Source organism: Corynebacterium sp. MSK310, from assembly GCF_030227355.1.
Taxonomy (GTDB): Bacteria; Actinomycetota; Actinomycetes; order Mycobacteriales; family Mycobacteriaceae; genus Corynebacterium; species Corynebacterium rhinophilum.
In genome coordinates, this window is the sequence record NZ_JASPFZ010000013.1 from 1 (window position 1) to 56743 (window position 56743).

Below are 56743 nucleotides of genomic sequence, written 5' to 3' on the forward strand. Positions count from 1 at the left end.
AAGCGCTATAATACCTATCATCCTCATTCGAGCCTAGGGTTTATCCCGCCGACTGAGTACGCCAACCAATGGCACCAAACCCAGGAAGGCACTCAAACCGCCCGGTCTTAAAAACCAGCCCGGCCCACATCGACATGTTTTCCGCCAAGATGCGGTCTTCCACGAGACGGACCACACGATCCTTGGCATCCTGGTCAAATTTTCTCGGCACGTTCCAGATTTTCCCATCTACTCAAACGGAACAAAACCTGGGACACTTCACACAAGCATTTAGAAACTACTGCTCATCGTTAGGTGTACGCCAGTCCATGGGCGCGGTTGGAACGAGTGCCGATAATGCCCTGGCAGAATCATTTAACGCCACCTTAAAGCGGGAAGTACTGCGTGATAGGAAACTCTTTGAAAGTCCAATCAGCTGCCGCCAGGAAATCTTCCGGTGGTGCATGGACTACAACACCCGAAGGCGCCACTCCTGGTGCAATCTTGTAGCTCCTGATGTCTTTGAAGCCGAGACTTCAGCTACACTAACTAAAGCAGCACAGCTACCCCCGACGTGTCCACATTTCGGGGGTCAGGCCCTTATGTCGAATTCGCCCAATCGGGCTGGCAACAAAAAATTAAAGAACGCCCTATGGCAATCGTCTTTTGCATCGATCAGATTCCACGAGCGTTCCCGGCAATTCTATGAACGAAAACGCAAAGAAGGCAAAAGACTCAACGCCGCAGCAACCTAAAGTCAACACACGCCCAACAAGCCCACCCACGAAGTTGACAACCTATATAGGAACATCCTCTCGCTCTAGCCGTTTTCTAGCAGCCCCAGCAGCCGCTCGCGCAGCTCATTTTTCCGCTCCACCACCGCGGAGTCTTCGCTGCCGCTGCGCGGGCGGGGCAAGCCCACTTCGATGTCCTCGATGATGGTGGCCTCTGGCCCCGGCGACATCACCAAGATGCGGTCCGAGAGCAAAACCGCCTCATCCACGTCGTGGGTGACCATGACCACCGTACGGCGGTTTTCTTCCCACACGTTAAGCAACAGCGACTGCAGCTGGCGGCGGGTAAGCGCATCCAATGCGCCGAAGGGCTCATCGAGCAATAAGATATCCGAGCCGATGGCAAAGGCGCGCGCCAAACCGACGCGCTGTTGCATGCCACCGGATAACCGCGATGGGCGCCTATCTGCCGCATGGCCCAGGCTGACCTCATCGAGGAACTCCTGTGCAATCTGGGTGCGCTCCGCCTTTGATAGTTCCGGGCGAGCCGAACGCAGCCCGAATTCGATATTCCCACGCGCCGTCATCCACGGCAGCAGCGCGTGGTTTTGAAATACCACACCGCGGTCTGGGCCTGGGCCGGTCACGGCCTCGCCTCGCGCGCGCACCTCGCCGGTAGAGGGAAATGCCAGGCCCGCGATCATATTCAGCATGGTGGACTTGCCGGAGCCCGATGGCCCCAGCAGGGATACGAATTCGCCCTCCCCAATGGATACTGAGGTATCCCCAATGATCTTGGTTGGGCCGTAGCTTTTGGTAATACCAGCAAATTCGATATGGGCATTAGTCATAGCGCACCACTTTCTGCAGGGAAGCAACGAGGTAATCCAGAGCTAATCCGATGACACCGATCAGCACGATGACCACGACGATGGCGTCAATATCGAGGCGGTTCCACATATTCCAGACAAAGAAACCGACGCCTTGGCCGCCGACGAGCATTTCCGCGGCCACGATGACTAACCAGGCGGTCGATAGCGATTGCCGCATGCCGGTGATAATCCCTGGCAGCGCAGCCGGCCCGACGATGTAGAGGAGCTGTTGCATCCGGTTCGTGCCGAGCGTGGCCGCTAGGTTCTTATACGTGGGGTGAATCCCACGGACCGCCTCGATGGTATTGAGCAGCGTCGGCCACAAGGCAGAGAGGATGATGACGAAGACGGCGGTATTTTCGGCATCGCGAAGCAGCGCCAGGCCTAGTGGCAGCCACGCCAGCGGGGACACGGGGCGCAGGATCTGGACAAAGGGATCCGTCGCGCGGCGGAAGGTAGCCGAGGACCCCAGCCAAAAGCCCAGCGGAATAGCGATCACCATGGCGATGGCAAAGCCGATGAGCACGCGGCGCAGAGAGGCCACCATGTGCCAAAAGATGCCCACCGAGGCCGACCCATCCCGGTAGAAGGGATCAGAAAGGATCTCTACGGCCCTATCCCAGGTGCGCGCAGGAGTGGGGGCGATATCGGAAAGCCAGCCCGCGGCCGCGACCGCCTGCCAGATGGCGATGAAGGCAATGAAAAGCGCAACACCCAGGCCCATTGCCTTCCACGGGCTCTCCCGCCGCTTCTTCCGGCTGGCGGTGCGGCCCGAATGGGGCGCTGCTGAGTGGGTGTCAGTGGAGTGCGCTGTGCTGGTGCGAGCGCTCTGATTTTTCAGTGTCGTCATAAGCGTGGGAGTCCTTAACGCTGGTATCCGGCAGTGGGGTGCAGGGGATCGAAGGTATGGCCGTTGATCTCCACTGGGTCCGTAGTGAGATCGGCCTCGCGCGGCAAAACGGATTTCGTGACATCTAGCAGCGCTTGGTCATCCAGCGGCATTGCCTTTCCGCCCAGGTCCCAGCGGGCCATTTGGGCGGCCATCCACGTAATTGCGGTGGCAGAGGTGCTGCCGCCGAACTTAATCATCTGTGGATCCACCAGGTCCTTGCCGTCCCAGGTGGTGTAATTTCCGGCCAGCGCCCGCGAGATTAGCTCTTCTTTCTGGTTCAGGTACTTCTCCTTGGCCAGCATGGAGGCCGATTCATGGACGTGGTGCGGGCTATCGACGTACTGCGCACCTTCGTGCAGCGCCGCGACCACGCGGTCGCGCACGTCTCGGTCCACTTCCTTGGCCACGGCAACCGAGCAGCACGGGTGGTTTTCCCACATCTGGCGGGTGGGAACAAAGGCGCGGCCCGAGCCGGTAGTCAGGGCGCGCTGGTTGAAGGGCTCTGGGCCAATAAACCCGTCGATGGTGCCTACCGAAAGTTGTGCCACCATATCGGCCGGGCGCAAGAGGCGCAGTTCCACATCAGAGACCGGATCCACCCCGCCGGCCACGAGGTAATCGCGCAGCAAGAGCGCATGCACCGAATACTCAAAGGGGATGCCTAGCACCATGCCCTTTAGATCCTCAGGCCGCGACACGGTATCCAGGTGGGAGGTGGACAAGGTCAGTGCCTGCCCGTTGGTGTTTTGCGTAAAGGCCAATTCGGTGGGCCGGGAGGCATTGGTAGCCCCGGCATCGATGGCCAGCGGCATGGGCGAGAGCATGTGCGCCACGTCTAAGGCGCCGGTGGCATAGGCGGTCCAGAGATCCGCCCACCCCGCGAATTTGCGCAGCTCAACGTTGAGCCCCTGCTTTGCGAAGGCACCCAAGCCATCGGCTGCAACCAACGGTGACGCGCACGCGATGGGCACGAATCCGATGGTGAGGGTTTCCCCGCCCTGCCCAGATTTTCCGGACTGGGCGTTGCTTTCCTGCCGCGGCGAGGAGCATGCAGATAGCATCTGCGAGCCTACTGCTACCCCACCCATTGCCACTGCACTGCGCAGTATCTGCCGTCGCGACAGGTTTCGGTTGTGCACCATATGTTCTTTCTCAACTAGACCAAGTGGTTTGTTCAGAATGAACCTAGGCTAGGTACACTATGGTGTCAATTTCTAAATTCACAAGCCAGGAAATGCGGTGTCCTTATTTTTATTCATCACAGACCTGCCTTTCTCTACAAAATAGACCTCTCGTTCTAGATTTATATTTACCTTCGAGCTACCATGGCGCCATCAGTAAATAATCGTCTGATACAAGGAGCAATTTAATGTCTGATCTCACCCCGAACCACAAAGAAGGCGACGCTCTCGAGCCCATTGACGGCGAGAAGCTCAACGACCTAGCGCAGAAGAACATCGACAACCCTGAGGGCGCTAAGAAGCACGTCCGCTCCCACACTGAGGCAGACGGTCTCTTCCGCAATAACACCACCGTGCGCGGCCACACCATTAAGGTGGGCGAGCCTTTGCCGCTGCTTGGCGATGACTCCGCACCCAACCCCACCGAGGTCGCTCAGGCTGGTCTTGGTGCCTGCATCAACGTTGGCATCCAGGCCATCGCCCAGCACCGTGGCGTTACCCTGACCAAGCTGGAGCTCGACATCGTCGGCGACATCGACCTCTCCCCAACCTGGGGCGTTGGTGACTTGGGCGAGGACAAGCGCCCAGGAGTTTCCGACGTCAACGTTAAGGTCGACATCGACGGCGACGCCGACAAGGAAACCCTGCAGAAGATCGTGGACGACGCCATCAAGTGGTCCCCGGTTGTTAATACCTACACCCGCCCAGCCAACCTCACTCACGAGTTGGTCTAAGGTTTAGATAGATAAAAGCGCCTGGCAATTGCCAGGCGCTTTTATGCTTTAGGAGCAACTACAGGAATTGCCACGATTCCCGCAGGCGCTCGAACCACCAGTCGCGGCGGTTGGCCGACGCGGCTAGGTCGGACAGGCGGTCCGGTTCTGGGGCGAGGATTTCGGCGCGCAGGTGGCCGTCGTGTAGCTGGCGGGGCGCGGTGACGTCTTCTTCGAAGAGGCTTCCCGTGGCCAGGCCCGCTGCGGCCGGGGTGACGTCGATGTCCTCGTCGTCATAGATTTGTGGCAACGCCGCCACCGCCGCTAGGCCCATATTGATGCCGATGGAGGTATCCAGCGCCGAGGCCACCGTAATATCCATATGCCGTTCGCGCAGGTGCTGTGCCACGTCGAGGACGCGGCGCACCCCGCCCAGCGGCGCGGGTTTCACCACCGCTACATCTGCCGCCTGCAGATCCGCCACGCGGTACGGATCCTCAACCTTGCGAATGGATTCATCCGCGGCCACGCGCACAAAAAGCCCATTGCGCATGAGCTGCCTGCGCACCTCCACCAATTCTTCCGCGCTCGCGCAGGGTTGTTCCATATAGTCCAGCGGCATGAGCGCTTGGGCGGCTTCTACTGCCTCGGCCACGCTCCAGCCGCCATTGGCGTCCACGCGCAGCACAGGAATAACGCCGCGGGCGCTGACGTGATCGCGGACGGCGTGGACGCGCGCGATGTCATCGGCAAGCGTCTGGCCTTTCTCCGCCACCTTGATCTTGAACGTCCGGCAGCCGGGATAGCGATCCACAATCGCCGGAACCTCGCTAGCGGGAACGGCGGGAATGGTGGCGTTGACCTCTACCCACTCTCGGACAGGCTCCGGAAAGCCCTCGTAGGCCGCCTCCAACCCGGCGCGCAGCCACGCGGCCGACTCCGCAGGCCCGTATTCCAGGAACGGCGCAAATTCACCCCAACCGGCAGGCCCTTCAATCAGCAACGCCTCCCGCGTGGTGATGCCGCGAAACTTCACGGCCAGCGGGAGGGAGACTACGTGGGCGCGGTCGAGCACGTCATCGATGTTCATAGGTTCATACTATCAGCCGTACTTATCAATACCTAAGTAAGAACACTCCAGCACACACCGTCCATTGTATTCAATTTATACTAACCCCAAAAGAGGGAAATTTTTCATCGCATCAACAAGTCCAATAAATAATCGGATAGAATGTACCTCGAGAATTGAACCTCAGTAAGCGTCGGCCCGTTTCCGGCGTTGAAGAATGCTCCAGCCGAACCTTCGGGTTCGGCTTTTCTTGTATCTGAAAGGCTTATCCTTATGTCTCTCCTATACCGCGTCGGTATCGATGTCGGCACCTACTCATTGGGGTGCACTGCCATCGAAGTCGATGACAATGACCAGCCGGTTAGCATCCTGAGCTCCGTTTCGCTCATTCACGACTCTGGGCTAGATCCAGATCAACAGAAAAGGGCAGTAACTCGACTCGCTTCTTCTGGTGTAGCTCGTCGAACGCGCCGCCTTTATCGCCGTCGACGGCGCCGCATGGTAAAGCTAGAAAATTTTCTCACTGCACAAGGGTGGGAGACACTCCCCTTCGAGCGCTATTCCGATCCTTATCTTCCTTGGCATGCACGCGTAGCCCTTGTCAATGGTTATATCTCTGACGATACTCAGCGAGGACAATACCTTTCTATCGCTTTTCGTCACATTGCCAATCACCGTGGCTGGCGCAATCCATATTGGAAGGTGTCGAGCCTTTACTCGCCCGACAAGCCAAGCGATGCATTTGAACAAATACGCAAAGAACTGGAAGCTTCCACTGGGCGTCAGATTCCTGAGACCGCTACCGTCGGTCAGCTAATTTCTTTTGCTCAATTTGGCAAAGATAGATTGCGCGGTGGTGGTAAGCAAAAAGATAAGAAGAAACCACAAGAACAGGTTAACCAAGCAGTAATTTCTGCCAGGCTGCACCAAATCGACCACGCCCGTGAAATCAATGAGATCTGTCGCGTCCAAAAGATTGATGACACGCTACGAAAGCAGATTTTGGATCTTGTTTTCGCTGCGGAATCTCCCAAAGGCGCACAGAAAGGACGCGTAGGCAAAGATCCACTGCAACCAAAGCTATTCCGCGCCCTCAAAGCTTCAGATGCTTTTCAGCAATACCGAATTGCGGCTCTGACTGGAAATCTCCGAATTTACCGTAACGGCGTCACAGTTCCTCTCGACCGGGACGAAAAGCTCATCGTCTTTAATTACCTAGTCAACCTCCCAAAGAAAGAGGAGCCGTCCTGGCTAAAGATCGCCGAGATCTTAAATATTGAGCGAGGCCAACTACGCGGCACCGCCACAATGACGGATGATGGCGAACGCGCCGGCGCTACGCCTCCAGTACATGACACCAATAGAACTATCCTGGATTCCAAGGTTAAATCCCTTGCCCACTGGTGGGAAAACGCCTCAGATGACGAACGCGCGGCTATGCTTAAATCGCTGTCAAACTCAGAGGTGGAGGACTTCGACTCCCCTGCAGGAGCACAGGTACAAGCCTTCTTTACAAATTTGGATGAGACCGAACAAGAAAAACTAGATTCTCTTCACCTTCCCATGGGACGGGCCGCATACAGCGAAGACACATTAATGCGCCTGACCAACCGTATGCTCGACGAAAACCTAGACCTTTATGAAGCACGTCTGGCTGAATTTGGTATCCCCAAGGATTGGACTCCTCCTGCTCCTCGGATTGGCGAACCCGTTGGCAACCCTGCCGTAGATCGTGTCCTCAAGGGGGTAGCACGATGGTTAGAAGCTGCCGCAGACGAATGAGGAGCTCCCAAATCAGTAGTAATTGAACACGTTCGCGATGGGTTCGTCAGCAAATCCAAAGCAATCGAAATTGACCGCGCAAATAACAATCGTCATAAACGAAGCCGAGAGCTCTTTCAGAAAATGCAAGAAAACCTCGGTATCGAAGGAAAGGTACGCTCTTCTGATTTGTGGCGTTACCAGTCCGTACAAAGGCAAAATTGTCAATGCGCTTATTGCGGTTCTCCCATTACCTATACGACCTGCGAGATGGACCATATCGTCCCACGCGCAGGCGAGGGTTCCACCAATACGAGAGATAACTTGGTTGCAACTTGCCACCGCTGCAACCTTGCGAAGAAGAACATCCCCTTTGCGGTGTGGGCCGAAAAGTCGACTATCCCAGGCGTAAGTGTCAAAGAAGCGTTAGATAGAACACGGCACTGGTCAGAGGACTCCGGAATGTCCAAAAAGGACTTCCAGAAGTTTCGCAAAAGCGTATGCGAAAGACTCAATCGCACGGTTGTCGATGAGCCCTTAGATGCCCGTTCCATGGAATCAGTAGCGTGGATGGCAAATGAACTACGCGGCCGAGTGGCGCAACGCTTCCAAGAGGAAAATGCGACGGTCAATGTCTATCGCGGCGCTCTTACTGCTGAAGCTCGCAGAGCCGCCGGTATCACGGACAAGCTGCGGTTTATTGATGGAACCGGAAAATCCCGTCTTGACCGCCGCCACCACGCAGTTGATGCGGCAGTTGTCGCATTCATTCACAACTATGTAGCAGAGACACTGGCGATTCGCTCCAATAAAAAGCGTGAAGCTCAGCTGCTACAAGGCACTTCGCAATGGAAAGAGTTCACTGGCTCCGATGATAAGCACCGTGCGGTGTGGAATGCTTGGATTCCCAAAATGCAGAAGCTGGCTGTTCTATTGCAGATTGCTCTGGATGAAGACCGTATCGTCGTTACCTCTAATTTGCGCTTGCGCCTAGGAAACGGCCGCGCGCACGAAGACACCATTAGCGAGTTAAAGACCATTCGGGTTGGTGACGCCATATCCGTTACTGATATCGACCGAGCTTCTAGCGAAGCCCTATGGTGCGCCCTTACCCGCGAACCGGACTTCGATGAAAAGGACGGACTACCTGAGAATCCCAACCGCCGGATTCGCGTCCATGGGACATGGTACGACGCAGAAGATGAAATCGAAGTATTCCCAGTAGGTGCGGGAGCTATCAAAGTACGAGGCGGGTACGCCAAACTCAGCCGGTTCCACCATGCGCGCGTTTATAAAATCCCCGGGAAAAAGGCACCTATCTACTGCATGCTTCGTGTCTACAACACCGATCTCGTGCAGCACCGCCACGAAGATCTATTTTCTGTGGAGCTCAAACCACAAACCATGTCTGTCCGCCAAGCAGAACCAAAGCTGCGAAAGGCACTAGCAGAAAACACAGCGGAGTATCTTGGTTGGTTGGTCACTGATGACGAGCTAATAATTGATACATCCACCTTCCGCACTGGCCTTATCGAGGAAATGCAAAGCGAATTCAGCCTAGTCCGTCGTTGGAGATTGGACGGGTTTGATTCACCTTCATTGCTAACTCTTCGTCCACTGCATATGAGCGCCGAAGGATTGCCCGACGATTGTGCACTAGGATCTAGGAAAATTATTGATACCAAGGGATGGCGTGTATCTATCAACAAAGTCTTTAATGCGGGCAATACGACAGTTGTCAGGCGTGATGCGTTGGGTAGAGCCAGACTGACTAGCAATGCACACTTGCCAATTTCTTGGAAGGAAGAGTAAGAAAATGAATGCTGGATGGCGGGTAATAGACTGTCTGAGTCTCCACGGTTCACTTCGCTATTCTCGAGGTCAACTCGTCATCGGCAAAGACGATTCCGCCGAGGTCGCAATACCACTATCCCAAATTGCAGTGGTTCTGGTTGGCACCAAGAGTTCAATTAGCGGAGCTGTACTTCAAAAGTTCGGAGACTATGACATTGCATTGATCGTCTGCGATTGGCGAGGCGTTCCAGTCTCCGGTGCCTATCCATGGAATCCGCACTCAAGGTTGGGAGCACGACAACAAGCTCAGGCTCAACTTTCTTTACCTAAGAAAAAGCAAGCCTGGACACGAATAGTCGCCGCCAAAATCCACGGTCAGGCATCTGTGTTGGAGGCTTTAGGCAAAACGGGAGCAAACGACTTAGTCAAGCTTTCGCGAACAGTAAAGTCCGGGGATCCCGAGAACCGGGAGGCCCAAGCTGCACGAAAGTATTGGTCTTATCTTTCTCATGACCAAGCATTTTCCCGTTTACCTGGTGCTGGCGATCCTGGATGGAATTCCGCGCTAGATTATGGCTACACGCTCTTGCGTGGATACGGAATTCGTGCCATCGTCGGCGCCGGGTTGTCTGGAACGCTCGGAGTATTTCACCACGGTCGCGGAAATAACTGGGCACTCGTCGACGATCTCATGGAGCCATTCAGGCCCATGGTGGATCAGATCGTATTCACGAAAATTAATTATGGCGAGGAATTAGAGTCTACCCAAAAGACAACTATTTCCAACGCCCTTACTTGTGTGTTTGAAGCTGGTGGCAAATCCCTCAGCACGGTTTTTAATGAATTTGGCCAACACTACGGTCTCTACGTCGAGGGAGCCGTTCGCGATTTAAGTGTGCCCCGATGGGAAGGGGTCCTCGATGCCAGCGAAGGATAGCGAACCAATGTGGTGTGTGGTGATGTTCGATCTACCTGTTAAAACTAAGAAGCAGACTAGTGAGGCGAACAAATTCCGAAATCAACTCTTGGATCTCGGTTTTTGCAGATCTCAATTGAGCGTTTACGTCCAATACTTCCCTTTATCTTCTCGAATCGCTTCTACCGTTAAACAGATCAAAGCCCATCTTCCGGAAGGTGGTGACATCAGGATCATTTCAATCACTGATAACCAGTGGGCAAAAGCCATCAGGTTTTCTAAGGCGGAGACCGCTGAAGTGGAAGATAAACCATCTCAGCTGGTAATTTTTTAAGACAGGATCACCAATAAACCCCAGTTAAACGGCCCATTTTGGGCCGCACTGAAGTCTATCAGGGGTAATGAGAACTGAACCCCAGCCTCACCGGCAATGGGTCGTGGTGGTACGGAAGTCTATCAGGGGTAATGAGAACTGAACCCCAGCCTGCCGCCCAATGGGGCGACAAGGTCTTGAAGTCTATCAGGGGTAATGAGAACTGAACCCCAGCAAAGCAGGCGCATGGTGCGGCAAACACCTGAAGTCTATCAGGGGTAATGAGAACTGAACCCCAGCGTGGTGGGTTGCGGTTGGTGCGCGTGATGAAGTCTATCAGGGGTAATGAGAACTGAACCCCAGCCAAAGAAATCTATTAAGCAGTGGATAAAAACATCTTTCATCCTTAGAAACCATTGACCCCAGTTCCCTGCCTCGGCTACGTTGGTTCCTACCTACTCTGAAGGAGGAACCATGTTACTGGCAGAGGCATTAGCAGAGCGCGCGCAGGCGCAGGAACGGCTCAATGAGCTGCGCGAGCGCCTGCTCTCCGTCGTGCGCGTGCAGGAGGGCGATACCCCGGACGAGGATCCGGCCGAGCTTTTGCGCGAGTTGGAGGGCATTACTGGGCGCATCGATAAGCTCGTGCAGGCCATCAATGCCACGAACGTGGCCACCGATTTTGATGGCGAGAAGAACTTGATGCAGGCGCTGGCGCTTCGCGATGGCCTCGTGCGCACCCGCCGCATCTACCACGACCTCGCCCAGGCCGCGGGCGCGCGCCAGGACCGCTACTCCCGCGCGGAGATTAAGTTCGTGGCCACGCTTCCGGTAGCAGAGCTGCGCAAGCGGGTCGATGACCTCTCCAAGCAGTACCGGGAGCTTGATACCCGCATCCAGCAGTTGAACTGGAATACGGAACTGATAACTCCATAGCGAAGCTTTAGTCATGCCACGCCGCGCGCGTGGCGGTAGCCTTTACGCACTTGCAGCGAGTATGCCCCCGCCTTCGAGGGGAAATTCGAGGACATCTAGGCACCCTTTGGCGTTAAAGGGTTGAGGAAGTTCGAGTCTTCCCACCGTATTGATGACCGCGCCAGCACAGGGTACACGGGTACATTGCGGGGTAACCCCTCGCAGTTATTGAGTATCGATTATTACCAGCATGCTGGGCAGTGCGTAGAGGTGAGGGTTGGGAATGGGGACTAAACTTTTTCGCGCCCACTATGCTGGGCGCTATGAGCGAGCAAAAGAAATACAGCACCGAAAATCCATTCCGTGAGGAATTGTGGCGCCCGGTTGAGGGCTTTGGGGATCTCACAGACGTCACCTACCACCGTCTGGCGGCAGACGGTCGGAAGAATGGCATCGTGCGCATCGCCATCGACAGGCCGGAGGTGCGCAATGCCTTCCGGCCGCACACCGTGGATGAGCTGTATCGCACTTTGGATCACGCCCGCCGCACCCCGGATGTGGGCACGATCTTGCTTACCGGCAATGGGCCCTCGCAAAAAGATGGTGGCTGGGCTTTTTGTTCCGGCGGCGACCAGCGCATTCGCGGCCGCTCGGGGTATCGCTACGCCACTGAGCACGCCCACGATGATGCCACGGCGGATGAATCCAGCGTCGATGAGGCCCGCGCCAAGGTTGAAGGCGGCCGCCTGCACATCCTGGAGGTCCAGCGCCTCATCCGCACCATGCCCAAGGTGGTTATCGCCGTGGTCAATGGGTGGGCCGCCGGCGGTGGGCACTCGCTGCACGTGGTCTGCGATATGACCGTGGCCTCCCGCCAGGAGGCGCGCTTTAAGCAGACGGACGCGGACGTTGGATCCTTCGATGCGGGCTATGGCTCGGCCTACCTAGCCAAGATGGTGGGCCAGAAATTCGCCCGCGAGATCTTCTTTTTGGGCCGCACTTACGATGCCCAGCGCATGTATGAGATGGGCGCGGTCAATGAGGTGGCAGACCACGGCGAGCTCGAGGATGCCGCCATCCGCATGGGCCAGGAAATCAATATGAAGTCCCCCACCGCCCAGCGCATGCTGAAATTCGCGTTCAACCTCACCGATGATGGCCTGATGGGCCAGCAGGTCTTCGCCGGCGAGGCCACCCGCCTGGCCTATATGACCGATGAGGCCGTCGAGGGCAAGCAGTCCTTCCTGGACAAGCGCGAGCCCAACTGGGACGAGTTCCCCTATTACTACTAAGGAGTGCCCCGCACCGTGCTCATCGCATTTTGTATCCTGCTCGCGGTCCTCGCCGTCGCGGGCGTGCTCGGCTCGCGCGTGTGGATGCTGCGCCGCATTAAGGAGGCCGAGGCCAATAACGAACGTCCCTTTGATCAGGAGGACACCTACCGCTGATCCCTGTATCGACTCACCCCGGCCGCAACCGGGGTTTGTCCCGCCGTGGCCTTAAGATCTAGTGCCGTGACTATCCTCGCCCCCTTGCCCGTCGATCCGCATGACCCCGCGGCCATCCTGCCGGACCTCGAATCCGCCATTGTCGGCAGGTCCTGCTTTTTGCCGCTGCCGCTTGCCGATGCCACCCGCGCCACCCTCCTGCGCAATTCCCAGCGCGCCGGCGAGCCCATCGCAGAGGACATCGCGCTCGTGGTCTCCACTTCAGGGTCCACCGGCACCCCAAAGGGCGCGCAATTAACGCCAGCCAACCTGGTGGCCAGCGCCGATACCACCCACCAGGTCCTCGGTGGCCCTGGGCAATGGCTCTTGGCGATGCCCGCCCACCACATCGCCGGCATCCAGGTCCTCGTCCGTTCCCTGGTGGCCGGGGTGGATCCGCTCTGCCTCGATCTCAGCGAAGGCTTTGATATCTCAGCCTTCGCCCGCGCCGCCGCGGAGCTCTCCCGCACCGGCGACCGCACCTACACCGCGCTCACCCCGCTGCAGCTGGCCAAAGCCATGGATGTGCCGGAGGGCATCGATGCGCTCCAGAGTTTCGATGCCATCTTGGTGGGCGGTGCCGCCATCCACCCGCGCCTGCACGCCGCGGCCGCGGATCAGGGCATCACTATCACCACCACCTACGGTTCCTCCGAGACCGCCGGCGGCTGCGTCTACGATGGCCGCCCACTGCCCGGTACGACGGCCCGCGTCCAGGACGGCCGCATCTTACTCGGCGGGCCCACCATCGCGCAGGGCTACCGCAATGCCCCAAGCCACGAGGCGTTTCCCGGAAACGGGTGGTTCGCCACTTCCGATGCCGGCGTCATCGAAGATGGCATCCTCACCGTCACCGGGCGCCTCGATAATGTCATCGACTCCGGCGGGTTGAAGCTGCACCCAGAGGTCTTGGAACGCGAAATCCTCCGGGTGCCCGGTGTTGCCGAGGCGTGCGTCGTCGGTATCCCGCACCCGCGGCTGGGCCAAGCCATCGTGGCCGCCTATACCGGTAATGCCGAGCTTGGCGATATCTTCGAGGCCCTCGAAGACGCCGAACTTCCCCGTTGGCAGCTGCCTAAAGATTTAAAGCACCTTGCGGAATTTCCCACCACCGGCCCCGGCAAGGTAGACCGCCAGGCCGTCGCCGCAGTCTTTAACGCCTAGCCCCCACCGCAGGCCCCAGCTTCCTGATTGCTTTACGCCCACTACGCAGTGGCACAATGGTGGCTATGACTTCATCAGCCGGTAATTATTCCGCGACCGCCAAGGATTGGATCAATGGTGCTCGCCCACATACGTGGGCCAACGCCTTCGCACCCGTTATCGCAGGTACGGGCGCGGCCTTCGGTATTAGCGGCGGGCATATCGGCCGCGCGGTGTTCGCGTTCATCGTGGCGTGGGCGCTTATTATCGGCGTGAACTATGCCAACGACTATTCCGATGGCATCCGCGGTACCGATGATGACCGCACCGGCCCGCAGCGGCTGACCGGCAGCGGGCTTGCGCAGCCGCGCCACGTGAAATACGCCGCCTTTGGCTGCTTCGCCGTCGCCGGCCTGGCCGGAATCATCCTATCCCTGGCCGCTGGTGCCTGGTGGCTCATCCTCATCGGCGCGCTGTGCATCGCCGGTGCGTGGTTTTATACCGGCGGTAAGAACCCCTACGGCTACCGCGGTTTGGGCGAGGTCGCCGTCTTTGTCTTCTTCGGACTCGTCGCCGTGCTCGGCACCGAATTTACCCAAGCCGGCCGCATTTCCTGGACGGGCCTAGCCCTGGCCATCGGCATCGGCGCCATGAGCTCCGGGGTGAACCTGGTCAATAATATCCGCGATATTCCCTCCGATGCCGAGGCCGGCAAGATCACCCTCGCGGTACGGCTGGGCAATAAGAACGCCCGCCTGCTTTTTACGGGCCTACTGCTCTTGCCCTTCGTACTTACCATCGCGGTTGCCTTCGGCAGCTGGCTCGCGCTGGCTGGCCTGGTCTACTTCCCGTTTGCACTCCGCGCGGTGCGCACGGTCAATCGCGGCGCCACCGGACATCAGCTCATCCCCGTGCTGGGGCTGACCGGGCGCGCCATGCTCATCTGGGCAGTGATCGAGGCCATCGCCGTCGCCCTCATCTAGTCCAGGGCTAGGCTTTGCGCGCCTAGGCCTCCGCGCGGCCTTCCAATTCGGCCTGTACCCAGCGCTTGTGCGCCTTGCGTTGCGCGGAGTACTCCGCCAGCGTCTGCGTGGCCTCGATGCGCCAGTTTTTAAATATCAGCATCGATAGCGGCAGGGCCACAAAGAGCGCTAGGAGCGCTGCCACGAGTACGGGAATGGGGAAACCAATCCCTACCGCCAGCAGCTCGATGACCGCGGTGAGCGCGAGAAAAAGCACCACGCGCGCGAGCCCGTATTTCCATAGCGCCTTGCGCGAACGACGGCGCAGTTCGGGGTCTGGTTTCGGTGGCTCAGGGTTGTGCGTCATGGGGGTCGATTGTACGCCGTACAGGTAGAATAATCCGCATGGGTCGACTAATCCTCCTACTGCTTTTTGTCCTCGCCGCTTACCTGGTGTGGAAGGCCTTTGGGCCATCGTCCTGGAAGTCCCGCCAGGTTGAAGAACAACCGCGTTCCATCAAGGGCCCCGATGATGACGAGGAATTCCTGTGGAACCTGGAAAAGGAGCGCTTCAAGCAGCGCCGCAAGCAGGAGGCCGAGGAAGAAAAACGCCGCCAGCGCCGCACTCGCGACGCCGACGGCAACAATGGTTCAAAGGGCCCGAACGACAACCAGGATTAATCCTTTGGCACGAACCGCATCTCAAGTCCCAGCGCTTCTGCCACGGCGGTAACCTTCTCCCACCGCACGCCTGCCCCACCGTGCTCGATGGTGTGGAGGGTGGAGCGGGAGACCTGGGCGGCATCGGCAAGCTGCTGCTGGACGATGCCCAACTCACGCCTCCGCTGCGCAATCTGCGCGCCCAAGCCCAAGATGAGCTCGTTATCGCCGGCCGGCTTTCCCTGTTTATTGCGCGGGCTATGGTTGGTGGCCATTTAGTTCAGCCCCGCATAGGAGTGCAGGCCGGAGACCACCATATTGATGAAGAAGAGGTTGAATACCATCGCCGCCATGGCCAAAACGTTGATCCACGGCGCCGCCTTGCGGAAGGCCGGGGTCGCGCGCGCGTGCAGGTAGGCCGCATAGAGAATCCAGGTGGCAAAGGACATGGTTTCCTTCGGGTCCCAGCCCCAGAAGCGACCCCACGCGGATTCGGCCCAGATGGCGCCCAAGATGATGCCGAGGCCCAAGGTGGGCAGGGTGATAACGGCCAAGCGGTACGCCAAACGGTCAATCTTGGCCGCAGATGGCAGCGGATAAGCCAGAGCACCAAAGATGCCGCGCTCCGCGTTCTTTGGCTGCCACTGGCGCAACAGGGTCAATAGCGAGATGATGCCGGAAATGATGCCGATGGACGCGCCCAAGGACACCACCGTGACGTGGATGGGCAGCCAGTGCGATTGCAGGGCCGGCACCACCGGTGCAGACTCCGCATAGAGCTTGGTGGAGCCGTAAAACATCAGCGCCAGTACCGGGGTAAGGATCCACGGCCAGACCGTGCGCCATTCCTTGCGCTGCATGGCGATATTGCCCACCAGCAGCACGCCAAAGCTCACCATCAACACGTACTCGTAGAGGTTGCCAAATGGGAAACGGCCCGTCGCCAGACCGCGTAGCACGATGGCAGCGGCATGCAGGGCAATGCCAACCCACATCAGCGAGCTGGTCATGCCGCCGAGCTTATCCAGCTTGCGTTCCTTTTCCGCGACTTTTTCCTCGCTCATAGTTGCTGCCGCGGAGGCTGCCTCAGCTTCGTAATCGGTGCTGGCATCCGTTGCGCCCGTGCCGGTTGCAGCGTCAGAGCCGGTAGCGGTGCCAGCCTCGGCCCCTGCGCCGACCAATACCTTGGACGCCTCCGAGCGGCCCACGCGGCGCGCCTCGATGAGGCTGCGTATGCGGCCGTAGTACAACAGCGACATCAATAGCGCGACGCAGTACACCACGAATGCGGTCTGCACCGCGAGATCCGAGAAGTTCGACAGATTCTGATCAATCTGCAAGGGAGTCCACCTAGCCTTCACACGTGCGGGATAATGCTGATTACCTTACTCATGCACACAGCGGGATCCAACTATAGTTGGATCAATCATCAGTATAGAGTTTGTCTTCTTCCACCTCATCTGGATCCGGAAGCTCCAAGAGCGCGCGGTGCAGCTCGTGGAATTCCTCAGACCAGCCGGCGCGGTCGGTGCGGGCGAGACCACCCATCTCGAGGGTGGTGCCGCCGGCAGACTCCGGCTGCAGGCGAATATAGACGCGGCGGCGCTTAATCATCAGCGAGGCCACGAGGGATACCAACATGACCAGCGCGGATGCCAGCACCCAATTCTGGAATGGGTCATAGGAGACCTGGTAATTGGCAAATTCATTGGCACCGTCAAAGGTGATCTTGGTGCCATCATCAAGCGTGACGTCATCGCCTTGGCTCAGGTTCACGCGGTCGATCTTCTGCAGCTGCCCCGAGTGCACGAGGTTTGAATCCAGCGAGAAGAGCGACTGCGGCGTACCGGTATCGAGGCCGGCATCACCGCGGTAGATATCGACCGCCAACGCCGGATCATTCAGGCCCGGGTGGGAGGACTGCAAAAGCTTGCCGTTCTCACCGCTCCACTCGGCCGTCGGGGCGAAAAGCCCCTGGATGGCCAGCTGGTTTTGGCGGCGCTCGAAAAGGTCCGGGTACATGCCTGCCGGCGGGTCAAAGCGCAGCACGCCCGAAGATAGGAAGAAGGTCGTGTCAGTGGGCTGGAATTGGATGGTCTGCGTGCGCTTTTCACCATCCGGCCACTCCACCGTCACCGTCGGTGCATAGCCGTGGCCCTGCAGGTAGACGCGGTTTTGCGCCAAGCGCAGCGGGTGGTTGACCTTGAGCTCATAGTCCTTCCATTCGGAAGAGTCCTTATAAATATCGTCACCCTCCGCGTAGGAGACGTTGGAGGTAAACATCTCCGCCTGGCCATTGGGCAGGTACTTCGCGGTGAAGTCGTGCGCGGTCATGCAGAAGGGGTGGAGCCCAGTGCCATCGAAAAGCGGCCCTGCCCGGAAGGAGTCAAAGTTCGAGGTGGAGGTATTACAAAACTCCGTGGACTGCTCCAGCGAGGTATTGCCGCCCTGCGAGCCGGACTCCGTCACCACGATGACCTGGCCCTCGTAGTTGACCAGGCGGCCGGCGGCCACGGTGACCAGGATCGCTACCAGCGCGACGTGGAAAATGAGGTTGGCCAGCTCGCGGCCGTAGCCGCGCTCGGCGGAAAAGGCGTGCACCCCGGCGCGATCCTTATCCGGGCTGTATTCGGCCACGCGCCATTTTTTCAGGCGCTTGTGGATCTCCGCGCTGAGTTCTTCCTCGCTCTTTTCCGAATGCCCCTCGGCGCTCAGCGGCAGGCGGTGCAGGTACTTCGGCGCGCGCGTGGGCTGCGTGCGCCACGCCTTGTAGTGATCGATGGAGCGCGGAATGATGCAGCCAATGAGCGAGACCGCCAAAAGCAGGAAGATGGCTTGGAACCAGATGGAGGAAAAGACATCAAAAAGCTGCAGCTTATCGTAGATTTCCGCTACGGTGCCATTGGATTCGATGAACTCCTGCACGTTCTGCTCGTTCAGGTCGCGCTGCGGCAAGAGGGAGCCGGGGATGGCGGCGAGCGCCAGCAGGAAAAGCAGGGCCAGCGCGGTGCGCATGCTGGTAAGCCAGCGCCAGGCTTTGCGGATATATTTCACGTTTCTCCTAAATGAGGGTTGCGCCGTAGTCCACGGTCCATTTCTGGATATAGGAAATAAACTCGCCCCACAGGCCGGTAACCAGAGCAAGGCCCACGAGGATCATCGCCACGCCGCCAATGATCTGAATGGTGCGCGAATGCTTGCGGGCCCACGAAATGGTGCGCATCGCCCGCGCGGACCCCAGCGCCACCAGCAGGAACGGCAGTCCAAGGCCCAGGCAATACCCCACGATGAGCAGGGCGCCGCGGGCGGCGGTCATGCCTTCGGTGCCGGCGGAAATGGACACAATCGCTGCCAGCGTGGGGCCCAGGCACGGCGTCCACCCCAGCGCGAAAACACCGCCCAAAAGCGGCGCGCCCAGCCACGTAGTCCAGCGCTTTGGCGCCAGGCGGGTGTCTTTCTGCAGCGCTGGAATAGCCCCCAGGAAGACCACGCCCATCAAGATGGTGACGCCACCGCCCACGCGCATCAGCGTATCGGCGTTGAGCGTGAGCGCGGAAATCGCGCCAAAGACCGAGACCGTCGCCAGTACAAAGACCACGGTAAAGCCCAAGATGAACAGCGCTGCCGCCAGCACGACGGCCCATTGCCTGCGCTTGCCGACGCCCACCCCCAGCTTCTCGTCATAGCTCACCTCACCGCCAACCACGCTAGCGAGGTAAGAGATATAGCCGGGCACCAGCGGGATGACGCAAGGGCTGGCAAAGCTGACGAGACCCGCCAGAGCCGCGGCGAGGATGCCGAGGATCAACGGGCCGGAGGTGGCAGCTTCGGCAAACTGGCCGCCGATATTTGCTGCGTATTCCATTTATTCCTTTTCTAATTCATCCACAACATCCATCACGTCATCGGTGGTGATGGACCGCAAGAAAACGGTAGCCGGGCGGTGTTGTTTATCCAAGACGATCGTGGTCGGCACCACGGACGTAGGTACGCCGCCGAGCGCGGCGGCCGTCTTAAACGGCGGGTCATAGATGGAGGGGTAGTCCAGGCCGTTATCGTCCAAGAAGTCATTGGATACCTGCGGGTTATAGTCGCGCACGTTGATGCCTAAGACCGTGCCCAAGTCGCGTTTTTGCAGCTCGGCGTGCACCGCCTGCAGATCATCGGCCTCAGCGCGGCACGGCGCGCACCACTGACCCCAGGAATTCAAGACCACGACTTCGCCCTCGTAGTCATCCAAGGAAATGGTCTTATCCGTATCGCGGACATCGGCGCCGCTGAAGCTGCGCAGCGGTTTCCTATCGGCTTCCTCGTAGTGGATTTCCCGCTCCCCGCCCGGGGAGATGAACTCGAACTCGCCGCCGGTGGCCACCGCGTTTTGGGCGTTTTCGGCGTCCTGTGTGCAGGCAGAAAGGGTCAAGGCGGTTGCAGAAAGCGCGGCTGCCACAACGCGCGTTGCCGCACGGGTGCGTGTGCGTGCCATTAAATCTCCTGCGCCGGCGCGGAGTAGAAGATATCGGTGACCTGGTTATCCTCAAAGAGCAGCGAGGTTACCGAGGCCAGCGCGCACTCGCGATTCCACGGCGCATGCGGCAGGCGCTGGCCCAGCACCGTGCGCTGCACCATCACGATGGGCAGCTGGTGGCTCACCAGCACGGCCTCGTGGCCTTCTGCCGCGGTATGCGCGCGGTCGACCGCACCGAGCATGCGCTCGGCGATGCCCTCATACGCCTCACCCCACGACGGCTCCAGCGGGTTAGTCAGCTTGGGCCAGTGCCGCGGGTTCCACAGCGCCGATCGCAGGCCCTTGGTGCGCAAGCCCTCGAATTGGTTGCCGGACTCAATGAGCGTCTTATCGACGTCCACATTTAACCCCGTCACCTGCGCAATCGGCCGCGCCGTTTCCTGCGCGCGCTGCAGCGGCGAGGCCGCCAAATAGGTCACATCATGATCGCGGAAGCTTTCCGCCGTCCGCGCGGCCATGGAATGCCCGCGCGAGGATAGGTGATAGCCCGGAATGCGCCCGTACAGGATCTTTCCTGGGTTGTGTACCTCGCCATGGCGCACGAGGTGAACGATGGTGCGTGTCATGTCTCTCCTTGTTGAGCAGGCCTAATTGTGCAGGCCTAGTTGCGCAGGCCTTATTGTGCGGGACGCGCTGCGGCCGCGGCCTTCGCGGCGGGCTTGAGGGCGGCATCGATGCGCTCAAAGTCGGCATCGCCAAGAGCATCAGAGACGAACCAAGTCTCGAACGCGCTCGGTGCCACGTAGATGCCGTTTTCAAGCAGCGCGTGGAAGAACGGGGCAAAGCGGAAGTTCTCCGCGGACTGCATATCCGCGAAGTTGCGGCCTTCGCCCTCTGCGAAGCGAATGGAGAACATGGATGCCGCGCGCTGAATGTGGTGCGCCACGCCCTCAGCCTCCAGCGCGGAAGAAATCATCGCGCCGAGCTGGTCGGCCTTTTCTTGCAGGCGGGGGTAAAGGGATTCATCGGCAAGCTGCAGCGACTTCAATCCCGAAGCCATCGCCACCGGGTTACCGGACAAGGTGCCCGCCTGGTAAACCGGACCATCCGGTGCCAGGTAGTCCATGACCTCGGCGCGACCACCAAAGGCCGCAGCCGGCAAGCCACCAGAGACCACCTTGCCAAAGGTCACTAAGTCCGCCGCCACGCCATCGACGCCGTACCAACCCTTATACGAAGTGCGGAAGCCGGTCATGACCTCGTCGAGGATGAGCAGGGCGCCATCGGCATGCGCGATCTCCTTCAGCGCCGCGTTGAAGCCCTCATTCGGGGCCACGGTGCCCATATTGCCGGCAGAGGCCTCCGCAATGATGCAGGCAATCTGGCCCTCGTTCTCCGCAAAAGCCTCGCGCACCGCATCCAGATCGTTATAAGGAACGACGATGGTATCCTTCGCCGTCGCCCCCGTAACACCCGGCGAATCCGGCAGGCCGAACGTCGCCACGCCCGAGCCCGCCGATGCCAACAGCGCATCCACGTGCCCGTGGTAGCACCCCTCAAACTTCAGCACCTTCGCGCGGCCCGTATAGCCGCGGGCCAAACGCACCGCCGACATGGTCGCCTCCGTGCCGGAGTTAACCATGCGCACCTTATCGGCCGCAGTGCGCTTGACGATTTCCTCCGCCAGCAGCGCCTCCCCCTCCGTCGGCGTGCCAAAGCTCAGCCCGCCGGTGGCAGCCCGCTGCACGACCTCCACGATTTCCGGGTGCGCATTGCCGTGGATCATCGGGCCATACGAGCTCACGAGGTCGACGTACTCATTGCCATCGACATCCCACAGGCGTGATCCCTCGCCCCGCTCAATCACGCGGGCCTGGCCGCCCACGGAGCCGAAAGCGCGCACCGGCGAGTTCACCCCGCCCGGGATCACTTTGGAGGAACGCTCGAACCACTGTTGCGACTGGGAAGTATTAGGCATGTCTGTCATTCTAGCGACTCGCGCGACATACAAAAGTTTGACTGTGCATGTCGGCGTAATTCACAGCAACCCACTAAGCTTCCCCGCGGTTCCGTGACACGTCATAGAAACAGCATTCCCACCGAGATGGCACACTGGGGAGGTATGAAGATTGCATTTTTAGGAACCGGACGCATGGGCACCGAGCTTGCCCGCCACCTACTATCCGAGCACGAGGTGACGGTGTGGAACCGCACCGCTGAGCGCGCGCAACCGCTCGTGGACGAGGGCGCGGCGCGCGCCGATACCCCTGCCGCGGCCATCGAGGGCGCCGAGGTCATCATCACCTCCCTCTTCGGCCCCGACCAGATCCGCGAGGTGATCATCGAGCCGCAGCTTATCCCCGAGGGCATTACCTGGATCGACACCACCACCGTCTCGCCTGACGATGCCCGCGAGTTCGCCGCCGCCGTCGGCTCCTACGTCCACTCCCCCGTCGTGGGCTCGCTGGGGCCGGCGCGCGAGGGCAACCTGGGCGTTTATGTCGGCACGCCCGACGATGACCGCCGCGAGGTCGCCCTCGGCCTTGCCGAGGCCTGGGCCGGCGAAGAGAAGCTGATTGGGGTGGAAACGGCGGCGACGGCGGCCATCGGCAAGCTGCTGGCCAACCTTGCCCTAGCCGTGACCGCCGAAGGCCTGCTCGAAGCCCTGCAGCTCGGCGAATCCGAGGGGCTCGATTCCGAGGTCATCCTGCAGATGCTCGACATCACCGGCCTGTCGTTCATGTCGAATATGAAAGGCCCATTCATCACCGGCGAACGCAATACCGACCCCGGCGATTTCACCGTCGACGCCCTGGCCAAGGACGCCAAGCTCATGGAGAGCACCTCCGATAAGCCCCTGCCCGCCGTATCCGCTGCCATCGAGCGCTTCGCCGAGATGCAGGACATGGGCCACGGGAATCAGGACTTCTCGTCCATCTTCGTTTTCCGCAATAAGGGCTAGTTATTCACATGTCGCGTCAACGAACCGCGGCCTTTTAGCGCTTTTCGGGCGAGTTATCCACAGGCTGCGCTCGCGCGCCGCGCTTTAGTTGCGCTATCACCTTAGGCTGCGTGGCATGACAGCACTTCAGGCATACCTCGCGGCCCTGGCGCCCGGCATCGACATCGTCGCCGGGTGCACAGGCATGTCCGCCCGCGAGCTGCGCGCGGCCGGTGCGCCGAATCGGACGGCGCGCACGCTGCTCACGCTTGCCGATGCCTTCTTCTCCCCCACCTCCTTTTCCCGGCAACAACGCCGCGCCGTGGCCGCCGCCCGCGAACGCGCCCACGCGCTGCCAACGCTGGAGGTTATCGAGCGCTACGCCACGCGCGCCAAGACCAAGCGCCAGGCGTAGCAGCTGCGGGTGGAGCTCTGCCGCACCGCTGCGGATACCGATGAGATGGAAAAGCTCGCGCGCAAGAAGCTGCGTGAAATCAATCCACCCACCCCACCGCGCCCCGGCGTGCGCATTCGCCGCCGCAAGGACGCGCCGTGGACGCTCGCGATTACCGGGCCATCCTCCCTCATCGCGGACTTAGAGTCCAACCTGGACGAGGATGCGCCTTTAGATTCCGTCGCGGGGCTTTTCTCCGGCGCCGCCGCCCCGCGGCCGACGGTGACGACCAATGCGATCATCACGCTCGACGAGCTCGACCGCATCATCGACGGTGACGGCGAAGAAATCACCATCCAACTCACCAATGGTGCGCGGCTTACCGGCGCCGAATTGGTCGCGCGCACGCTTTCCGAGCGTGGCCTTATCACCCTCGTGCATCCCTTCGAGGGGGCGGTGAACCTCTACCGCACCGAGCGCATGGCCAACGAGAAGCAGCGGCTCATGGCCGCCGCCGAAAATCCTGTCTGCCCGTGGCCGCGGTGCAATTATCCCGCGGATAAGTGCCAAATCCACCACCTAGAAGCCTGGCAGCACGGCGGCGATACCAATATGGCCAACCTTGCGGCCTGCTGCCCGTACCACAACGGCGTCAACGACGATGACCCGAATGCCCCACCGCGCCGCGGTCACCTCGCCCGCAGACGCGGGCGGGTGGTGTGGCAACCGCCCTGGGCCGACACCGTGCCCGATGCCGTGCCCGGCCCCAGCGCCGAATCCTAGCGCCCAGGCCCCAACCGGCATTCCCGGCCGAGGGGTCAGGCCCTCGCACATGCCAATTATCTGCGCGCATGTCAGGTTTCCGCACGCGCGTGCATTGGCCACAAGCGCCTGGTCAGGCAGCAGTAACCCTGCTGCCTGTTTAGGCATGCCCAAATCCGCCTCGCTGCTTATTCCGAACCGCATCACGGTTCAGCCGCGCCATCGCCGGTGATGCTTAACTACCGCCAGCACCAACCACCAACTTCGCTAGCTGCAACCGGCGCTGGCTCCCAGTGGAGTCAACTACAGCCGGGGTTAGTTTCAACCACCACGGACTGCAAGTGGTGCCAATGGCAAGCAAACGTTAATTGCAGCCGCGCGAGCTAGCTGCTAGCGATGCGGGCGGCGGCAGCGCGTGCATCCGCGATGACCGCAGGCACGCCCACGCCGCCGGCCCAGGCACCGGTGACGTCGACGCCTGGGGATTGAGACAAGGCATCGCGCACGGCCGCCACAGTGTCGAGGTGGGTGGCATCAAAGCGCGGCAGGCCGCCGAACCAACGCTGGGTGAAGATTTCGGCGACGCCAGCAGCGCGGCCGTCGAAGCCGGTCAGGTGCTGCAGGTCATCGAGGGCGTAGTCCACGAGGTCGTCTTCTTCGGCGCGGACGATGGCGTCGTCGCCGAACCGGCCGAACGAGGCACGCACCAGCGCCCCGCCGCGCTCTGCCAGGTGCGGCCATTTGCGCGATGACAGCGTGAATGCCTTTGCGTGCACGTCATCTTGGTCGGTGGCGACGAGGATGCCGGAGTTTTGTGGCAACGCGGTACCGGAGGGATCGGTGTCGGAGTCGAATTTGAGGCCCACGACTGCCGATGCCGCCAGCTTCACCCCCTTCAACCGCGTTGCCGCATCCGGAGCCACCTTGGGCAGCAGGCGCGCGGCGGTCGGTGCCGGGGTAGCTACCAGCACGCGGTCGAAGGGCGCAGTATCGCCCGGCGCGCCGGCCAGGCGGAACTTATCGCCCTCGCGCGTGATGCCAGAAATGAACGTGTCAACGAAAATCTTGGCGCGGGATTTTTCGGCCAGGGTCTCATAGAGTTCGGCGTAGCCGCCGCGGAAGGTCTGGAAAACAGGCCCGCCGGCGCTGGGGTTCTCTGCACGGGATTCCTCGAGGGAGCGCACGGCCGCAGAGAGGGTGACGGGGCCGGAGGCGGCGAGGGTATCGAGGGCATCGGCAAGCGTGGGGATGGTGGCGCGCAGGCCCAGGTCATCGGCGGTGCATGAGTACACCCCGCCCAGCAGCGAGGAAACAACGCGGTCCACCAGGTCGCCGCCGTATTGTTGACGCACCAACTCACCGACCGAGACGTCGCCGCCCACGGTCCACGCGAAGGGCTGCTCGTTATCGATGCGCCGCACCGTGTCCTCCGAAACTAGGTGTGCGACCGGCTCGGAATGCGACGGAATGCCCATCACCCCGCCCTGCGGCAGGGCCTTGAGCTCCCCGCTGTAGACCAGCGAGCGCAAACCTGACGGGTCAACTAAACTGCCGCCCAAGCCGAGGGCGTGGAAGAAGTCCACGGCATCGCGCCGACGGGCGAGGAATGCCTCGGCACCCATGTCGGTGGGGCCGTCATTAAACGGCACGGAATACAGCTTCCCACCGATGCGCCCGGCGGCCTCGAAAACCTCGACGTCGTGATCGCGCAGTTCGTAGGCGGCGGTAAGGCCGGCGAGGCCGGCACCGATGATGGCAATACGCATTTAGCCCTCCTCGTGAATGATGGATACGGCGCGGGTGATGGCCTCCGCGTCGGTAGTGGGCAGCACCCCGTGCCCAAGGTTCCAAATGTGGGTGTCGATATCGCCGCGCTGCTGGGCGCGCTCGACCTCGCCGCGGATGGTGCGCACGGCTTGGCGCACGGCATCGTCGCCGGCGAAAAGCAGCGCTGGGTCGAGGTTGCCCTGCAGCACGCGGGAGCTAACGCGCTGGGCGGCGGCGTCCATGGCCACGCGGTAGTCCACGCCCATAACCTCGGAGCCGGCTTCGGACATCGCCGGCAGCAGCTCGCCGGTGCCCACGCCGAAGTGGATGCGCGGAATATCGACGCTGGCCAGGATTTCCTGCGAATATGGCAGCACGAACTCGCGGTAGTCGCGCTCGTTGAGGTAGCCGGCCCAGGAATCGAAAAGCTGCATGGCGTCAATGCCGGCATCGACCTGCACCCGCAGGAAGTTAATGATGGTGGGCACGAGCCGGCGCATGAGCATGTGCCACGTTTCGGGCTCGGCGTGCATGAGCGCCTTGGTGCGCTCGTGGTTCTTGGATGGCCCGCCCTCGATAAGGTAGCTGGCCAGGGTAAATGGCGCGCCGACGAATCCGATGAGCGCTTGGGTCTCGGTCAACTCGCCGAGGATTCCCGCAATGCCTTGGGCAACTTCGGGCACGTCGGTATCAAGAATAGGCAGCTTGCCGATGTCCCCCTTCTCCCTCACCGCCTTCTCCATCACCGGCCCGCGGCCGGGCACGATGTCGACGTTGACGCCGGCTGCCTTGAGCGGGACCACGATATCGGAAAAGAGGATGGCCGCGTCCACGTCATGGCGGCGCACCGGCTGGAGGGTGATTTCTGCGAGGAGTTCCGGCATGAAGCAAGAGTCCAGCATGCCGATGCCCTCGCGGGCGGCGCGGTACTCCGGCAGTGAGCGACCAGCTTGACGCATCAACCATACTGGCGGACGGGAGGGGGTGCGGCCGAGCGCGGCATCGATAATGGGGGCGCGGTTAAGTCGAGACATACTCCTCATTATGAATCAAAAGTTGGAGCAGGGGCTAATTAGCCGCGCCGCGGGTCTTGCGTTCCCTGTGCGCAAGCCAGGCGCCAGTCGCTCCCGTGGAGGCTGCGGTGGGCAATGAACCGGTTGGACTGGGGCCGGAAGAGCAGGACCACCGCGATAAGCAGCGTCACGGCGATCAGTAGCAGGCCGAGACCACCGATACCAAGCGCCAAAGCTGCGATATTGAAAAAGAGGGCAATCGCAATGACGACTGAAATAATGCGGCGCGCCCACTTCGATCCATTGGCGAGTTGCGCGGAAAAGAGCGCCAGAATGATTGCGCCGATGATATTAAATACCGAGACGAATAAGCGGTTCGACCGCACGTACTCGGCGATGCCCGAATCCGAGGGCTCCATCTGCTCGCCGCCCCCGCCGAAGATACCGACCATGCCGCTAACCAGCATGATGACGGCTGCAACAACGAGCACCCAATACGCCCACTGGAGAGGGCGCGGCCACACGGACAGGTCTTGTTCCTGGGTGATGTTTTGTACGGGGCGGTTATAGTCGCGGGGGCCTGGGCGTTGATTCTTATCCGCAGCATCGTCACTTTGACCGTCATCGCGCCGGCCGTGGCCGGGGAACATACTGGTCATCGGTTGTCCTTGTGGTCATCGCCAAGCGATTGCTGGGAGGAAGTTTCCTTACCCCGATCCTTGGCACCCTTCTCCTTGGCTTCCTGCTTTTCGCGCTTCTCACGCTCTTTATCCCGGCGCGCCTGCTCGAGTTCCTTTTCCAGCTCGCGCATTTGCGCGAGTTCGCCAGTGTAGTCGAGGGTGTCGGGCTTAATGGAAAAAATGAGCCCCAATACGGCGGCGACGCCGACCAAGATTTGTACCATGCCGTCGGCGGCAAAGAGCCAGTCGGGGACGTCAGCACCCGTGGGCGTGACCATGAAAGTCAGCAGGATGCGGAAACCGAAGTAAATGGAAAAGGCGAACCAGATGCGGCGCGAGGTGCCCGCGCGTTTTGATGGCCCCGCCAGCGACTTCAGTAAAAAGAGCAGCAGCACCAGCACGCCGATGGCAATGGCAGCCGATAGCGCCACCGACCCATAGGCGGCCATTTCAATTAAGGAGTCCGAAACTTCTTCGCCGTCTTCGCCACCCGAGGTGCTTTCGACCATCTGCTTGGCCTGTGCCATGAGCACATCGTGGTTGAGCAGGGTCAGCACCACGTTGAGGATCTGGTGGACGGTCTCCCCGGCGACGACGCCCAGCCAAAGCCACAGCATGTAGACCACGGTCTCGGGGCGCTTGGAACCGCCCTGCGAGCCCTTGCCGCGCTGGTCACGCGGGTCACCGGGCTGCGGCGACCGAGGCTGCAGCTTAGGCCGCGATTCTCGTTGAGGCTCTCGCTGCTTATCGCGCTGTGGCCCAGGATTGCCGGCCTGTGGCGACTCGGGCTGCGGCGACTCAGGGCGCGGCGACGGACGAGGAGAAGGCTGTGTCACAAGAATCCTTTACTTGAGCAGGCGTGCGGCTTCGGTGGCGAAGTACGTCAGGATCTGGTCGGCACCGGCGCGCTTGAAGGCGGTGAGCGATTCGAGCATGATGGCCTCGCCATCGACCCAGCCGTTGGCGGCACCGGCCTTGATCATCGCGTACTCGCCGGAGACCTGGTACACGGCGACGGGTACCGAAGAGGTCTCCGCGATTGCGGACAAGACATCCAAATACGGCAGGCCCGGCTTGACCATGACGAAGTCGGCACCTTCCTCGATATCGAGCTCGGCCTCCAAAAGGGATTCGCGGAAGTTGCGCGGGTCCTGCTGGTAGGTGCGGCGGTCGCCCTCGAGGGAGGAGCCGACGGCTTCGCGGAAGGGGCCGAAGAAGGCTGAGGCGTACTTCGCGGAGTAGGCCATGATGGATACGTCATCGCGCCCGGCTTCATCGAGATCAGCGCGGATGGCGGCAACCTGGCCGTCCATCATGCCCGACGGCGAAATGATCTGCGCGCCGGCTTCAGCCTGGGAGCGGGCCATTTTTTGGTAGAGCTGGACGGATTCATCGTTAAGCACGCGGCCCTGGTCATCGAGGACACCGCAGTGCCCGTGCGAGGTGAACTCGTCGAGGCAGGTATCGGCCATGATGATGAGGTCATCGCCAAATTCCTCCCGCAGGGCGGCAATGCCGCGGTTCAAAATGCCGTCGGGGTTCCAGGCCACGGAGCCGGTGGCGTCCTTGTCCTTTTCCAGCGGAACGCCGAAGAGGTCCACGCAGGTAACGCCGGCCTCGAGGGCCTCTTCGGTCGCGCGGCGCAGCGAGTCAAAGGTGTGCTGGTACACGCCGGGCATGGAGGAAATCTCATTCGGCTCATCGAGGCCGTCTGCGATAAACATCGGCAGAATCAGATCCGATGGGTGCAGCGTGGTTTCGGCCACGAGGTTGCGCATCTGCGGCGTGGAGCGCAGGCGGCGGGGGCGGCGGGCAGGAAATGAGCTCATTGGGTACTCCTTAGAGCGAGACTAAAAACTTACGCCTTCTCGACCTTAGTAGTCTTCTTGCGCGCGCGACGCTTCTTGCGGGGCGCGGGCAGGTTACCGGCGGCGCGGAGGGCGGCGACGTGGCTAGCGAGGGCATCGACAAGCGCGGGCACGTCCGCAACATCTGGCACGACATCGACGCGCAGGCCCAGCTCTTCTGCGGCCGCGCTTGCCGATGGCCCGATGCACGCGATGATCGTCCGCTGGTGCGGCTTGCCGGCAATACCCACCAGGTTGCGCACGGTGGATCCGGAGGTAAAGGCCACGGCGTCGAAGCCGCCGGTCTTGATCATGTCGCGGATTTCTGCCGAAGGCGGGGCGGCGCGCACGGTGCGGTAGGCCACGACGTCATCGACGTCCCACTGGAGGGCCTGGAGGCCATCGACAAGCGTATCGGCGGCGATATCGGTGCGCGGCAGGAGGACGCGGCTAACGGCGTCGATGTCTTCGACGTAATTGGGAAAGACCTCGAGCAGGCCCTCGGCGTTTTGCTTCTTCTTGTGCGGCAAAAGCTCCGGCACCATGCCCTTGGCGCGAATGGCATCGGCGGTCTTGGTGCCCACGGCGGCAAGGTGCACGCCGGCGAAATCGCGGGCGTCCAGGCCGAGCTGGGAAATCTTATCCCACACGGCGGTCACGGCGTTGACGGAGGTAAAGACGATCCACTTGTAGCGGCCTTCGACGATGCCCTTGATGGCGCGGTCCATCTGCGCCGGGTTGCGAGGCGGCTCAATGGAAATCGTCGGCACGTTCTGCGGGATGGCGCCGTAGCCGGCTAGGCGCGCGGACATGGGCCCAGCCTGTTCCTTGGTGCGCGGCACCAGCACGCGCCAGCCATAGAGCGGGCGGTTTTCCCACCACGAGTATTTGGTGCGGTCATCGATGCTGCGGCCAAGGGTCACCACCAGCGGGCCGGACAAATCCGCGTCCAGCTTGGCGATGGTCCCCAGCGTCGTCTCATAGGTGCGCTGCAGGCGCGTGGTGCCGTGGACGGTCACAAAGGCCTCGGTTTCCGCCGGCATGCCGCGCTGCTGCAGCTCGGTGGAAATGTCTGCCAAGTCTTCCTTGGTGGCCTGCAAGACGATGGGCTGGGTGGCATTGGCGAGCGCGTCCCAGTCGGCGCCATCGGTGACATCGGCCTCCGTGTACGTCGATCCGAGCGCCAGCCCGGCAAAGGACGGCACGGTCGAGGGCAGGGACATGCCCGGCACGACCTGGAATTCCAGGCCTGCGGAGGCCACGGCGTTGATTTCGGCCTTGATGGATTCGCGGTTGAGCGGGTTACCGGTTACGAGGCGGATGACGTCCTCGCCATCGGCCTCGGCAAGGCACTCGCGCAGCTGGCTTACGATGTCCTCGCCCGGTGCGTAGAGCACCGCGGCGGTCGGTGCCGGTGGGCGGGGCGGCTTGCGGCGCGCGCCCTTGGCCTTGGCATCGGCGCACATCTGCGCGTATTCCTCTTCCGCGGCATCCAGCAGCTCTTGCGGGACGGGCAGCGCGGTGGCGACAGCATCGCGCACGCCCTGCATGACCTGCGGATCGGTCACGGCGATAGCGTTATTGGCCAGAACTTCGCGGGCGCGGACGGTCAGCAGGTCTGGGTTTCCCGGACCAGCGCCCACGAAGACGATCTTGCCCAACTGGGTGTCTGACACAGCATTGCTCATAAAGTTCTTTTCTAGATCTGGGCCCGCGGCACCGCACACGGACATGATCGCCTGCAGTGTTTCTCCCCGCGCCGTCGGTGGGTATCAAGGTCATAACGGCCAAAATCCCAGGCGCTACGTCCTGGGATGCCCTTAAAGGGGGCCGGGTATCATTGCAAAAAATGATCTATGGTATCTACACCATAAATTATTAGCGCTTAAAGTAGAAATTACTGACCCAGCAGGTCGGCCGCGCCTTGGGCGAAAAGCTCATCAGAGACCCGCGCGCCCAACTCCGCAGCTTCCGCCGCGGTGCCAGAGGCGGTGGCGGTCAATTGGCGGGAACCATCCAGCGCAAAGACGCCGCCGCGCACCGTTAATTGATCGCCGTTCCAGCGGGACGTAGCGGCCACGGGCGCGGTGCAGCCGGCCTCGAGGCGGGCGAGAACGGCGCGCTCGGCAAGGGCAGCGGAGGTGGCTTGATCATCAACAATGGCGTCTAATGCCGCGGCCGCCTCAGTGCCGGCGACGGCCTCGATGGCCAGTGCGCCCTGGGCAGGAGCGGGCATGAATAATTCTGGGTCGAAGATATCGCTCGCCCGGTCCTCGTAGCCCCCGCGCAGCAAGCCAGCATAGGCCAGCACCACGGCATCGAGCTCACCGTCGGTCACCTTGGACATGCGGGTATCGATATTGCCGCGCAGCGGGCGGATATCCAGGTCCGGGCGCAGGGCGGCCAGCTGGGAGATGCGGCGCGGCGCCGAGGTTCCCACCCGCGCGCCCTCCGGCAGCTGCATCAGGCTCATCCCGTCACGGGCGACCAGCACCTCGCGGCTGTCTTGGCGCTGCGGGATAACCAAGCGGAAGCGGTCATCCTCGGCCGTGGGCAGGTCTTTGAAAGAGTGCACGGCGATATCGCATTCGCCGCGGTACAGCGCCTCGCGCAGCGCTTGGGTGAATACGCCCACGCCGATGCGCTCGACTGGGGCCATATTGGTATCGCCTGCGGTGGTGACGATGTGGAGTTCGGAATCGAATCCGGCATCGATAAGCCAATCGCGGACGTGTCCTGCCTGGGTGGTGGCGAGCTTGGAGCCACGGGTACCAATCTGGAACATTTACGCCTCCTTATTCAGCGTGGGCAATTCATTGACGGCCACGGCAACGCCGGAGCCTTCCAGCTGCAGGCCAAAGAGTTCCTGCAGGGCATTTTCGCTGCTAAAGCTGCTATCCGATGCCGCCAGCTTCTTCGCCCGCACCGTCGGTTCATGCAGCAGCTTGTCGGCGACGCGTTTGAGGGCACCTTGGACATCGGCAAGCTGCTTGCCCTCTAGCTCCGGGTGCTTTTGCTGCAGGCGAGCCGCCTCGCACTCCACGAGATCCGCCGCGCGGCGGTGCAGGGCGCTGACAGCAGGTGCCACATCGCGCACGCGTTGGGCAGAGGTATAGGCGGCAAGCTCCTCGTCCACGATGGTGCGGGCCTGCTCGTGCGGGTCCGTGCCCGCCGCGACATCAGTCGCTGCAGCCGACAGGGACTTGCTGAGGCGCTCGATATTCACCAGGTCCACGTCATCGATTTCAGTTGCCGCGTCATCGATATCGCGCGGGAGGGAGAGGTCAATGAGCATCAGCGGGTGCGCGGGCGGAATGTCGGACGCGGTAATGGTAAAGCCTTCGGCGCCGGTGGCGGAGATGGCGAGGTGGACATCGGCAAGCGCGGCGGCGCGATCCTCAAAATCCACCACGCGGGTGTGGACCCCGGCCTCCTCAGCGTGGCCGGCAAGGCGCTCGGCGCGCTCGCGGGTGCGGTTGGCAATCACCAGCTCGCCGATGCCCAGCCGGCCTGCGTGGGTGGCCGCAAGCGAGGCCATCGCCCCGGCGCCGAGCACGAGCGCGGACTTGCCCTGCAGATCCTCCACATTCAGGCGCTGCAGCGCCTGGTCAAAGGCGAAAGTCACCATCGAGACGCCGGCCTTATCGATCTCCGTTTCCGAGTGCACGCGCTTGCCGGCACGCAGCGCGGACTGCGCCAAGGCGTGGATACGCGGGCCAACCGTGCCCTGCTCGGAGGCGGACTGGTAGGCAGAACGCACCTGACCGATGATCTGTTGCTCGCCCACCACCATCGAATCCAGGCCGGAGGTAACGGACATGAGGTGTTCCGCGGCGGCATCGGCATAGCGCACGTAAAGGTAATTGCGCAGCTCTTCCTCATCGACGTGGGAGACTTCCTGCAGCACCCGGATGACGTCCTGCACGCCGGTGTGGAAGGAATTGGTCACCGTATAGACCTCGAGGCGGTTACACGTGGAAATGATCATCGCCTCAGTAAGGGACTCGGTGTCAACCAACCGCCCGCAAGCGGAATGCTGCACCACATCGTCCATACTCAATTTTTCCAGCAACGCCACGGGTGCCGATTGGTGGGACATTCCCACAACGAGCACGCTCATGCTCCACACTCCTCAACCTTTTGATTGACCGCAATGGTTCCAAAGACTACCCCGCGTGGGCGCGGAACCCGAATCGTCAGCGCAGCTCCGCAGCCAACTCTTCGTTATCGACTTCCCAGCAGGCGAATTCTTCTCCGTCTATCACTACAACGGGAACGCGGTCACCGAATTCCATCTCGAGCTCGCGGCTATCTTCCACGTTGCGCACTTCCAGCTGGGCACCGGCCTCCTGGATAACGGGGGTAATCTGCTCTTTTACCCGTTTACAGGAACCGCAGGTGGGGCGCACCATGAGCTCGACTAGATGCTGGGACATAGGGGCGGGATTCTCCTCATAAGGACGCCGACGGTGGAAACGTTTACTATGGACATATTAGTCCACCCCGCGTTTGCGAAAGCTGTTTATTCCACTCGTGTCCGCTATACCTCCCCCCGGATTCCCCGAATCTCCCCGCGACTTTTTGGCCAATTGGACGGCCTCGCGCGGCAATCTGCGCAACTTCTTAGAAAACCAAGCGCTGGCCCCCTTGGGCGAGGAAGAACAGCGCGCCGCAGGTGAGGCGGCCGCTGCCGCCGCTTTAGAGGAATTCGGACTCGAGCTCGAGGACTTCGCCTCCGGCGTAGCCTCCGTCTCCGGCTCTTATGACGCCGCAGGCTCCCCGCGCATCACGGACCAGGATCCGGACGTCCCCGTCGATGTCGGCGTCGCCGCCTTTTTCGACGTAGACAATACCCTCGTTCAGGGTTCCTCCTTGGTGGAATTCGGCTTTGGGCTCGCCCGCCGGCGCTATATCCGCATCTCTGAGATACTTCCGGTTGCTTGGAAGCAAATAAAATTCCGCCTCTCTGGCGCGGAGAATGCAAAGGACGTCGCCGCCGGCCGCGCGCAGGCCCTAGAGTTTGTCAAAGGCCGCAGCGTGGACGATCTCATCGATCTCTGCGAGGAAATCGTCGAAGCTTCTCTCGCCCGCCGCGCATACCCCGGCACCACACAGCTCGCGGAGATGCACCTCGCCGCCGGCCAACAGGTGTGGCTCGTTACCGCTACCCCAGTCCAGCTCGCCCAGGTCTTGGCGCGCCGCTTTGGCTTTACCGGCGCTCTCGGCACCGTCGCGGAGGTAGAAGACGGCAAGTTCACCGGCCGCTTGGTGGGCGATATCCTCCACGGCCCAGGCAAGAAGCACGCCGTGGCCGCCCTCGCTACCATCGAGGGCCTAGATTTAGACCGGTGTACCGCCTACTCCGACTCCGCCAATGACATGCCCATGCTCACCATGGTGGGCACCCCCGTAGCCATCAACCCGGACCGCAAGCTGCGCAACATTGCAGAGAAGCGCGGCTGGATCGTCCGCGACTACCGCTCCATCCGCCGCGCTATTCGCACCTATGGCCTTCCAGCGCTTGTCACGGCCGCCTTTTCCTATGGCGGCTGGCGCTATTTCCGGAAGTAGAAATACAGCCAGCACTGCCGACTCTAAACGGTCGCTCAGCAAATTACTTTCTTAAGCCCGTCGGTGTGGCTATTGCTCCCCCATCGCCGCAAAGTTCAACACGAGCACAACCGCACTAAGAATCGTCATCCCGAGGCAATTTACCCAAAACTCCTTACCCACGAAATTCGCCTTGATATGAGCGATAATGGCGAAAATAAAGTAAGCAAGTACGCCGACGGAGACAGTGGTTGTAATCGACGGATTATTCAAAACTGCTCCGACGATCAAGCCAAGCGCAGCGAGTGCCTTAATTCCGATAAGCGCCCACCACCAATCTTGCGGAAAATTGACTCCGCTAAGGCAGCGACTAATGAACTTGGGCGGCTTCACAGAAAGCACGGCATCGCCGATCAAAACGATGGCTAATAAATACGTACCGAATACAGATAAGGACCCCACTCAGGAACCTCCCTTGAAACAGATGCTAAACACATGAAGCATCGCATGACCCAGCTTTTCTGGGTTGAATTGATTCTACAGCTCAAAACAATCGACCGTATGTGGAGAGGTGCAGCGGAGGCACGACCGGAAATCCAAGCTCGGCGTTAAAACCAGAAAACCTCCGCCGCCGCGCTAAGGCACGGTGCGGAGGAATCCTAGGCTATTGGGTTTACTTACCCAACTTACGACGCTGCACGCGGGTGCGGCGCAGCATCTTGCGGTGCTTCTTCTTGGACATGCGCTTGCGGCGCTTCTTGATGACAGAACCCATAACAGGCGTCCTCACTTTCTTTTAGTACGTACTGTGAACCTGCCGGCGCCTGAAACGACAAAGGTGCACTCTTTGCCACCTTGGCCGCACATATGCGGGCCATCACGGCGTGCCGACACGAATGCGATCCATCTTACCTAGTCCCCAGCGCGTCTCCAAAAGTGACCCCGATGGCGACGCCGGCAAAAGGAAGCGCGCGGGAAAACGAGACAGCGCCCACCACCGCTGACCAAGAGTGGCCAACAGAAGTGGGCGCTGCCTTAAAGGCGCGAGAACCTACGCTCCGTAAACGGATGCCTCGAGGTACTCGTTAACGGCAGACTCGTGAACGCGGAAAGAGCGTCCGACGCGCACAGCCGGCATTTCGCCTGCGTGAACCAAACGGTAGACAGTCATCTTAGAGACGCGCATGATTTCGGCGACCTCCGCGATCGTCAGAAAGGTTCCTTTTTCTTCATTTGCCATAATTATCTAACCCTTCAGCTCGTTACGCGCTGTAGGCTTCCCCTCCCACAGGACTTCACGCACGTGCTCGTCCCAGCCTATCGTGAAACATGTGACTAATGCGACCCAAGTGCCAAATTTTTTCACAGCAGTTGTTCAGTTCACCGCCAAAAGCGCTGCTTAACAACCGCCCCATGACTCTCGGACTGCCCCCGCGTGGTGCGAGGTAACTACACCCCACCACGGGGAACTCGCCGCATTTGGCGGGCTTCTAGCCCAGCTCCTTAGCCTTATCGGAGCACGCCTCGGCGGCGCGGTAGAACGCACCGCGCAGGCCAGACTCTTCCAGCTCGCGCACGGCCGCGGCAGTGGTACCGCCTGGCGAGGTCACACCCGCGCGCAGCTGCGTTGCCGAGCGACCGGAGTTGGCCAACATATCGCCGGAGCCGGCAGCCGCCTGGGCTGCGAGCTTTTCGGCGATATCGCGGGGAAGGCCGAGCTGCACGCCGGCATCGACAAGCGCCTCTGCCACAAGGAAGAAGTAGGCCGGCGAGGAACCAGCCAGGGCGGTCGCAGCATCGATGTTTTTCTCCGGGATGACCGCGACCTCACCAACGGCCTCGAGCAGCTCTCTCACGCCCTGCATCTGGGTCTCAGTAACGTGCTCGCCGGCGGCGCAGGTGCACATGCCGCGGCGCACCAGCATCGGCGTATTGGGCATAACGCGCACAACCGGCACGCCCTCGCCCGCAGCGGCCTGCAGGGCCTCCAGCGTTAGCCCAGCAGCCATAGAGACCACCACGGCGTCCTTGGCTGGGCTAATCTCGCCCAGCAGGTCCAAGATGGCGTAAGGCTTGACGGACGCGAAGATATAGTCCGCGCCGTCCACCGCCTCGGCGTTATCCGTCGTGACATTAACGCCATAGTTGCTCTTGAGCTCTTCACCGCGGGAGGCTGTGCGGTTAGTCACCGTGATATCGGAAGCATTAAAGCCCGATTCCACAAGACCCGAGGTCAAAGCCTCACCGATTTGTCCTCCACCTAAAATTGCAATCTTTGTCATGGTCTCCACAATGCCAAAAATAACGCCACCCGGCTACCTCCACGAAGGAAGCAGCCGGGTGGTTCTCAGCAATTCGCCGGTTTAGAGCATGACCAAAAGCAGTGGGCCAAAGGTCAATATAAGGCCGGTAAGGCCCGCAAGGAACATGGAGAAGCCATCGCGGGCGGTGCGTAGCGCATGCGTAACTCCGACCATAATTGCGGTCACGCCGAGTGCCAAGATGGCCACAACGATGCGCGGGAAGTTATCCCAAAGAACTTCAAAGCCCTTGAAGATAACAATGGCCAAGACAATGCCCACGACCACCATGATGAGGATAGACATGGGGTTGAGCTTCTCGTGCTCTTCGGTAACTTCCTCGTCCCGCACCTGAGACAGCTCGCCGGTATCGTCAGGCTTCTTCGCGGCCGCCACAGGCTTCTGCGCAGGCGCGGCAGCCTTGCCCTTGGTTCCAGCGTCCTTGGCGCCCGCTGCGGTGGCTGCAGCGGCACCTGTCCCGGCAGCGCCAGCTGCGCCAGCTGTTTCTTTAGCACTGGATTCAGCGGCATCAGCGGCGTCCTTCCGCTTGTCCTGCAAGGACTGCGACTTGCCGATGCGCTGCATCACCGCAGTGTCATCTGCGGATGGCTGATGGGACTTCTTCTCGGCGTCCTTTGCGCTCGCCTTGTCCTCCGGCTCCGACTGCGCAGGCTTCTTTCCCTCCTGCGCGTTTGCCTTCTGTGCTGGGGCAGGCTTAGCCGTCGGCTGCGAGGCAGGCCCCGCCGCAGGCTTGGGAGAAGCGGTCGGCCCACTCGGCTTTCCGTTCTTCTTCGGCGCTGGGGACGCGGTGGGAGTACCAGCGGAAGGCTTCTCTGCGGCCGGCTTAGGGGAAGCGGATTTAGGCTGGGACGGCCTGCTTTGCGCAGGCTTGCCGATGCCCGCCTGTCCCGCAGCCGGGTTGCCTGCGGCAGACTTGCCCGCAGTGGACTTGGCGCCAGCAGGCTTAGCACCGGCAGGCGTGGAACCAGCTGGCTTGGAGCTGGTCGGCTTCGCCGTGGCGTTTTTCTCAGCGGCCTGCTCGTCCTTGGACTTCGGCGCCCGGATGACAGGGGCGTCATCGTCGATGGATACGTTGGTGTGCTTCGCCTCAGGCGGGGTGGACTTTACCTTTTTCAGGCTGCCGGTGAGCTCAGCAACGGATACGCCGCCCTCATCGAGGCTCCGCCGACGGCGGCGAGAGGTCTTCTCGTCCTTGTCCGTGCGGTCCTTCTTGTTGCGAGCCAGCAGCTCGGCCACGGTCAACTGTTTTTCGTCAGCCATGATCTCTTCCTATTCCAATCCCTTGTCGGTCCGGCGCAAAATAACACCTTCGCGCAGCGCCCATGGGCAGATTTCCAACTTCTCGATACCCAGAGCTCGCATGCTTGCCTCGGCAACCAAAGCGCCGGCGACGATTTGGTGCGATCGGTTCGAACTTACACCCTCGAGGTCCGCTCTGTCTGCTGCAGTCATGCGCGTAATGAATGAAATCAACTGGCGCAGGCCCGGTGCGGTCAAGGTGCGCTTGACGTATGGCCCCGCAGACGAGGGCGCCGCACCAGTCAGCCGCGAGAGGGTGCGGAAGGTTTTCGAGGTGCCCACGGCCAAGCCAGCCGGGCCCATTGCCTTCATCTGCGTGACGGCATCTTCAAGCTCCGCATCGATGAAATCGCGCAGCGCACTGACCTTCTTTTTCTCCGGCGGATCGGTATCGAACCAGTTGTGGGTAAGACGTCCTGCGCCCAGATCGAGAGAGAAAGCCAGGTCAGGGTGTTCATCGGTACCGGTAGATAACTCTAGGGAGCCACCGCCGATGTCCAGGTTGGTAATGCGCCCAGCGGACCAGCCGTACCAACGGCGGGCAGCGAGGAAGGTAAGCTGCGCTTCTTCCACGCCCGAGAGGATCTGCAAGCGCACGCCGGTCTGCTTTTCCACCTCATCGAGTACCGCTTCAGAGTTAGGGGCAGAGCGGACCGCGGAGGTCGCGAAGGCAATAAATTCGGAGCACCCGAGTTTTTCACCCAGCTCGCTTGCCTCACCCACGGCGGAAACGAGCTTTTTCAGGCCCTTTTCGTGGATGTTTCCCTTCTTATCCAGCTGTTCAACCAGCCGGAGTGGGGTCTTCCAATCGCTCATCGGAGTAGGCCGTCCCCCCATTGCGGCATCGACCGCAACGAGGTGGACGGTATTACTTCCAACGTCTAATACACCTAATCGCACACCCATAGCGTAGTAGGTCTACCGTGGTTAGGTGTGAATCGCCCAAAATCTGACACCGTTTACCTAGGTTTTCCCGCCAGCTCGCCTGCGGCGGCATCGATTAAAGCCGGGCACGAAGAGGCCCCAGATTTTCCGCGGGAGTGGTTCGAATTTACCAACCCAAACGACCCTTACCATGTCTTTTCCATCGATCTGACGTGGGTGGAATCGCACTACAGCTGCCAATTTGGCACGTCGGCGTGCCGGGGCATCGATAAGAGCCAGCCCGATGTGGGCTGCTGCGTGCACGGTGCATATATGGCCGATGAACAAGACCGCGACCAGCTTTACGATGCCGTCTCCCGCATGCCCGCGCGCTACTGGCAACTGCGCCCAGCGGGGGTAGATGAATTCCTGGAGCAAGAAAACACCGATGAGCTAGAGCCCTGGTTGGAATGGGACGAGCTCGATGGCGAGGACGGCGAACCGGAACCGGCGCTGAAAACGCCCATCGTGGATGGCGCCTGCATCTTTGCCAACCGCGCCGGCTGGGAAACAGGCACCGGCTGCGCGCTGCACCAATGGGCCGTCGATAGCGGCGAGGAGCTGACCGTGGTCAAGCCAGAGGTGTGCTGGCAGCTGCCGCTGCGGCGCTACGAGGATTATGAAGAACGCCCCGATGGGCAGGAGATTTTGCGCACCACCATCGGCGAATATGACCGCCGCGGTTGGGGCAATGGCGGCGAAGACTTTGATTGGTACTGCTCTACTGATGGCGCCTGCCACGCCAATCCGCTGCCGATGTGGCAATCGCACGAGGACGAGCTCGTCGCGCTCATGGGGCGCGAAAGCTACGATATTTTGGCTCAACAATGCCGTGCCCGCGCGGAAGCCGCCGAGCACGGCGTAAAGCTTAGCCAGCACCCAGCCAGTATCAAGGCCGGCTGGTATTAGAGCTCGAATTTATAGCCCAGCCCGCGCACCGTCACCAGGTGCTTCGGGCGGGAGGGGTGCTCCTCAATCTTGGTGCGCAGGCGCTTGATGTGCACGTCTAGCGTCTTGGTATCGCCCACGTAATCGGCACCCCAAATGCGATCGATGAGCTGGCCGCGGGTCAGCACGCGCCCGGCGTTGCGCAGGAGGTATTCCAGCAGGTCAAACTCCTTGAGCGGCATGGCCACAGGCTCGTCTGCCACGGTGACGATGTGGCGCTCCACATCCATCTTCACGCGGCCGCCGGACAGGATCTGCTCGTCTTCTGCCTCGGTGCTCTCCGCAGCATCCGCGTGGGAGGACCGATCGTTGCCGCGACGCAACACGGCCCGGATGCGGGCAATGAGCTCGCGGGAGGAATACGGTTTGGTGACGTAATCGTCCGCGCCCAGCTCCAGGCCCACGACCTTGTCGATTTCCGCATCGCGCGCGGTGACCATAATGACCGGCACGGAGGAGGTGGCGCGCAGCTGCTTGCACACGTCGGTGCCGGACATGCCGGGAAGCATAAGGTCAAGCAGCACGATGTCGATGTCATTATCGGCGAATTTCTCCAGCGCCGATGGGCCATCGAGGGCGATAATCGGCTCGAAGCCTTCCTTGCGGAGCAAGAATGCCAGCGGATCGGCCAGCGACTCTTCATCTTCCACGATGAGGATGGTGGTCATTGTGCTTTATCCTTTCGACGTGCTGCAACGCGTGCTACCGCACGCTGGAGCCCAGGAGCCGCCGCATCGACGGAATCCCTGTCTTCATTATCCTGCAAGTCGGCCTCGTGCGCTGGCTTCTCTTCCTTATATATGGGCAACTCGATGGTAAAAGTAGAGCCCGTGCCAGGCCGCGACCACAGCTTAATATTGCCCCCGTGGTTCGCCACCACGTGTTTAACAATTGCTAATCCTAAGCCAGTGCCTCCCGTCTGCCGCGACCGGGCTTGGTCAACGCGGAAAAAGCGCTCGAAGACGCGCTTATGATGCTCCGGTGGGATACCGATGCCACGGTCCGTCACCCGGATCAACACGACGTCCTCTCCCACCACTTTCTGTGAGACGGAGACCGGCAATTCCTCCGGCGAATAATTAATCGCGTTGGAAATGAGGTTAGACAGCGCCGTTACCAAGAGAGAACGGTCGCCTCTGATCTGCACGCCCTCGGAGGGACCTTGGGTCAGCCTGATGGAGCGCGCGTCTGCGGCGAGCTGATTGCGCGAAATCGCCTCGTCAATGAGATCGTCCACGTAAAGCGGTTCCATTTCCGGCAGCGCTTCGGCGCCCTGCAGCTTGGACAGCGAAATAAGCTCGCTGACCATATCCGCCATGCGGTTGGCCTCTTTTTGCACCTTGTTGCCGAAGTACTTCACGTGCTCCGGATCCTCGGGGTCTTGCAGCAGGGCCTCGGCCAGCAGTGCGATGCCGCCCACCGGGGTTTTCAGCTCGTGGGAGACGTTAGCTACGAAATCGCGGCGCGCGGATTCCATGCGCACGTTTTCGCTCTCATCGGTGCCGTAGATGATGATAAAGCGGCCATCGTTAAGCGTCAGCGGCTTGATAACGGCCTTGACCTGAGTGACGCGGTGCCCAGTGCGGCGCTTGGGGATTGCCAGGTCCACGGTGCGGGTTTCCTTATCCTCGAAGACCTGCTCTGCGGTCTTCCAGATTTCCGGATTGACGGCGCGATCGTGGACCACGGACATCTCGTGCGCCGCGGGATTGGACAGGATGATTTCCTGATTCCTATCGAGCACCGTCAGCGCCGTAGGAGAGCCCTGGACCGCGAGGTGCAGGCCTTGGCTCACGTTGGTGACCTGGTTTGCCTGGGCGTCGCTGGCGCGCTGGCGGCGTGCCATACGCTCGCGCACCCGGGAAATTAATGGCAGCGCCACCGCGCAGGCAAGCACGCCCGCGAGAAAGACAAAAATTAATTCCACGTGATTAAGCCTAATCATTAGAAAGTCCCCAGGGAGCACCTCCCCGGGGACTTATATGCAGTAGCGGGTTACTTGCCACCCTGCGCGGCAACGGCAGCGGCCCCGGCCTCGGCGGCCTCTGGGTCCAGGTAGGTGCCGCCCTCGTTGACCACGGAGCCATCCTCCGCAATCTCGTAAACCAGCGGGATACCGGTCGGGATATTCAGCCCGGCGATGTCATCATCGGAAATGCCATCGAGGTGCTTGACCAACGCGCGCAGGGAGTTGCCGTGCGCTGCAATCATGACGGACTCGCCCTTCTTAGCCCGCGGCAGAATCTCTTCCTCGAAATAAGGCACGAAGCGCTCGACTACGTCCTTCAGGCACTCCGTCTGTGGGACCTTGTCCAGGTCCGCGTAGCGGGGGTCGTTTGCCTGGGAGTACTCGGCGTCATCGGCAAGCTCGGGCGGGCGCGTGTCATAGGAACGGCGCCATGCCATGAACTGGTCCTCGCCGTATTCTTCCTTGGTCTCGGCCTTGTTCAAGCCCTGCAGCGCACCGTAGTGGCGCTCATTGAGGCGCCAGTCACGAATGACCGGGATCCAGTGGCGGTCGGCCGCATCCAGCGCGATATTGGCGGTGCGGATGGCGCGGCGCAGCAAGGAGGTGTACAGCACGTTGGGCAGGATGCCTTCTTGCGCGAGCAGCTCGCCGCCGCGCTTGGCCTCTGCCTCACCCTTTTCTGTCAGATCAACATCGACCCAACCAGTAAATTGGTTGGATTCATTCCAGGTGGATTGGCCATGGCGAAGAAGAATCAGTTTTCCGTTAGTCATGCCTCCAGCATGCCACGAAACCGCCCGGCGCGTCAGTGAAGCTAGTCTCCCTTCGCCCGACGTTGGTGGCAGTCCGGCACGGGAATCTGCCGGGCTTCGTCATAAATTTCCGTCAGCTCTCGGGCCGTGTTGGTCCAACTAAATCGCGCGGCATGCGCGACGGCGGCCTCGCCCATGGCGATGCGCCGGGCGTCATCATCAAGCAGCTGGCTCAAGGAATCCGCCCAGTCCTTCGGATCGTGGGACGGCACCAGCAGCCCGGTCTCGCCATCGACGACGGCGATGGGCAGCCCACCCACTGCCGCGGCGACGACCGGCGTGCCAGAGGCCTGAGCCTCGAGCGCCACCAGACCAAAAGACTCGTTGTAGCTGGGCACCGCCACGATATCCGCGGCGCGGTACACACCTACCAGCTCCTCGGGTGGGCGGGGTCCTAAAAAGCGCACGCGCTTTTGCACGCCCAACTCCCGCGCCAATTCCCTATACGCCTCCGGCGAGGCATTGGCCCCGGATGGCCCGCCGCAGATGAGCACCCTAAAATCGCGGGTGGGCTCGCGGTGGCACAGCTCGGCGGCGGTGCGGATAAGAACTTCGGGCCCCTTGAATTTCTGTAGCCGCCCCACAAAGGCCACGACCTTGGTATGCAACGGGATGCCCAGCTCGCGGCGGGAACGCTCAGTGTTGCGGTCGGTACCTGGGGTGAATAGCCCCACGTCAGCACCTGGGGAGACCACGCGGATGATATCGCGCTCGGCATCGTAGTGCTCCGCCAGATCGCGGGCTTCCTGATCGGTATTGACCACCAGGAGATCGGCATTATCCACCAATTGCTGCTCGCAGATGCGCCGCGCCTCTGATTCCACGGTGTCCTCGGCGGTGCGGTAAGCGTTTTTCACCGCTGCCAAGGTGTGGGCGGTGTGGACGAGGGGGATGCCCCATAGATCGCGAAGCAGCCATCCCACTTGGCCGGAAAGCCAGTAATGGGAGTGAATAAGGTCATATTTTTTGCCCTGCCACTTGGCAAATTGCATTACGCCGCCGGAAAAAGCTGCCAGCTGGGTAGGTAGATCTTCTTTTTCTAGCCCCTCAAAGGGACCGGCCACGATGTTGATCACCCGCAGGTTGGGGGCCACTTCCACGATTTCTTTGTGGCTGGGGCGGGTAGCGCGGGTATAGACATCCACCTCGACACCAAGCTGGGCTAATTGGCAGGCAATATTTAAAACGTAGACGTTCATTCCGCCGGCATCCCCGGAGCCAGGCTGCTCAATGGGGGAAGTATGCATAGAAATCATGGCGATGCGCATGGTAACTCATCTTAGCGGCGCTATACTGACCCCTGCCAACAACCTACGCTACCGAAAGGTCACGCATTGTCCGCTTATGAATCAAAGGCATGGCTCCAGTATTACCCGGAGTGGACGCCGCATAGCCTCGACTATGGCAACACCACCCTGTTGGACCTGTTTGACAATAACCTCAAGGTCAATGGCGATAAGTCAGCCACGTATTTCTTTGGACGCAGCCAAAACTATTCCGAGCTGGACCGCCAAGTGCGCGCCGCCGCAGCCGGCCTGAAGGCCTTTGGCGTGCGCCCCGGTGACCGCGTAGCCATCGTTGCCCCCAATAGCCCGCAGTACATCGCGGCCTTTTATGCCATCTTGAAGCTCGGCGCCCAGGTTGTGCTGCACAACCCGCTTTATACCGCCCACGAGCTGGAGGGTCTGTTCCAGGATCACGGCGCGCGCATCGCCATCGCCTGGGACAAGGCCGCCCCCACCCTGGAGAAGCTGCGGGCTACCACCAACCTGGAAACGGTCGTGTCCATCAACATGATCAACGCCATGCCCACCCTGCAGCGCGCCGCGCTGCGCCTGCCGCTTCCCCCGCTCAAGGCCAAGCGCGAGCAGCTTTCTGCCCCGGCACCAAATACCGTGCCGTGGGAGGCGCTGATTGGTGATGCCATCGGTGGCAACGGCAGCGATATTAAGACGCCGGAGGACATTGATAAGGACACCATCGCGCTGGTGATGTACACCTCCGGTACGACCGGCGCACCCAAGGGCGCGATGCTCTCGCACGGCAACCTCGTATCCAACCTGCTCCAGGGCAAGGCGTGGGTGCCAGGCTTAGGCGATAAGCCAGAGCGCATGCTCGCCGCCCTGCCCTTCTTCCACGCGTATGGCCTGACCATGAACGTCACCTTGGCCCAGCTCATCGGCGGCGAATTGGTCATTCTCCCCGTGCCGCAGATCCCGCTCATCATGCAGCTGATGAAGAAGCACACCCCGACCTGGGTCCCGGGCGTTCCTACCTTGTACGAGCGCATCGTCAAGGCCGCCGAGGAGCAAGAAGTTCCCATCAAGGGCGTGCGAGCAGCCTTCTCCGGCGCATCCACCCTGCCTTCTGAGACCGTCAATAAGTGGGAAAACGCCACCGGTGGCCTGCTCGTAGAGGGCTATGGCCTAACCGAGTGCTCGCCAATCATCGTAGGTAACCCCATGAGCACTGACCGACGCCCCGGCTACGTGGGCATTCCCTTCCCGGATACCGAGGTGCGCATCGCCAACCCCGATAACCTGGATGAAACCCAGCCGGACGGCGTTGAGGGCGAAGTGCTGGCCCGCGGCCCGCAGATTTTCAAGGGCTACCTCAATAACCAGGAAGCCACCGATACCGCCTTCCACGGTGACTGGTTCCGCACCGGTGACATGGGCATCATGGAAGAAGACGGCTTCATCCGCCTGGTCAGCCGCATCAAGGAAATCATCATCACCGGCGGCTTCAACGTCTACCCAGGCGAGGTCGAAGAAATCCTGCGCGAGCACCCCAGCGTCGACGACGCTGCCGTGGTGGGCCGCCCGCGCGAGGACGGCTCCGAAGATGTCGTGGCCTGCCTCGATCTTGCCGATGGCGCCGCGCTCGACCCCGAAGGCCTCAAGGAGTACTGCCGCGAGCGCCTGACCCGCTACAAGGTCCCACGCACCTTCTACCACTTCGAGGAACTGGCCAAGGACCAAATGGGCAAGATCCGCCGCCGCGAGGTACAAGAAGACCTCATCAACCGCCTCGAAGCAGAGAAGAACGCCTAAGAACTAGCGTTCACACCACCATGCTGCGCACCATCGATACTCCCATCGGCCCGCTGCTGCTCACCGCAGACGCAGACGGACTGTCCCGCGTCGACTTCGTCGCGATCCAGTCGGGTCGCGACGAGGAAAGCAAGGGACACCGCGAAACCAATCAGGTTCGCGGCGAGGTGAGCGGCGTGGTGAATGGGGGCATCGACAAGCGCGGTGCAGACATCTTAGATGCGGCGCAGGAGCAGCTCGCGGAGTATTTCGCCGGGCGCCGCCGCGAGTTCGACCTGCCGCTCAACCCGGAGCCAACGACGGAATTTCGCGCCCAAATTCACGCGCAACTGGACACCATCGGCTACGGCGAGGTCTCAAGCTATGGCGAGCTCGCCGCCGCCGTGGGGCGTCCCGCTGCTACCCGGGCGGTCGGCACCGCCTGCGGCGCCAATCCCCTGCCGATCATTCGGCCTTGCCACCGCGTGCTGCGCAGCGATGGAACGCTCGGTGGCTATGCCGGCGGCCTGGATATCAAGCGTTTTTTGCTGACACTCGAAGAAAACTAGAGGATTTCCTCACGTTCTGGGTATACTCGCCCTTTGTAATATTTTTCTTTACCAAACGAAAGGGTAGCGCGTGTCTGCATACGAATCCCGGGCCTGGATTAAGCACTACAGCGACTGGACCCCCGCCACGCTTGATTATGGCGATAAAACCATCGTTGACTACTACGTCAATAACCTCCGCATCAATGGGAATAAGTCCGCTACCTACTTCTTTGGCAATACGCAGAACTACGCGGAGCTAGACGCACAGGTGCGCGCAGCCGCCGCGGGCCTTAAGGCCTTTGGCATTCGGCCTGGCGATAGGGTCGCCATCGTCATGCCCAACTGCCCCCAACACGTGGTGGCGTTTTATGCCATCCAGCTGCTGGGAGCCACCGCGGTAGAGCACAATCCCCTCTACACCGCTCACGAACTCGAGGGGCTTTTCCAGGACCACGGCGCGCGCGTGGTCATCGCCTGGGATAAAACCGCCACCACCTTGGAAAAGATTCGCGCCACCACCCCGCTGGAGACCATCGTGTCCGTCAACATGATCGACGCGATGCCACCACTCAAGCGCCTCGCGCTCCGGATTCCCCTACCGCCGTTGGCCGCCAAGCGCGAGCAACTGACCGGCGCGGCCCCGAATACCGTGGCCTGGTCCACGCTTATCGGTTCTGCCATCGGCGGCGACGGCAAGGACCTCGAGATTGCCAAGGTCACGCAGGACGATATCGCGCTTATCCTCTACACCTCCGGCACCACCGGCAAGCCCAAGGGCGCGTTACTTTCGCACGGCAACCTCATCGCCAACTGCGTGCAGGGCGAGGCTTGGCTGACGAATATGGACGCCACCGAGCAGCGCTTCCTCGCCGCCTTGCCGCTCTTCCACGCCTACGGCATGACCACGCTGTGCGTGCTCAGCATCTACTTCGGCGCCGAGCTGATCTTGGTTCCGTCCCCGCAGATGCCGCTCATCATGGACATCATTAAGAAGCACACTCCCACTTGGCTGCCGGGCGTGCCCACGTTGTACGAGAAGATCATGGACGCCGCCGAGGACAAGGGCGTGGATCTCGCCGGCATCAGCAACGCGTTCTCTGGCGCCGCTACCCTGCCGGTTGACGTGATGGAGCGCTGGGAATCCATGACCGGCGGCCGCCTCGTGGAGGGCTTCGGCATGACCGAGACCTCCCCCGTGCTTATTGGCAACCCCATGAACGGCAACCGCCGCCCGGGCTATGTGGGCCTGCCCTTTCCCGATACCGAGGTGCGCATTGGCAACCCGGATAACCTCGATGAAACCCAGCCAGATGGCGAGCCGGGCGAGATGCTGGCTCGCGGGCCGCAGATTTTCCAGGGCTATTTCAATAACGAAAAGGCCACCGAGGAGTCCTTCCACAACGGCTGGTTCCGCACCGGCGATATGGCCACCATGGATGAGGACGGCTGGGTCAAGCTGGTTAGCCGCATCAAGGAAATCATCATCACCGGCGGCTTTAACGTCTACCCGGCCGAAGTCGAAGAGGTGGTGCGCAAGCACCCAGATGTCAAGGAGGTCGCCGTGGTGGGCCGCCCGCGCAAGGATGGCTCCGAGGACGTCGTCGCCTGTCTCATCCTGCGCGATGGCGCCGTTTTGGACCCAGAAGGCCTCAAATCCTTCTGCCGCGAGCGCCTGACCCGCTACAAGGTTCCGCGCACCTTCTACCACTTTGAGGAGCTGGCTTCGGACCAGCTGGGCAAGGTCCGCCGCCGCATGGTGCAGCAGGATCTCCTCGATCTCCTCAAACAGAAGACTTAGTATTAACCACCATGTCAGACCTCGAGTACGAAGCCACGCTGACGGATTTCCTCGCCACCGCAGTAGCCAACTTCCCCGACCGTCCCGCCACATTTTTCGGCGGCGAGACCTTGAGCTACGCGGAGCTGGATACCCGCATCGCCGCTGCCGCCGGCGCCCTGCGGGAGATGGGAATCCGCCCCGGCGACCGGGTAGCGCTGGTCTTGCCCAACTCCCCGCAGCACCTCATTGCCTTTTTCGCGGTGCTGCGCCTGGGCGCGGTCGTAGTCGAACATAACCCTCAGTACACCGCCCACGAGCTGGCCCCGCTCTTTGCCCACCACGGCGCCAGCATCGCCCTGGTCTGGGATCAGGTCACCGCCGTGGTCGATGGCCTGGCCAGCACGGTGATCCCCGTGTCTTTGGAGGTGCACCTTCCCCTCTCCGGCGCCCCAGTTCCCCACCGCCAGGCCGCGCTTGCCGATGCCGCACTTATCCTCTACACCTCCGGCACCACCGGCCAGCCTAAGGGCGTGGTGCTCACGCACCACAACCTCGCCGCCAATTGCATCCAATTGGAGGCCCAGGTCGATCTGCGCCCCGGCCACGAGCGCTTCCTCGCCACGCTGCCGATGTTCCACTCCTATGGACTGACCATGAGCGTCTTGCTCGCGATGCGCTGCGCCGCCGAGATCGTCCTGCTGCCTTCCCCGCGCCCCGCGGCCGTGGTCAGCGCCTTGGCACAGCGCCGCCCGACGTGGATGCCGGGTGTTCCCACCATTTATGAGCGCGCCATGAACGAGCAGGCCGCTGAACCAGCCGCGGACCTGGGCGGAGTACGCTACGCCATTTCCGGGGCTGCATCGCTGCCCGCGCGCATCATCGAGCCCTGGCAAGACCGCACCGGCGGCATGCTCGTCGAAGGCTACGGGCTCACCGAGGCCTCACCCGTGCTGACCATTAACCCGCTTGGTGAGGGGCGGCGCGTGGGGACCATCGGCAAGCCGCTTGCCGATACCGACCTGCGCATCGGGGATCCGGGTGACCTGGACCGCAGCCAACCCGATGGCACGCCCGGTGAGATCCTCGCCCGCGGGCCCCAAGTTTTTGCGGGCTATCTCGATAATCCCACCGCCACGCGGGAGGCATTCCACGGCGAGTGGCTGCGCACCGGCGATATGGGGGTGCGCGAGGCCGATGGCCATTTCCGGCTGGTGGGCCGGATTAAAGAGGTCATCATCACCGGTGGGTTTAACGTCTTTCCCAGCGAGGTGGAACATGCACTGTTGAGCCACCCCGCGGTGGGCCAAGCAGCGGTGGCAGGCGTCCCGCGCGCCGATGGTTCCGAGGACGTTGCCGCCTGCCTGGTGCTCCACCCCGGCGCCACCTTCGATGCGGAAGCGCTGCGCGAGCACTGCCGCGGCCTCCTGGCCCGCTATAAGGTCCCGCGCCATTTCGTGGTGCGCGAGGAATTGCCCACCGATCAGCTAGGCAAGCTGCGCCGCCGCCAGGTGCAGGAGATCTTGATGGCAGAGGTTGCTTCCCGCTAATTCGCGCCGGAGAAACTACTCCCCGGCGCGGGTGCGGTGCTCGCTGCGGGTAGCACCAGCAAAGATGCGCCCCGAGCGCTCTTCCAGTTTCCTCTTCGCGCGCACCTGCTGCTGCGCCGCGAATTCGGAGCGCGGTGGGGCCTGAATATAGCGCTCGGCGTGCAGCCCCAGCTGTAGCTCCTTGGCGCGCAGGACCTCCGCATCGATCTTGATACCCAAAATCAGCATCGTATTGGACAGCCAGACAGTCATAAATACCGCCATGACCGTACCGAATGCCCCGTAAATGCTCACCCCGGCCAGATACTTGATGTAGAGGGAGAATACGCCCCACACCACCAGGTTAGTCAGAAGCGCTACCACCGAGCCCAAGGTAATCCAGCGGAAGCGGCTAGGTCGAACGTTGGGTGCAAAGTGGTACCACACGGCAATGAGTGCCAGCGCCACCACGACCGTTATAGGGAAGCGCAACCAATTCCACACGGGCATAAAAATGCCGCCGATAAAGTCCACTGTGCCGTGCAACCCCAGCCGGAGTGCCACGGGCTCGATGACGCTGTCCACGACGGTATCGCGCAATAAATTGGCACACAGTACCACCACCGCGCCGATGACTAGGATCACGGTAATGGCCCACATCAATGCCCATGTGCGGATGGTTCCGCGGCCTTCCACCCGTCCGTAGACCGTATTGGCGGTACGCGAAAAAGCCCGCACATACGCCGAGGCGGCGAATAGCGAAATCATTACGGAGACCACCAGCGCAAACGTACCCTCCCTTGTGGATCCGATAATGGAGCTGACAATGGTGCCGGCTTCCTCCGCCATAGAACGGGGCACGTACGTATCGATGAACTGCGCAGTCAGTGCCTCCACTTCGCCCCGGCGCGAAGAAAAGATCAGCGTGGCAATGGAATATGCCGCCAGGACGGTGGGGGCAAAGGCCATGAGGGTGAAGTAGGTCATCGCGGCGGCGCGGTCCATGAGGGCATCGTGGAAGAAATCTGCCCACACGCGCCGCATCACCAAGCCCCAGCTGTCCTTGCACAGACGATTGCCACGCGCCCACGGATCAACATCGGCGGCCGGGCTTTCCACGGTGACCAGGCTGGTAACGGTGCTTGGCACAATCTTTTGCTGTTGGGCAGTCTGCTTCCGGGCTAGCTTGTTGCCGGTTGCGGGGGCATCGTCCAAGGCACTCATAGTTACGAAGCGTATGCGGCTTAAGAATCTATTCTGGGAAGTGACACTCGCAGCGATTAGGCTGGGGAGTATGACTGAACAGAACCAAGAAAAGATTAACGTCAAGTCCTTCGAGCTCGACCACCGCCTCGTCAGCGCGCCTTATATCCGCGTGGCTGACCGCACCGATTTGGGCGGCGGCGTAGAAATTATCAAGTACGATCTGCGCTTTTGCCAGCCCAATAAGGAGCACCTGGACACGGAGGCGCTGCACTCCGTGGAGCACATGATGGCCAACTTTATGCGCAACTACACCGATAAGCTCATCGGCTTTGCTCCCATGGGCTGCCGCACCGGCTTCTACGCCATTACCAATGGCATGGAGCAGGATGAATTGCTGCGCGCCGTTGAGGGTGCGCTGAACGATATCCTTACCGCCACCGAGGTTCCCGCCGCCAACGAGGAGCAGTGCGGTTGGGGCGCACACCACAGCTTGAAGGGCGCACAGGATGCGGCCCGCAAGTTCTTGGACGCCAAGCCGGAGTGGCTCGAGGTCATGGCTGCCTAAGACTGCGCCGGGGCGGCTTTTGCGCCGCCCGTGCTGCCTGTGCCGGCCACAAGCAACGATTACGTCCAAAACAACCGCGTTTCGTCAAAAATGAGGACGAATTTTAGAAGAACGCGGTTGTTTTGGACGTTTTTATATGCGTGCGGCCTAGTCTTCGTCCATGGATACGCCCAGCCACACCGGCTCGGGCACGAGCTCGACGCCGAAGGCTTCGCGCACGCCGTCGCGGATCGTGCGGGCCAGCGCGACGATGTCTGCGGCGGTCGCGTTTCCGCGGTTGGTCAGCGCCAGGGTGTGCTTGGTGGACAGCGTTGCTGGGCCGGAGCCGGGGTAGCCCTTTGTGAATCCTGCGTTATCGATAAGCCAGGCTGCCGAAAGCTTTTCGTGCGGGGACGGTTCGCCCTGTGCTGAAGCGGTGGCGGGATGGCGGGGCATGCGGTCGGCGAGGGCATCGCCAAGCGTGGCGCGCACCTTGTCCTGGACGGCATCAGCGACGCTGGACTCGACCACGGGGTTGGTGAAAAAGGAGCCGGCAGACCAGGTGTCGTGGTCGGCGGCATCAAGCACCATGCCCTTGCCGCGGCGCAGCGCGAGGACCTCTTCGCGGACCTGGGCGACGGGGCGGCGCTCGCCGGGGGCATCGGTAAGCTGCCCAAAGCGCAGTGGGCGCGACAGCCCATCGGTGGTCAATTGCAATTCGACCTCGAGCACCACCGCGCGGCCGGTGAATTTCAGGTTGGAGTAGCGGTAGGCCAGATCAAGATCGGAGACGGGAACCCACTCATCGGCATCGGTGCGCAGGTTATACAGGCGCACGCGGGTCAAGACCTCAGAAATCTCGGCTCCATAGGCACCCACGTTTTGCACGGGCACCGCGCCCACCGTGCCGGGAATGCCGGAAAGGCACTCGATGCCGCCCAGGGACTGTGCCACGGATTCCGCCACGACCTCGTCCCATACCGCACCGGCTTGGGCGCGCACGAGGCCAGTCTCGGTATCCATGTCCACCACGGCAAAGTCGAGGACGACGGCGACCACGTCTACCTCGCCATCAGAAACCAACAGGTTGGAACCGCCGCCGACCACGATGAAAGGAACTTTTTCTTTCTCGAGGTACCGCAGTGCTGCAACCGCTGCTTCAGGCCGCGAACAACGCAACGTGACCCGCGGCTTTCCCCCCACGCGCAAGGTGGTGAGATCGGCAAAGCTCGCCGTGGGATCCACGTCTACGCCGTCGATTGCTGTGAGTTGTTGCGTAAAAAATTTATCAAGCACGTATACCAAGGTAGTCTGTTAAGCATGTCAACTCGTAGTGAAAACACCGTAACCATCAATCAGCCTATCGACATGGTTCACAAGGCGCTGCTCACCCAGGGGTACTGGGAGTACATCGTGGCAAACCTTTCCCCTGAGGCAGGCCAGGTTCACGATTTCTCCGATAACGTAGCAACTCTCTACGAGGTCCTGCCGACCAACCTCTTGCCAGAGGCAGTGCGCGCCATGGTCTCGCAGGACCTCAAGGTCAAGCGCGTGGTCACCGTGGGCGAGCTCAACGGCCAGGCCGCTGACGTCAACTACACCGCAGACGTCAAGGGCACCCCGGTGGACTTCAAGGGCGAGATTTCCCTGGCCGGCGAGGGCGAGATGACCAAGCTGACCTACACCAACGAGATCTCCGTCAAGATCCCGATGATGGGCGCAGCCATCGAGCCAAAGGTGGGCGAATCCCTGGCAGAGCTCTTTGATAACGAGGGCAAGCTGACCGAACAGTGGATTTCTGACAACTCCTAAGGCACTCACCCCTTAGAATTCCTTCACGCCCATGGCCGACCACGCTCATAACCTGCGCGCCAGCGCAGCAGCGGGTCGGCCTTTTGGCGTTATTACCCGCGGCACCACCAACTACAACCGGCTGCGGCGCTGCGATAGGTGGATAGTAGCCCACCCGGAGATTTCGGCCCTGCTGCGCCACGTGCGCACCCCGCTCGCGCTCGACGTGGGCTACGGCGCCTCCCATACCACCACCGTGGAGTGGGCGCGGTGGCTGCGCCGCATCAACCCCCGCGTGGATGTGCGCGGGTTGGAAATCCACCCGGACAGGGTACTGCCGCCGCGCGATGGCGTCCGCTTTGAGCTGGGCGGATTTGAGCTCGCTGACTACCGGCCGCAGGTGGTGCGCGCCTTTAATGTGCTGCGCCAATACGACGTAGACCAGGTTGCGGAGGCGTGGCAGACGGTGTGCTCACGCTTGGCCCCCGGCGGGTTCTTCGTGGAGGGTACCTGCGATGAACTGGGCCGGCGCGCGGCGTGGATCCTGCTCGATCAGCATGGCCCAAAGACGTTGACGCTCGCGTGGGATCCCTTCGACGTTGCTCGGCCTTCCGATGTGGCCGAGCGCCTGCCCAAGGTGCTCATCCACCGCAACGTGCCCGGCGAGCCCATCCACGAGCTCCTGCAGGCCGCCGATAGGGCTTGGGATCGCGCCGCCGGGTGGGCCCCGCACGGCCCGCGGGTGCGGTGGCGCATGGCACACGCCCTGCTTGCCGATGCCCCCTTTAGCCTCCAGCCTCCCCGCCGCCGGCTGCGCGATAATACGCTCACTGTGAGCTGGGAGAGCATCGCACCCCGCTAATATCCAGCACACATTGCCACCGGCCGCCTCATGCGCCACACTGGTAGTCATGGCTGCAAAGAAATCGGGCGGATCGCTCGCGTGGAAAATTGTCGTAGGCGTCCTCGTAGCGCTCCTTGTTATCATCCTCATCGCCGAGTTTGGCCTACGCTGGTTCATTGGTAATCAGATGACCGAGGAGTTTAAAAATAGCGCCAAGGAAGAAGGCATCGAGGTCACGGAAGATCCCTCTGTAAGCTTTGGCGGCAGCCCCCTCCTCTTTGGCCTGCTGCGCGGCTCGATTTCCCAAATGGATATGACCACGCCGTCGACCCTGCAGATCGAAGGATCGCAGATCAAGGGGCAACCCGCCTCTGAAATCCACGTGGAAGACATGTCGACGGATACCGATAACCCAGTAGCCGGTTTCCTCCGCGCCACCACCACCGTTCCGGATGACTATCTGCTGGCCAGCTTCCAAAAAGGAATCTCAGACCAATCCGGTAGCGAAACCATTGGAAATATGGTGGTCACTGAAATCACCGCGAATGACCAGAGCGACGAGCTGGAGGTGAAATTTGGCGGCGGTTTGGCCAGCCTTTCGCTCAAGCCCACCGCCCGCGACGGCAAGCTGGAGATCAATGCCACCGAGGCCGCAATCTTTGGGCTGTCGCTGCCTGAGCAGGCCACCAGCGCCATTTCTGATGCCCTGCAGGACGGCATGTCCGAGCAGCTCGTTGCCAATGACATGCAGGTCGAATCCGTGGACGTGGGGGATGGCAAGCTCACGCTGACCATCACCGGTACCGATGTCCCGATGAACGATATGGACCACTTCTCCGGCGAAAGCGGCGAACAGAAGAAGGCCGCCTAACACCGTCGCCGCAGAAGCGCCCGACCTAGGGAGCGGGAAATTCTACGACGGGCAGCGAGCTGGACAGCTCGCTGCCTTTTTCTATGACGATCTTGTGAAAACCGGCCTGGGCGGCAGCGGTTTCCGCGAGGGACCGCGCCGGTTCTGTCTCCGGCAGGATGAGGCCCACGCGGGCCGGGTCTGGGCAGGCCTCGCGGATGGCGACGAGCTCGGCGAGGATAGGGGTGGCATCGGCAAGCGTGGCATCAACGCTGACCCACACCTCGTCCGCGCCGGACTGGATGGCTAGGCGGGCCTCAGAGGCCTTGATGAGCGTGTGGTGCCGGCCAGTGGGATAGCCCGCCACGGCGGTAATGCCCGCCGGCTCTGCCGCCGCCGCCACCGTCACGTGGTGCGGCGAGACCAGCACATGCTGCCCAGCGGCCTGCTCCCTGACCTCGGCGGCGGAAGCGTGCAGGAGATTTTTCATGCTTAGTAGCTGTAGTCGCCGTTGATGATGGCCTTGAGCTGCGGGCGCACGTCAAACCAGTAGATGCCGGTGATGACCGTGCCAATCCACGCCAAAATTTGCAGGCCGGTAGCCATCGCTACCGCCGAGCCCGCAAGCAGGCCTACCCATACCCATTTACCTTTGCGGTCGCCGGCCCGAAACGCATCCTCGCGCGTCGATGCCGCGAGTACTGCCCCGATGATGGCGGTAATGGTCAGGACCTGGAAGAAGTAGATGGGAAAATTATAGGCAATGTCAAGTAAGAGGTACATGCAAATTAATTCGTGGGTTCGTCGGTATCGATAACTTCGCCATCGATAATATTATCGTCCTTGTCCGCAGCAGCGGAATTGCCGTTCTTGGGCGCGTTCTTCTTCTCGTTCACGCGCTCCTGGGCATAGTCATACGCGTCCTTCACGCCCTCGCGGGTTTCCTGGTACGCATCCGCGAACTTGTCCTTGGCCTCAGAGAAAGCCTCCGAGTCGCGGGTTTCTTCCGCAGCCTTCTTAATGGACGCGCCCCACTGCTTGGCGGTAGTGGTGGCCTTATCCAGCATGCCGTCGTTCTCGCCCTGTGGGCCCTGCGCACCTGCGCCCTGCGCACCCTGATTCTCGCGCTCTTCCTGCAGGCGGCCACCGAAATCCTTGGCGGTATTCAGCGCGGACGCGCCAGCTTCCTTCAGGGAATCAAAAAGCTTCTTCTTCTCAGTCATGAAAACCTCCGTGTGATGAATTATTCCGGCGCATTAGGCGCCGAAAATGAGATGATTAACAGCATATATGGCCAAGCCTGCCAGAGAGCCGACGATCGTGCCGTTAAGGCGAATAAATTGCAGATCCTTACCCACCATCAGCTCGATATTCTGCGAGGCCTCCTGCGCATCCCAGCGCTTGATGGTCTCCGGGATGATCGCGATGATCTCCGGGGCGAATTTCTCCACCGCGTAGCGCGCGGCCTTGTCCACAAGGTCATTGGTTTGGGCCAAGAACTCGGAATCCTCGAGCAAACGGTGCGCCAATTCCTTC

57 protein-coding genes and 5 pseudogenes (1 of these 62 cut by a window edge) are annotated in these 56743 nt (G+C 61.1%); 24 read left to right on the forward strand and 38 right to left on the reverse strand.

The annotated features are described in order from the left end of the window. Positions 1–40: 40 nt before the first annotated feature. Positions 41–257, reverse strand: a pseudogene (locus QP891_RS09305) (hypothetical protein). Between QP891_RS09305 and QP891_RS09310 the strand changes: the two are divergent. Both QP891_RS09310 and QP891_RS09315 read left to right on the forward strand, forming a co-directional pair. Beyond that, a pseudogene (locus QP891_RS09310) lies at positions 249–476 on the forward strand (integrase core domain-containing protein); the annotation flags it as partial. The pseudogenes QP891_RS09305 and QP891_RS09310 overlap by 9 nt on opposite strands. 99 nt (positions 477–575) lie before the next feature. Further along, positions 576–725, forward strand: a pseudogene (locus QP891_RS09315) (IS110 family transposase); the annotation flags it as partial. A 74-nt stretch (positions 726–799) separates the two neighbouring features. On the opposite strand, the gene QP891_RS09320 reads toward QP891_RS09315, so the two are convergent. Genes QP891_RS09320 through QP891_RS09330 form a run of 3 tightly spaced genes read right to left on the reverse strand, consistent with a single transcriptional unit; the run spans position 800 to position 3619 of the window. Then, positions 800–1564 (reverse strand): ABC transporter ATP-binding protein, encoded by a 765-nt coding sequence (locus QP891_RS09320; protein WP_284771030.1) that lies wholly within the window; start codon positions 1562–1564, stop codon positions 800–802. Continuing rightward, positions 1557–2435, reverse strand: coding sequence for an ABC transporter permease (locus QP891_RS09325; RefSeq protein ID WP_284771029.1), 879 nt, complete (start codon positions 2433–2435; stop codon positions 1557–1559). The genes QP891_RS09320 and QP891_RS09325 overlap by 8 nt, the downstream gene beginning before the upstream one ends. A gap of 14 nt (positions 2436–2449) precedes the next feature. Further along, positions 2450–3619: an ABC transporter substrate-binding protein gene (locus tag QP891_RS09330; protein WP_284771028.1), complete on the reverse strand. Its 1170-nt coding sequence runs from the start codon at positions 3617–3619 to the stop codon at positions 2450–2452. Positions 3620–3846: 227 nt separating this feature from the next. On the opposite strand from QP891_RS09330, the gene QP891_RS09335 reads away from it, so the two are divergent. Continuing rightward, on the forward strand, positions 3847–4392 hold the full coding sequence (locus QP891_RS09335; RefSeq protein WP_284771027.1) for an OsmC family protein: 546 nt from the start codon (positions 3847–3849) through the stop codon (positions 4390–4392). A gap of 58 nt (positions 4393–4450) precedes the next feature. Here QP891_RS09335 and QP891_RS09340 read toward each other — a convergent pair whose 3' ends face one another. Continuing rightward, complete coding sequence (locus QP891_RS09340; protein ID WP_284771026.1) at positions 4451–5461, reverse strand: o-succinylbenzoate synthase; 1011 nt, start codon at positions 5459–5461, stop codon at positions 4451–4453. Between the two features lie 252 nt (positions 5462–5713). On the opposite strand from QP891_RS09340, the pseudogene cas9 reads away from it, so the two are divergent. From cas9 to QP891_RS09380, 8 genes and pseudogenes are all read left to right on the forward strand, one after another. After that, positions 5714–9013: pseudogene (gene cas9 / locus QP891_RS09345) on the forward strand (type II CRISPR RNA-guided endonuclease Cas9). Between the two features lie 4 nt (positions 9014–9017). Beyond that, positions 9018–9932, forward strand: coding sequence for a type II CRISPR-associated endonuclease Cas1 (gene cas1 / locus QP891_RS09350; protein WP_284771025.1), 915 nt, complete (start codon positions 9018–9020; stop codon positions 9930–9932). Continuing rightward, positions 9916–10245, forward strand: a complete 330-nt coding sequence (cas2, locus tag QP891_RS09355) for a CRISPR-associated endonuclease Cas2 (RefSeq protein WP_005281056.1) — start codon at positions 9916–9918, stop codon at positions 10243–10245. The genes cas1 and cas2 overlap by 17 nt, the downstream gene beginning before the upstream one ends. Before the next feature lie 453 nt (positions 10246–10698). Next, positions 10699–11160 carry a DIP1984 family protein gene (locus QP891_RS09360; protein WP_284628522.1) on the forward strand — a complete coding sequence of 154 codons (462 nt, stop codon included), beginning with the start codon at positions 10699–10701 and terminating at the stop codon, positions 11158–11160. A gap of 302 nt (positions 11161–11462) precedes the next feature. After that, positions 11463–12431 carry a 1,4-dihydroxy-2-naphthoyl-CoA synthase gene (locus tag QP891_RS09365; RefSeq protein WP_034653771.1) on the forward strand — a complete coding sequence of 323 codons (969 nt, stop codon included), beginning with the start codon at positions 11463–11465 and terminating at the stop codon, positions 12429–12431. A gap of 15 nt (positions 12432–12446) precedes the next feature. Beyond that, the gene (locus QP891_RS09370; protein WP_023028231.1) at positions 12447–12587 is read left to right on the forward strand and encodes a hypothetical protein; all 141 of its coding nucleotides are present in this window, start codon (positions 12447–12449) and stop codon (positions 12585–12587) included. A 66-nt stretch (positions 12588–12653) separates the two neighbouring features. Continuing rightward, positions 12654–13790, forward strand: a complete 1137-nt coding sequence (gene menE / locus QP891_RS09375) for an o-succinylbenzoate--CoA ligase (RefSeq protein ID WP_284771024.1) — start codon at positions 12654–12656, stop codon at positions 13788–13790. 56 nt (positions 13791–13846) lie between these two features. Next, positions 13847–14752: a 1,4-dihydroxy-2-naphthoate polyprenyltransferase gene (locus tag QP891_RS09380; RefSeq protein WP_284771023.1), complete on the forward strand. Its 906-nt coding sequence runs from the start codon at positions 13847–13849 to the stop codon at positions 14750–14752. Between the two features lie 22 nt (positions 14753–14774). On the opposite strand, the gene QP891_RS09385 is transcribed toward QP891_RS09380, so the two are convergent. Beyond that, a complete protein-coding gene (locus QP891_RS09385) occupies positions 14775–15098 on the reverse strand; it encodes a DUF4229 domain-containing protein (protein WP_284771022.1) in 324 nt (107 codons plus the stop codon). A 38-nt stretch (positions 15099–15136) separates the two neighbouring features. Here QP891_RS09385 and QP891_RS09390 point away from each other — a divergent pair, with 38 nt between their 5' ends. Next, positions 15137–15412: a hypothetical protein gene (locus QP891_RS09390; protein WP_284771021.1), complete on the forward strand. Its 276-nt coding sequence runs from the start codon at positions 15137–15139 to the stop codon at positions 15410–15412. Here the strand turns inward: QP891_RS09390 and QP891_RS09395 are convergent. From QP891_RS09395 to hemL, 7 genes are all read right to left on the reverse strand, one after another. Continuing rightward, positions 15409–15666: a helix-turn-helix domain-containing protein gene (locus QP891_RS09395; RefSeq protein ID WP_023016668.1), complete on the reverse strand. Its 258-nt coding sequence runs from the start codon at positions 15664–15666 to the stop codon at positions 15409–15411. The genes QP891_RS09390 and QP891_RS09395 overlap by 4 nt on opposite strands. Then, positions 15667–16731, reverse strand: a complete 1065-nt coding sequence (gene ccsB, locus QP891_RS09400) for a c-type cytochrome biogenesis protein CcsB (protein WP_284771020.1) — start codon at positions 16729–16731, stop codon at positions 15667–15669. It abuts the gene before it with no gap. An 82-nt stretch (positions 16732–16813) separates the two neighbouring features. Further along, positions 16814–18445 (reverse strand): cytochrome c biogenesis protein ResB, encoded by a 1632-nt coding sequence (locus tag QP891_RS09405; RefSeq protein WP_284771019.1) that lies wholly within the window; start codon positions 18443–18445, stop codon positions 16814–16816. 7 nt (positions 18446–18452) lie between these two features. Further along, positions 18453–19256: a cytochrome c biogenesis CcdA family protein gene (locus QP891_RS09410; RefSeq protein WP_284771018.1), complete on the reverse strand. Its 804-nt coding sequence runs from the start codon at positions 19254–19256 to the stop codon at positions 18453–18455. Further along, on the reverse strand, positions 19257–19874 hold the full coding sequence (locus QP891_RS09415) for a TlpA disulfide reductase family protein (protein ID WP_284783272.1): 618 nt from the start codon (positions 19872–19874) through the stop codon (positions 19257–19259). It lies immediately after the preceding gene. Beyond that, positions 19874–20482: a histidine phosphatase family protein gene (locus QP891_RS09420; protein ID WP_284771016.1), complete on the reverse strand. Its 609-nt coding sequence runs from the start codon at positions 20480–20482 to the stop codon at positions 19874–19876. Before QP891_RS09420 ends, QP891_RS09415 begins: the two co-directional genes overlap by 1 nt. Positions 20483–20532: 50 nt before the next feature. Then, positions 20533–21843, reverse strand: a complete 1311-nt coding sequence (hemL, locus tag QP891_RS09425) for a glutamate-1-semialdehyde 2,1-aminomutase (protein WP_284771015.1) — start codon at positions 21841–21843, stop codon at positions 20533–20535. A 135-nt stretch (positions 21844–21978) separates the two neighbouring features. On the opposite strand from hemL, the gene QP891_RS09430 reads away from it, so the two are divergent. Both QP891_RS09430 and QP891_RS09435 read left to right on the forward strand, forming a co-directional pair. Then, positions 21979–22818 (forward strand): NAD(P)-dependent oxidoreductase, encoded by an 840-nt coding sequence (locus QP891_RS09430; RefSeq protein WP_284771014.1) that lies wholly within the window; start codon positions 21979–21981, stop codon positions 22816–22818. 115 nt (positions 22819–22933) lie between these two features. Beyond that, positions 22934–23974 (forward strand): annotated as a pseudogene (locus tag QP891_RS09435) (HNH endonuclease signature motif containing protein). Positions 23975–24336: 362 nt separating this feature from the next. Here the strand turns inward: QP891_RS09435 and QP891_RS09440 are convergent. From QP891_RS09440 to QP891_RS09480, 9 genes are all read right to left on the reverse strand, one after another. After that, positions 24337–25719: a protoporphyrinogen oxidase gene (locus QP891_RS09440; RefSeq protein ID WP_284771013.1), complete on the reverse strand. Its 1383-nt coding sequence runs from the start codon at positions 25717–25719 to the stop codon at positions 24337–24339. Continuing rightward, complete coding sequence (hemE, locus tag QP891_RS09445) at positions 25720–26754, reverse strand: uroporphyrinogen decarboxylase (RefSeq protein ID WP_284771012.1); 1035 nt, start codon at positions 26752–26754, stop codon at positions 25720–25722. 38 nt (positions 26755–26792) lie between these two features. After that, the gene (locus tag QP891_RS09450; protein ID WP_284771011.1) at positions 26793–27392 is read right to left on the reverse strand and encodes a tellurium resistance protein TerC; all 600 of its coding nucleotides are present in this window, start codon (positions 27390–27392) and stop codon (positions 26793–26795) included. After that, positions 27389–28249, reverse strand: a complete 861-nt coding sequence (locus tag QP891_RS09455) for a hypothetical protein (protein ID WP_284771010.1) — start codon at positions 28247–28249, stop codon at positions 27389–27391. Before QP891_RS09455 ends, QP891_RS09450 begins: the two co-directional genes overlap by 4 nt. A 9-nt stretch (positions 28250–28258) precedes the next feature. Beyond that, positions 28259–29242: a porphobilinogen synthase gene (hemB, locus tag QP891_RS09460; protein ID WP_284771009.1), complete on the reverse strand. Its 984-nt coding sequence runs from the start codon at positions 29240–29242 to the stop codon at positions 28259–28261. Between the two features lie 29 nt (positions 29243–29271). Then, positions 29272–30948: a bifunctional uroporphyrinogen-III C-methyltransferase/uroporphyrinogen-III synthase gene (locus QP891_RS09465; RefSeq protein WP_284771008.1), complete on the reverse strand. Its 1677-nt coding sequence runs from the start codon at positions 30946–30948 to the stop codon at positions 29272–29274. A 209-nt stretch (positions 30949–31157) separates the two neighbouring features. Further along, on the reverse strand, positions 31158–32045 hold the full coding sequence (gene hemC / locus QP891_RS09470; protein ID WP_284771007.1) for a hydroxymethylbilane synthase: 888 nt from the start codon (positions 32043–32045) through the stop codon (positions 31158–31160). After that, entirely contained in the window at positions 32046–33380 is a 1335-nt protein-coding gene (locus QP891_RS09475) for a glutamyl-tRNA reductase (protein ID WP_284771006.1), read from the reverse strand. 76 nt (positions 33381–33456) lie between these two features. Then, positions 33457–33696 (reverse strand): glutaredoxin family protein, encoded by a 240-nt coding sequence (locus QP891_RS09480; RefSeq protein WP_239268840.1) that lies wholly within the window; start codon positions 33694–33696, stop codon positions 33457–33459. 97 nt (positions 33697–33793) lie between these two features. Here QP891_RS09480 and QP891_RS09485 point away from each other — a divergent pair, with 97 nt between their 5' ends. Then, positions 33794–34831 carry an HAD family hydrolase gene (locus tag QP891_RS09485; RefSeq protein WP_284771005.1) on the forward strand — a complete coding sequence of 346 codons (1038 nt, stop codon included), beginning with the start codon at positions 33794–33796 and terminating at the stop codon, positions 34829–34831. A gap of 69 nt (positions 34832–34900) precedes the next feature. On the opposite strand, the gene QP891_RS09490 is transcribed toward QP891_RS09485, so the two are convergent. The 6 genes from QP891_RS09490 to QP891_RS09515 form a co-directional block, all read right to left on the reverse strand. Further along, positions 34901–35272: a DoxX family protein gene (locus QP891_RS09490; protein ID WP_284771004.1), complete on the reverse strand. Its 372-nt coding sequence runs from the start codon at positions 35270–35272 to the stop codon at positions 34901–34903. A gap of 211 nt (positions 35273–35483) precedes the next feature. Further along, complete coding sequence (locus QP891_RS09495; RefSeq protein WP_003855542.1) at positions 35484–35585, reverse strand: 30S ribosomal protein bS22; 102 nt, start codon at positions 35583–35585, stop codon at positions 35484–35486. Between the two features lie 276 nt (positions 35586–35861). Next, complete coding sequence (locus QP891_RS09500; protein WP_005276651.1) at positions 35862–36050, reverse strand: helix-turn-helix domain-containing protein; 189 nt, start codon at positions 36048–36050, stop codon at positions 35862–35864. Between the two features lie 250 nt (positions 36051–36300). Continuing rightward, the gene (proC, locus tag QP891_RS09505; protein WP_284771003.1) at positions 36301–37092 is read right to left on the reverse strand and encodes a pyrroline-5-carboxylate reductase; all 792 of its coding nucleotides are present in this window, start codon (positions 37090–37092) and stop codon (positions 36301–36303) included. Between the two features lie 81 nt (positions 37093–37173). Next, entirely contained in the window at positions 37174–38391 is a 1218-nt protein-coding gene (locus QP891_RS09510) for an Rv0497 family membrane protein (RefSeq protein WP_284771002.1), read from the reverse strand. A gap of 9 nt (positions 38392–38400) precedes the next feature. Further along, a complete protein-coding gene (locus QP891_RS09515; protein ID WP_284771001.1) occupies positions 38401–39330 on the reverse strand; it encodes a Ppx/GppA family phosphatase in 930 nt (309 codons plus the stop codon). 33 nt (positions 39331–39363) lie between these two features. On the opposite strand from QP891_RS09515, the gene QP891_RS09520 reads away from it, so the two are divergent. Further along, positions 39364–40263, forward strand: coding sequence for a DUF3109 family protein (locus tag QP891_RS09520; RefSeq protein WP_284771000.1), 900 nt, complete (start codon positions 39364–39366; stop codon positions 40261–40263). On the opposite strand, the gene QP891_RS09525 is transcribed toward QP891_RS09520, so the two are convergent. From QP891_RS09525 to mshA, 4 genes are all read right to left on the reverse strand, one after another. Next, complete coding sequence (locus tag QP891_RS09525) at positions 40260–40970, reverse strand: response regulator transcription factor (RefSeq protein ID WP_284770999.1); 711 nt, start codon at positions 40968–40970, stop codon at positions 40260–40262. The genes QP891_RS09520 and QP891_RS09525 overlap by 4 nt on opposite strands. After that, positions 40967–42229 (reverse strand): sensor histidine kinase, encoded by a 1263-nt coding sequence (locus tag QP891_RS09530; RefSeq protein ID WP_410762157.1) that lies wholly within the window; start codon positions 42227–42229, stop codon positions 40967–40969. Before QP891_RS09530 ends, QP891_RS09525 begins: the two co-directional genes overlap by 4 nt. 68 nt (positions 42230–42297) lie before the next feature. After that, positions 42298–43044: a phosphoglyceromutase gene (locus tag QP891_RS09535; RefSeq protein WP_005276632.1), complete on the reverse strand. Its 747-nt coding sequence runs from the start codon at positions 43042–43044 to the stop codon at positions 42298–42300. Between the two features lie 41 nt (positions 43045–43085). Next, positions 43086–44351, reverse strand: coding sequence for a D-inositol-3-phosphate glycosyltransferase (mshA, locus tag QP891_RS09540; protein ID WP_284770997.1), 1266 nt, complete (start codon positions 44349–44351; stop codon positions 43086–43088). A 66-nt stretch (positions 44352–44417) separates the two neighbouring features. Here mshA and QP891_RS09545 point away from each other — a divergent pair, with 66 nt between their 5' ends. The 4 genes from QP891_RS09545 to QP891_RS09560 all read left to right on the forward strand — a co-directional run bounded on the left by QP891_RS09545 (position 44418) and on the right by QP891_RS09560 (position 49993). Then, entirely contained in the window at positions 44418–46136 is a 1719-nt protein-coding gene (locus QP891_RS09545) for a long-chain-fatty-acid--CoA ligase (protein WP_284770996.1), read from the forward strand. A gap of 20 nt (positions 46137–46156) precedes the next feature. Beyond that, complete coding sequence (locus QP891_RS09550) at positions 46157–46684, forward strand: methylated-DNA--[protein]-cysteine S-methyltransferase (protein ID WP_284770995.1); 528 nt, start codon at positions 46157–46159, stop codon at positions 46682–46684. A 70-nt stretch (positions 46685–46754) separates the two neighbouring features. Next, positions 46755–48464: a long-chain-fatty-acid--CoA ligase gene (locus QP891_RS09555; protein ID WP_284770994.1), complete on the forward strand. Its 1710-nt coding sequence runs from the start codon at positions 46755–46757 to the stop codon at positions 48462–48464. A gap of 11 nt (positions 48465–48475) precedes the next feature. Further along, positions 48476–49993: an AMP-binding protein gene (locus QP891_RS09560; RefSeq protein WP_284770993.1), complete on the forward strand. Its 1518-nt coding sequence runs from the start codon at positions 48476–48478 to the stop codon at positions 49991–49993. A gap of 15 nt (positions 49994–50008) precedes the next feature. Here the strand turns inward: QP891_RS09560 and QP891_RS09565 are convergent, their stop codons facing one another. Next, positions 50009–51196, reverse strand: a complete 1188-nt coding sequence (locus QP891_RS09565; protein ID WP_284770992.1) for a YihY/virulence factor BrkB family protein — start codon at positions 51194–51196, stop codon at positions 50009–50011. 70 nt (positions 51197–51266) lie between these two features. Between QP891_RS09565 and QP891_RS09570 the strand changes: the two genes are divergently transcribed. Next, on the forward strand, positions 51267–51743 hold the full coding sequence (locus QP891_RS09570; RefSeq protein ID WP_023025084.1) for an S-ribosylhomocysteine lyase: 477 nt from the start codon (positions 51267–51269) through the stop codon (positions 51741–51743). Between the two features lie 147 nt (positions 51744–51890). On the opposite strand, the gene QP891_RS09575 is transcribed toward QP891_RS09570, so the two are convergent. Next, positions 51891–53018, reverse strand: coding sequence for a UDP-N-acetylmuramate dehydrogenase (locus tag QP891_RS09575; protein WP_284770991.1), 1128 nt, complete (start codon positions 53016–53018; stop codon positions 51891–51893). Positions 53019–53042: 24 nt separating this feature from the next. On the opposite strand from QP891_RS09575, the gene QP891_RS09580 reads away from it, so the two are divergent. From QP891_RS09580 to QP891_RS09590, 3 genes are read left to right on the forward strand one after another with little or no spacing between them, the layout of a single operon-like run. Further along, a complete protein-coding gene (locus QP891_RS09580) occupies positions 53043–53534 on the forward strand; it encodes a DUF2505 domain-containing protein (protein ID WP_284770990.1) in 492 nt (163 codons plus the stop codon). Positions 53535–53565: 31 nt separating this feature from the next. Continuing rightward, positions 53566–54375: a class I SAM-dependent methyltransferase gene (locus QP891_RS09585; RefSeq protein ID WP_284770989.1), complete on the forward strand. Its 810-nt coding sequence runs from the start codon at positions 53566–53568 to the stop codon at positions 54373–54375. A gap of 49 nt (positions 54376–54424) precedes the next feature. After that, positions 54425–55228, forward strand: a complete 804-nt coding sequence (locus QP891_RS09590; protein ID WP_284770988.1) for an LmeA family phospholipid-binding protein — start codon at positions 54425–54427, stop codon at positions 55226–55228. Positions 55229–55253: 25 nt separating this feature from the next. On the opposite strand, the gene QP891_RS09595 is transcribed toward QP891_RS09590, so the two are convergent. The 4 genes in view from QP891_RS09595 to QP891_RS09610 are tightly spaced (at most 33 nt apart) and all read right to left on the reverse strand, a layout consistent with a single transcriptional unit that may run on beyond the window. Next, positions 55254–55697 (reverse strand): deoxyribose-phosphate aldolase, encoded by a 444-nt coding sequence (locus QP891_RS09595; RefSeq protein ID WP_284770987.1) that lies wholly within the window; start codon positions 55695–55697, stop codon positions 55254–55256. A gap of 2 nt (positions 55698–55699) precedes the next feature. Beyond that, positions 55700–55990, reverse strand: coding sequence for a DUF2516 family protein (locus tag QP891_RS09600; RefSeq protein WP_284770986.1), 291 nt, complete (start codon positions 55988–55990; stop codon positions 55700–55702). Positions 55991–55995: 5 nt separating this feature from the next. Beyond that, complete coding sequence (locus QP891_RS09605; RefSeq protein ID WP_126318144.1) at positions 55996–56430, reverse strand: CGLAU_01105 family protein; 435 nt, start codon at positions 56428–56430, stop codon at positions 55996–55998. 33 nt (positions 56431–56463) lie between these two features. Beyond that, positions 56464–56743, reverse strand: partial view of a DUF445 domain-containing protein gene (locus QP891_RS09610; protein WP_284770985.1) — the final stretch only. The gene runs 1052 nt beyond the window's last position; only the last 280 of its 1332 coding nucleotides appear in the window; its start codon lies beyond the right edge, outside the window; its stop codon occupies positions 56464–56466.

Coding starts and splice junctions, on each gene's coding strand:
- QP891_RS09525 (WP_284770999.1), bottom strand. CDS start 40,970: ATGACCACCATCCTCATCGTGGAAGATGAAGAGTCGCTGGCCGATCCG.
- QP891_RS09340 (WP_284771026.1), bottom strand. CDS start 5,461: ATGAACATCGATGACGTGCTCGACCGCGCCCACGTAGTCTCCCTCCCG.
- QP891_RS09595 (WP_284770987.1), bottom strand. CDS start 55,697: ATGAAAAATCTCCTGCACGCTTCCGCCGCCGAGGTCAGGGAGCAGGCC.
- QP891_RS09430 (WP_284771014.1), top strand. CDS start 21,979: ATGAAGATTGCATTTTTAGGAACCGGACGCATGGGCACCGAGCTTGCC.
- QP891_RS09360 (WP_284628522.1), top strand. CDS start 10,699: ATGTTACTGGCAGAGGCATTAGCAGAGCGCGCGCAGGCGCAGGAACGG.
- QP891_RS09385 (WP_284771022.1), bottom strand. CDS start 15,098: ATGACGCACAACCCTGAGCCACCGAAACCAGACCCCGAACTGCGCCGT.
- QP891_RS09475 (WP_284771006.1), bottom strand. CDS start 33,380: ATGAGCGTGCTCGTTGTGGGAATGTCCCACCAATCGGCACCCGTGGCG.
- mshA (WP_284770997.1), bottom strand. CDS start 44,351: ATGCGCATCGCCATGATTTCTATGCATACTTCCCCCATTGAGCAGCCT.
- QP891_RS09320 (WP_284771030.1), bottom strand. CDS start 1,564: ATGACTAATGCCCATATCGAATTTGCTGGTATTACCAAAAGCTACGGC.
- QP891_RS09450 (WP_284771011.1), bottom strand. CDS start 27,392: ATGACCAGTATGTTCCCCGGCCACGGCCGGCGCGATGACGGTCAAAGT.
- QP891_RS09415 (WP_284783272.1), bottom strand. CDS start 19,874: ATGGCACGCACACGCACCCGTGCGGCAACGCGCGTTGTGGCAGCCGCG.
- QP891_RS09420 (WP_284771016.1), bottom strand. CDS start 20,482: ATGACACGCACCATCGTTCACCTCGTGCGCCATGGCGAGGTACACAAC.
- QP891_RS09330 (WP_284771028.1), bottom strand. CDS start 3,619: ATGGTGCACAACCGAAACCTGTCGCGACGGCAGATACTGCGCAGTGCA.
- QP891_RS09565 (WP_284770992.1), bottom strand. CDS start 51,196: ATGAGTGCCTTGGACGATGCCCCCGCAACCGGCAACAAGCTAGCCCGG.
- QP891_RS09510 (WP_284771002.1), bottom strand. CDS start 38,391: ATGGCTGACGAAAAACAGTTGACCGTGGCCGAGCTGCTGGCTCGCAAC.
- QP891_RS09550 (WP_284770995.1), top strand. CDS start 46,157: ATGCTGCGCACCATCGATACTCCCATCGGCCCGCTGCTGCTCACCGCA.
- hemB (WP_284771009.1), bottom strand. CDS start 29,242: ATGAGCTCATTTCCTGCCCGCCGCCCCCGCCGCCTGCGCTCCACGCCG.
- hemC (WP_284771007.1), bottom strand. CDS start 32,045: ATGTTCCAGATTGGTACCCGTGGCTCCAAGCTCGCCACCACCCAGGCA.
- QP891_RS09535 (WP_005276632.1), bottom strand. CDS start 43,044: ATGACTAACGGAAAACTGATTCTTCTTCGCCATGGCCAATCCACCTGG.
- proC (WP_284771003.1), bottom strand. CDS start 37,092: ATGACAAAGATTGCAATTTTAGGTGGAGGACAAATCGGTGAGGCTTTG.
- QP891_RS09580 (WP_284770990.1), top strand. CDS start 53,043: ATGTCAACTCGTAGTGAAAACACCGTAACCATCAATCAGCCTATCGAC.
- QP891_RS09480 (WP_239268840.1), bottom strand. CDS start 33,696: ATGTCCCAGCATCTAGTCGAGCTCATGGTGCGCCCCACCTGCGGTTCC.
- QP891_RS09600 (WP_284770986.1), bottom strand. CDS start 55,990: ATGTACCTCTTACTTGACATTGCCTATAATTTTCCCATCTACTTCTTC.
- cas2 (WP_005281056.1), top strand. CDS start 9,916: ATGCCAGCGAAGGATAGCGAACCAATGTGGTGTGTGGTGATGTTCGAT.
- QP891_RS09495 (WP_003855542.1), bottom strand. CDS start 35,585: ATGGGTTCTGTCATCAAGAAGCGCCGCAAGCGCATGTCCAAGAAGAAG.
- QP891_RS09410 (WP_284771018.1), bottom strand. CDS start 19,256: ATGGAATACGCAGCAAATATCGGCGGCCAGTTTGCCGAAGCTGCCACC.
- QP891_RS09395 (WP_023016668.1), bottom strand. CDS start 15,666: ATGGCCACCAACCATAGCCCGCGCAATAAACAGGGAAAGCCGGCCGGC.
- QP891_RS09570 (WP_023025084.1), top strand. CDS start 51,267: ATGACTGAACAGAACCAAGAAAAGATTAACGTCAAGTCCTTCGAGCTC.
- hemE (WP_284771012.1), bottom strand. CDS start 26,754: ATGTCTCGACTTAACCGCGCCCCCATTATCGATGCCGCGCTCGGCCGC.
- QP891_RS09335 (WP_284771027.1), top strand. CDS start 3,847: ATGTCTGATCTCACCCCGAACCACAAAGAAGGCGACGCTCTCGAGCCC.
- hemL (WP_284771015.1), bottom strand. CDS start 21,843: ATGACAGACATGCCTAATACTTCCCAGTCGCAACAGTGGTTCGAGCGT.
- cas1 (WP_284771025.1), top strand. CDS start 9,018: ATGAATGCTGGATGGCGGGTAATAGACTGTCTGAGTCTCCACGGTTCA.
- QP891_RS09390 (WP_284771021.1), top strand. CDS start 15,137: ATGGGTCGACTAATCCTCCTACTGCTTTTTGTCCTCGCCGCTTACCTG.
- QP891_RS09325 (WP_284771029.1), bottom strand. CDS start 2,435: ATGACGACACTGAAAAATCAGAGCGCTCGCACCAGCACAGCGCACTCC.
- QP891_RS09465 (WP_284771008.1), bottom strand. CDS start 30,948: ATGAGCAATGCTGTGTCAGACACCCAGTTGGGCAAGATCGTCTTCGTG.
- QP891_RS09585 (WP_284770989.1), top strand. CDS start 53,566: ATGGCCGACCACGCTCATAACCTGCGCGCCAGCGCAGCAGCGGGTCGG.
- QP891_RS09560 (WP_284770993.1), top strand. CDS start 48,476: ATGTCAGACCTCGAGTACGAAGCCACGCTGACGGATTTCCTCGCCACC.
- QP891_RS09605 (WP_126318144.1), bottom strand. CDS start 56,430: ATGACTGAGAAGAAGAAGCTTTTTGATTCCCTGAAGGAAGCTGGCGCG.
- QP891_RS09440 (WP_284771013.1), bottom strand. CDS start 25,719: ATGCGTATTGCCATCATCGGTGCCGGCCTCGCCGGCCTTACCGCCGCC.
- QP891_RS09380 (WP_284771023.1), top strand. CDS start 13,847: ATGGTGGCTATGACTTCATCAGCCGGTAATTATTCCGCGACCGCCAAG.
- QP891_RS09590 (WP_284770988.1), top strand. CDS start 54,425: ATGGCTGCAAAGAAATCGGGCGGATCGCTCGCGTGGAAAATTGTCGTA.
- QP891_RS09500 (WP_005276651.1), bottom strand. CDS start 36,050: ATGGCAAATGAAGAAAAAGGAACCTTTCTGACGATCGCGGAGGTCGCC.
- QP891_RS09365 (WP_034653771.1), top strand. CDS start 11,463: ATGAGCGAGCAAAAGAAATACAGCACCGAAAATCCATTCCGTGAGGAA.